Below are 41,526 nucleotides of genomic sequence, written 5' to 3'. Positions count from 1 at the left end.
TCAGCGTGAAGTGAATGTCCAGGACAATGTAAAAGAAAATGGAACAGTAAACAGTAATACGAGAGCGAACTCTACAACAGTCCAACGTGAAGTGAATGTCCAAGATAATGTAAAGGGAAATGGAACAATAAATAGTGATGTAAGAGCGAACTCTACAACAGTCCAACGTGATGTAAATGTCCAAGATAATGTAAAAGGTAGTGGGACAGTAAATAGCGATGTAAGAGCAAACTCTACGACAGTCCAACGTGATGTAAATGTTCAAGATAACGTGAAGGAAAGAAGGGGGTCAGGATTAAGGCAGAGAGGAAGCGCTAGAAACCGTACAAGTAGATTGGATCAAAAATAAGATCGGAGGGATTATTAGTGAGAATAATTGATGTTGCAGGTAAAAGAAAACTATATTTGGAAATGAAACAACGAGAATCGAAATGTAGTATCTTAATAATTTTGGCTGGTTTTGTAATTGCTGCTAATATATTGGTCTTTCAAATTAGTTTTGAATTAAGTCAGCTATATCATTACATTGTTGCTTTTTTTCTTCTAATATATTTTTCTTTTAATCTGTATTCAAATAATAAATTGGTACAAGGGTGTTCGGAAATACAAGGAAAGCAGAAGGAATAATAAAATGAGTAATTGGTTATTTGCTATCTGCATGTTAGGAGTTGCGATTGTGTTAAGCATGATTGTGACTTTTTTTAAACAGATTTTTAGATTGCTAAAACGGAAGAAGAAAAAAGAGCCCGAGTGGGTTACAGTGATGAGTGCTGAGTATATTGATAAGGATTTTTTAGGGAGAAATATTAATAAAAAAAATGAGGTTGTTAAAAAGTGAAGCTTTTACAAATTAAAAGGTGAGTATTAATGAAAGAGTTTCTAATAGATATGCTAAGTAATTGAAAAAGAAGGTGATCGATAATGGAAATGATGCGTAATCCTAAGAATACAAAGCAAGAAATTAAAATAGCTTTTTTCTACATCATTGATGCAGGAATAATTGGCATATTGTTGATCTTAGCAAGTTATATGCCGAATCTATTTCCAGTTGGTGGATTTGGAAGAATCATGTTTTATGTGTTATTTGGTACATTTGGGTTGTTCTTGTGTATAAAACCTCATAACAGTCCTACAAACAGAAATGCGATGGTTATTTTAGATATGCTAAAGATGGATAATAGAAATTATCACCCAATTGAAGTGAATACAATCAGTAGTGAAACGGAGAAGAAATAAAATCGACAGAGAGTGCTTATATAGCACTCTCTTTTTTATATCTAATGAAAGGAAAGATGAATATGAAAGTTGCAGTAACTGAACCCAAGAAAATGAATCGAAAGAGACGAATGGATTCAGAACAAAGTAATGAAAACCAAAGTTTTATCTCAACAATTTTTGCATCCTTTAAAAATACAGATGCATCAATAGTTGATGTAGCACCTTATAAACGACTTGAGAGAAAAACTGGGGTTTTAGTAGATCGTAGAGACAATTTGCAAGTCTACTTAAAGGTAAAAACAACGGATTTGCTTTCAATGAATGAGGGAGATTTAAAACGATTTATGAACCAATTAACTAGTTTATGTAGGGTTTATCATGAGCCATTTAAAGTTTTATCTTTGACATATTCTACTGAAACAACCGAACAACAAGTTTATTGGAAACGTATGGCGGTACGGTTTCAAGGGAGGATGAATAGAGAGGGGGTGACAAAAGAAGAAGAGCGAGTATGGTATCAGCGGTATTCGTTGGCAGTTGAAAATCTAAATCGAGTGCTTTGGGTAGAAAAGAATTTAAAAGAATTAGCCTTCTTCATTGTCGTGTATGGAAAAAATGAAAAAGAGTTAGTAAAGAACGTAAAAGATATGAAGCGCTATGGCGGTCGTCAATTTGATTTGCAAAACATGAAGTCAAAGGAAGTTGAAAAGTTAATATTTAAGCTGCAAAACATGAATTCGGAATTGTAGAAGGAGTGATACCAATGGTGAAAATAGGGAAAAAAGAACAACAAAAATATCGTAGTGAGGGTTACGATTTAGAATTTATTCAGAGGGTGCAGCCACAAGGGGGCATTAAATTTAATGAAAGATATATAGCTCAAGGAGATTGCTATGTAGCCTGTTTAAATGTGTATTCCCTGGCGGAAGATATTCCTCCATTATGGCTGACAACACTTATGAATAATAAAGATACGCTATCAAGTTTTGACGTAGCGACTGCCAATAAAGAAGAAGTTGTTAGAGATATTAACCGTTCTATCAGTGAATTAAAAGATCGTATGACATCAGAACGTCGGTCTACCGATCGTGACGATGCGAATTGGGAGTTAGAGAATTTAAAGTTGTTTGCACGTTCTATAACGCAACAAGGTGAAATTGTTAAGCTTGTAAAAATACGAATCTTTATTTATGATCCAGTGTTAGAACAATTAGAGAAAAGAATTGGTGATTTGAAAAAAGAGATTGCAGGTCAAAACTATAAAGCGCAAGTATATGTTTTTAAACAAAAAGAAGAATGGCAAACATTGTTTGCAAGTTATGATCAGCAAGTAGAATACTTAGGAACAAAAAGTGGTAATCCGCTGCCTTCAGAGAATATTGGTTATGGTATACCGTTCCATCATCAAGATTTAAAAGATCCAAGAGGGATATATTTAGGGCAAACAAGTACTGGCGGAGCTTTTATTTTAGATCCATTTTTCTCTACAGGTACTAGAACATCATTTAGTGGTTTTGTGTTTGGGAAGATGGGTGCAGGTAAATCTACATTACTAAAACAATTGTTAGAGGGCTTACTTGGAAAGGATTGTTTTATCCGTGGTTTTGATAAAGCACGAGATTATTACACGATTGTTCAACAACAAGGTGGTAAGATAATTGATTTAAGTGGGGCGCAGGGTGAAGATGGTGTGGAAACAGGGATGATAAATCCCCTAGAAGTATTTGCAACAAAAATTACTAATACAGGTGCAGTTGATGAAAGAGGTTCATTCTTACAGCACTTATCAAAACTTACAAATATGCTTCGTTTCTTAAATGTTGATGTAGCTGAAACGATTATACAAGAGTTTCGTAAGCATCTTTTAGAGTTCTATATTAAGTGCAAATTGATCCCTGAGCCTGGAACTAATAAACCGTTTAAAGTAACAAGTTTACCACCAACTAGTTATCCTATTATGGAAGAATTTCTTGTACATTTGGATAAGGTTGAATTAGAAAAAGGAGCAACTCCACAACGCTATAGAGATTTAGAGACTCTTAAAATGCAAGTATATGATATGGTTCACGTGTATGGAGATATGTTTAATGGACATACAACTCTTCAAAATTTTGAAGATGAGCAAATTGTATTCTTTGATATAGATGGTATATCAAAACTAGACAGACCAATTTTTAACTGTCAGTTATTCACCGCATTAACTTTGATTTGGAGTCATGCATTAAAAAATGGGCGTAGAATGAAATATCTACGTGAAGAAAAGAATTTGCCAATTGAAGACATTATATATTTTATGGTGATTTTAGATGAGTGCCATAACGTTATAAATTCTCGAAATAAATTTGCTAATAATTATGTTTTGGAATTTGAAAGGGAAATGCGTAAGTTCGTTGCAGGAATATTCTTTGCAACACAATCACCACAAGAAATGTTACCACCGCCAGGAAGCAATGTGGATGTTTCAGATATGAAAGCGATCTTTGAATTAACTCAATATAAGATATTTTTAAATATGGATAACTCTGTACTAGAAACTTTAAAAAGTGTTTTAGGAGAGAGTTTAACAGAATCAGAATTTCGAATTTTACCTGAATTAAAACGAGGGGAAGCAATTGTACAGGTTAGTTCAACTGAGACATACAATGTGATGTTTGATCCTGATGAAAAACAATTAGAACGTTTTAAAGGTGGTCAGTAATATGGCAGCTACACAAGAAACGTTAATAGAAAAATATAAAAAAGTTAAGAGATTAAAATGGCTGGTGGGTTTGTTTAGTGGCTCTACAGGAATAGCAATTTTTGCGGCAGTAATGGTGATATTTATTATAGGCATGGCGATTTTAGGAGGAGGGACAAGCTCAACAGGTACTTCTAGTGGCGGTATAAGTGGTACTGCATCAGTGCAGAATTTACCACCAGAAGTAATGCGCTGGAAAGAGATGGTTGAGAAAGAATGTGCAGCTCAAGGAGTACCTGAGTTAGTTCCCTATGTGTTAGCAATCATTATGGTAGAAAGTAATGGTATCTCAGAAAAATTACCGGATATTATGCAATCCTCCGAATCACAAGGTTGGAAAATGAATACAATTTCTAACCCGAAAGATTCTATTTATTATGGTGTTATGCATTTAAAGGGCGCATTTGATGATGCAAAAACATTAGGAATTAATGATTTGTTAGCCATTGTACAAACATATAACTTTGGGCGTAATTATGTACATTGGTTAGCAGCAAATAATAAAACACATTCCATACAAACTGCTGATAATTATTCTTTAACAGTTGTTGCACCTGCTGGTGGTAATAAAAATGGAACAACAATCGGATATAGTCAACCTGTTGCGGTTGCATACAATGGTGGTTATCGCTATATCAATGGCGGTAACTTTTATTATGCCGAAATGGTAAAACAGTATTTGAGTTTTGATAACGTAACTACACCTGTAAATGGTTCTGAAACTTATAAAACGATGATGAATGAAGTTTTAAAGTATAACGGTGGGCCTTATGTTTGGGGTGGTAAGAATGCTTCACAAGGATTTGATTGTAGCGGTTTAACATATTGGGCGTATAAGTCAGCAGGGATTACGATTCCGATATCCGCTGCAACTCAATATGATTTTACAGTAGCAGTTGATCCAAAAGATGCACAACCTGGTGATTTAGTTTTCTTTAGAGGTACATATGGTGGGCCGAATCATGTTAGCCATGTTGGAATCTATATCGATGCAAATACAATGTACGATTCAAATAGTAGTGGTATTGGGCATCATCAATTCACCTCATCATATTGGCAACAACATTTTGCAGGAATTAGAAGAGTACCAAGATAAAAAAAGAAATGGAGTGCAAAATAAATGAATATGGCATCGAAAATTTTAACTGGAATATTAAGTGTATCACTTGTATTTAATGGGGTTCTAACTTATAACGCAATGAAAGAGTTTGATAAGAAAGATAAAAAATATCAAGTTGATATTGCCAAAAAAGATAAAACAATTGGTGAGTTGAAAACGAAAATGGAACAAGTCAATTTGAAAAATGATACGAATGCTACTGATTCTAATAAAGAAAATGCGAATCCTTTAATAGATTTGCAAAATCAATATAAAGAGGTGTCTAAACAATTTATTCAAGCGTATTTGAATTACTCCGTAAAAAATAAGAACGAGAGAAGAGACAACTTATTAAAAATGACAGATAAAAAAGTTGTAGATATGGTAGCTCCTGAAACAGAGGATATAGGTGATCCAAACTTTAAATCTACTATTAACCAAACCGCTCTATTTGTTGATTCAAATGGAGACATTTCAAAAAAATGCAGTGTTTTAATTGATGTAGATTACACGATTGAAGGGCTAGAAAACAAGCAAACTAAGATTAAAAGTTTAATAAGAATTACATTAGAGAAGCAAGGAAATGAAATTAGAGTAGTGGATTATAGTCCGTACCGATTAAGTAGATAAGCTTCAAAATAAAAAATGAAAGAACCCCTGTATGAAAGGAAACATAATGCAGGGGATTTACTTTGTTCTATTAAATCATAATCTAATAGTCTAAAAGAAAGGGGTATATGTCATGCTTTTGAGTGAATTGAAACCGAATCATGATTATTCGAAAGAAGGAAAATATATAGTTATTAAGTTATGGAAGAGGAAAAATGATTATCAAGAAATAGTAATTGATTGGTTTGATTATAATCCTGGTATTAAATTTGATTGGCTAATTGTTCGTGAATATGGCATGGATCATAGAGGGAAAAAGAAGTATACGAACTATAAATTAGAAAATATTCATGAGGAAGTAAGCGTACAAGTGAAATTATTTAAAAAGAAAGGAGCAGCGGTATGCGTTTAAAATTTGGAGAAAAAAAAGAAGAAAGAAAACCCGCAAATGCAAAAAGAAGAGCATATATGTTAACCCTGGGGAGTTTTGTAGCAATGTTTTTTGTACTGTGTATTTCGCCTGCTTTCAGCGGAGCAACATATAAGTTTGAGGAAATGAAATCTGGAGAATATCAAAGCCTATCATCGATGGTGAAGATCTCGGTTGTGAAAAAAGAATACAATCCTACAAATAAAACGTTGCGAATTGATTATGAATTAAAGTCAGATAATGACTCTCAAATTCTTAGTAACATGAAATACAAAGTAGAGAATAAATACATTAAACAAAAAGAAAATGATGTAAAAACAAAAATTTATCGTGCGAGTGATAACTATATTGTTGTAATTAGTGAGAATATACCTGAAGAATTCGGTGTAGTTTCATCTACTGTTAAGCCTGAATACATTCATCCTGAATTACAATCTGATGCAGATGATATAAAAGATAGAAGTTTAAAAACCTATATTTTAGAGAAGGGAAAACTAATTAATAAGGATCTAAAGGAGGAATCACAGGACTTCTACGAAAAAGAATATCTTGCATTCTCACAAAAATCTATAAGAAAAGAAATTAAAGAAATGCAACAAAAAATTGATGATAAAGTGTCTGCTATTAAACAATTAAAAATAAAAAATGATAAATTAACAAAAGAAATGGAGTACCAAACTGAAGCTGAAAAACTTAAAACAAAAAATACAATGAACTCAAATGAGTCAGCAATGAAAAATCATCAAAAGGCAATGGATGAATTTAAAGAAGAAATTAAAATGAAAGAAAAGAAAATTGAGTTGTTGAATGAAAAGAAAAAAACAATATAAAGTGGTGCATTTTAAACGGACACAAAACGTACTACAAAGGTCTCAAAGAGACCTACAAATAGATGTTAAGAGTACTCAAAACGCCCCACAAGGGCGATTTTGACATCCCAGTTAGAGAGCTTTAGAAACCCAATAGGCACAGCCTATTTCACCACTTTGTCCTCAAAGTGGGATAGGGTTTCCTTATGCTCTTTTTTTCTTCTTTGATTTAAATAGAGTTTATATCTGATTTGCAGAAGATATAAACGATCTACAGGATTGGAAATTACGAATTGTTAGGCAGGAAAGGGAAATGAAGTAGGTGAAAATATGGAAATTCATGTTCGGAATGCTGATCCGTATTATGTAAAGGAAATTGATAAAAGATGTAAGCAAATAAGTAAGAGACTTGGAAGACGTTACTATCGTTGGGAGTATATTAATGAAATTTTTAGAGAACATTTCGATGGAGAATATAAAAGAAATAAAGAAGATAAATTTGATGAAGCTGTTAACAATGTCTCTGTTTCTTTGGAAAGGCAAGAAGATAAGCTACAAGAATATATAGATGCTACAAATGAATTAATTAAGGTAATAGGACAGAATGGATAGGAGTTGGTTGAGGAATGTCTAGGATAGCTTTTGAGGAAACGTTTCGTTTTCGTGGGAATACAATCCACAAGAACATAGTTAAAGATTTTATGAAGCAGTATCCTGAGTATTCAACTGAAGCGGATGCCTTACGGCATGGGATTGTGCTGCTGGATGAAAAAATGAGAAAAGGGAAAGGAGTAGATGATCTATCAGTTTTAAAAGAAGATAATAAAAAAATAGTGCAATCAATGAAAGCAATGCAAACACAAAATGATGTATTAATTAAATTAAATATAGAACTGCTTTCACGATTAGGTAGTGATTTAAGTATAGAAGATATGCAGCAGGAAGTGAAAAATGAAATTGCATCATCCGTTACAAGAAAAGCGGAAGCGAAGTTCTCACGAACTTCAAAACGTGATCCGCTGGAATCTAGAAAAGGAGCTACAGTAAAAGAAGATTTTGAAAAAAAATTGCCTATGGTTACGGATAAAGAAGAAATATTGCTGATAAACGATAAGCCTTACAAGAAGATTTATAGATTTGGAAAGTTTATTAATGAAGAAATAGAGTGGGAACAAATACCTGAACATAGACTTAAAGAATTGGAATGATAAAAAGGGGTAACGAATTATGGGGAAGTCACCAGGTATTATTTTAACGTCACAATATACAATTCCTAAACAACAAAGTTTCACAACTTACATTGATTATTGTACGAGAAAGAAGGCGCTATTAAAGGATGGACACACTTTAACAAGTACAGAGCTACAGGAGTTAAATCGCCTTGAAAATGCAATTGATTCTTTTGATATGAAAATTGGAGGTACATATTCAAGCAAGGGTAGAGAAGAAATTTCTAAAAAAGAAGCAGAAGCACAAGTACTTTTAACTTCTCCTGATAGCTTTAATACAACAAGTGATTTTGAAAAGTATGTTAGTTACATGGGAAGAAAGTATGCACTAGAAAGTAAAAAGAAAATCAACAAAACAGAAAAAGAAGAAATGAATCTACTAAATAAACATATTGAGGATTTATCCCCTAATCGAAATGAAAATAATTGGGGATTAGAAAAAGAAGTGAAAGAAATTTTACCTGGTGTTTTTTCAAAAAATAAAAATGTAATTACACAAAATGATTTAACAGAAATAAAAGAGCTAGTTGGAAAGGCACAAAATAAAGGAAGTGTTTACTACCAGGATGTTGTCTCTTTTGATACAGATTTTTTAATTAAGCAAAAATTGTATGATCCGAAAACAGATACTTTAGATGAAAATCGTATTCGAAATGCGAGTCAGAAAATGATGGAGCAGCTATTTAAAGATGAACAAATTGAAGAAAGTAATGGATTTTGGTTTGCATCGATTCATCGGAATACAGATCATATTCATATTCATTTTGGTACTGTGGAAAAAGAGAATCGAAGGAAGTTAGTAACAAAAGATGTGGACGGGAAAACGTATTATGAACCGAAGGGAAAACGAAAACAAAGTACGTTAGATCACATGAAAACTACCTTTGCAAATGCTCTAGTAGATCGCACAAGTGAATTAAGTCGAATCTCAAATTTAAGAAATGAGTTAGTACAAGAAATAAAAGAAGAGTTTCAACAGTCGAAAGAGAAGAAGCAAAATAGAGAGGTTGTTTTATTACAAGAGATATACGATGGATTGCCTAGTAATAAAAAAGATTGGACATATGGCAGTAAAAAGATGCCGAAAGAAACTAGAAATAAAATTGATGAATTAACAGGATTGATAATGAAAGATAATCCACTATTTAAAGAATATAAAGAAGCAGTAGAAAAAGAATCTAGTTTCCAAAAAGGTTTATATGGGGAATCAGAACGAGAAGATAAAGATTATACTAAGAATCAAATGAAAGATATGTATAAACGTATGGGTAATTCCTTACTAAAAGAATTGAAGAAAAAGAAACCATATGAAGAGAATCCATTGTATCAATTTCAGCAAAAAAATGAACAGATAAAAAAGAAATATGAAAGGGGGCGTTCAGAAAAAAGAAGAGAGTATAGTAAATACTCTAAGTACAAACCACCGTTAATACGTAAGAAAGATGTTCGGAATATGGAAGCAGCATTGAATGATGATTTAACGAAATGGCGTGCTGAAAGAGAGTATGAGCTTGTGCAACAACGTATTGCGAGACAACAAGAAATGGATTATTGATTTTGAAAAACAGATGTAATTACTACATCTGTTTTTTTATTTAGAAATAAAATTCGGGGTGATTTTTATGAACTTTGTACAAGTAGTTAGAGATTTAAATATGGACTTGTCGGTAAGTGATAGACCGAGATACCTTTTATATTCTAACGAAATAATAATAGAAGGAGAGAGTGTTTCGGAAGGTATATTAAGTAAAGTTTTATCAGTTGAGAATTTGGAGTTATATCTAAATGGAGAAATGAATTTTAATGAAATGTTTAAAAGGTTAGGTATAAATAGAGAAAAAATAGAAAAAGAAAATTTATTTATATCGGATGTAGAAGATCGTTTGGAATACCTTAAAAACCGAGAAATCCCAATGTTAAATAATGGACAACGGATAGTTATGAAAGCTCTTTTGAAATCGGATTGTATAAGTTTTCCGTTACATAACGGGAATTCCGTTGATAAATATTATTTATTAACTTTGTTATCTGTAATAGAGTGGTCACCATATTTTTTCAGTGAGGGTGGTTGGGGAAATGATGATACAGTCTTAGCTATTGCTATCGATCATGATTTTCTTTCTTCAGATATAGAGATAACACTACCCATTAAGGAGGTAGAAGAACTTATTTATAAACTTGATAAAGCAAATCAACTTTGCGATCCAAACGCTAAAAAGTGGATAGTGCAAAGTAAACAACATTATGAGAAAAAAGATAATGAAATTGAAGAGAAATTAAAATTTTTTGGGGTAGATAAAATAAAGTTGGTGAGTAATGAATGTTAGATAAAAAATCGATTGGTAAACGAATTGAACAAATAAAAAATTCTTCTACTCCTCCTTTAAGCTATACCGAATTAGGAAGAATACTTAAAAATAAAGAAGGTTTACCTATTCCTAAAGGAACAGTGAATTCATGGATAAGAGGTTTGAGCATACCGTCAAGAGAAATCGTTGAGCAGCTTGCGTGTATAGGAGGTGTAACAACGGAGTGGATTTATACAGGAAAAGAAATCCCTAAATTTATAGAATGGCTAGAGTTTGTTGAGGATGAGTGGTTTGAATTTAAAGAAGTAATTCCAGTTTGCTATGATTTATGTAAAGTGCTAGATCTCGAATTAAAAGCAGAGTTTGTGCAAAAAATTGCAGTGTTATATACAAATTTTCATTATTTATTTAACAATCATGGAATTGAAGCACCAGGTGGAAATGATAAAAAAATATTTAAAAAAGATTGGGATAGATGTATTAAGTCCTACTCTAGATTATTGGTATTTGAGGAACTAGTTCATACCTTGAAAAATAAAGAATTTAATATCCCAGAAAAAATGTGGATGCAATTTCGGAGATTCAAAGAATTACATTTAAATAAAGAAAAAGGATATTGGAATAACTTGAAAAGTGATTCGGGTGTAATCTATGAATCAAAAGAGTTAGAAAGGGAGGTTTAAAAGTGGATAAAAAAATATATTACTCAATTGTTTCAAGCGTGAGATTTAGTCGGAATGAAGAAAATAGAAGGTTAATAGAAGAGTACATACAGAAAGGTGAGACTCACTTTCTTACAAGAGAAGATGATTATGGTGATTGTTTCGAAGTTGATTTTGAAAAAATAATACCTGAAGACGAAAATGAAAATTGGATACTGGAAACGGTTATTGATTTTGCTAAGAAATACAAAATTACAGAATTTGAATTGTGGAAAAAACATGAGGGTGAAACTACTTATAACAAAGGTTTTGGAATTGCAATTGAGGGATTTATGGAGAGTCCAATAGTGAAATTTAAAGAAGTTTATTCGGGATCATTAGAGGATTGGAATTTATCCTGGAATAAAGGGAAACAAACTTACGAAAAGATATATTTTAAATTAGCGCTGTAATAATAGAAAGGTAGTGTATAAAATGTCTCAAAAAAATTTATATATGATTGTTCATGTGGATCAAGTAAAGAATGAGATTCATCTAAAAAAATACTTATTTAATAAAAAAATTATTGTAAATGTTTCTGAAGAAGAGGCGGCAGCCTATGTACAATCATTAAATGAAGCAGTAGAACATGGAAGTCTTCCTTATGTTGATTATGATGAAGAACGAGGTGTGATTTGCTAATGACCTACACCAAAAAGAAATATACACCTAAGACAAAAGAGCAAATAAAAGAAGAAACGCAAGAAATTATGGACAAGGTTCTTACTGATATTACTAAGTATTATAAATCCCCGGAGGATATGTTAGAGTTAGCGGATTTTATGGCGAAGTTCAGTAATTATTCTCCAAAAAACATGCAGTTAATTAGATCGCAATTTGAGAGTGCTTATGCATGTGCGAATTTTAAAGCTTTTAAAGATGCTGGATTTCATGTGAATAAGGGTGAAACAGCAATGAAAGTTTTTCACCCTTATGTAAAAGAATACGTGAGAGATCCAAAAACAAAATTAGCGATTCCTTTAGCAAAGTTAACAGCAGAACAAAAGAAACAAGTGAAAAATGGAGAGCTAAAAGTAGAAAAGCAAACAAATTATTACTTGAAAGCTACAGCGTTTGATATTTCTCAAACAAATGCAAAACCTGAAGACTTGCCGAAAATATTCCCGAATCGCCAATTTGATTTTGAAGTGAATGAAGAAAATAAAGAGCTATTAAAGATTGGTATCCAGGCATTAGCTGAGAAAGAGAATATTAAAATTGAAACAATGGGACAAGGTGCATTGGTGAAAGAATTAGGAAATGTACATGGTGCATATGTCCAAGTTGTGGGTTCATCTTTTTCTCAAATTGTGATGAATACAAGGAACACTGAGACGAATGAGTTGTCTGTTGCTATACATGAATTAGCACATGCAAAGTTGCATGGTAATAAGATTGATCCTTTAGAGCATACGCCTACTAAAGAGTTTGAAGCGGAATTAACATCTTATATTGTGTGCAAGCACTATGGTATGGATACGAGCGAAGCAGCCGTTCCTTACATAGCGCTATGGACAGAAAATGGACAGAACATAGAAGAGAAAGATAAATCTATCATGCGTGTCCATGAGACAGCAAGTAGTTTTATTAATACGATTGATAAGAAAATTTCGGAATTACAAAGGGAGCTGGAAAAGAATATGGAGCAAAGTAAAGGTGAGGTGAAAGATGTATATTTAGTGCGCTATGGCGCTTTAACGAGTACTGAAGAGGAAATTGTTACTGTAAGTGATTTGCGTGACAGAGCAGGTAGAGATAAGTCTTATAATAATGTAGAAAATGCTCAAGAATTAAATGATAAAAAATTTATTGAAGGGTTTAATAAATTGAATCAGCAAAACTTGATTGCGTTAGATCATAATGAAATTAAGAAACCTATGGTTGTTATTCAATGGTCTGAAGCTGATTTGGAAACAAATAAAGCGATTCCTTTTGGTGAAGCGAACGCAATGATGAGTAAACGAATTGCGGAAATCGATGTTGAATCTGAACAAGCAAAAGGTGAATATGTTCCTTTTGAAAAAACTCGCTATCATTTAATTCTTCCAAAAGAAATGGATAAAGATTTCAATCGAATGGAAGTCATTACAATGGATCGATTAGATTTAGGTGATGGGGGATACAAGTCTCCTCATGAACAAATATTGAATGAAAAAAGAAATTTATCGGATGAAGTAAAACAAGCATTGCAGCAAGAAATAAATGAATATGAACAAACAAGTGGTCAATCTAATCCTGAAATATCAAGAGCAGTAAATCCTACTGTAATTGGTGAGAATCAACAGGATAAGGTTGACCATTTTTCATCTAAAGAAACAGAAATAAATGAAGAAACAACTAAAATTGATAAGCAGGAAGCTAGAAAAAAAGCACATTTGGCATATATGCAGCAAATGGAGAGATAAAAGGACACCTTCACCGGTGTTCTTTTTAATTTGAAATTCTAATCGCCAAGGAGAAGAGGAAATAATGGAAAACTTTGAAGTAGTAACAGACATTCAGCAAAAAACGAACCAGGAGATTGATGAAAAAATAGGAATCGATTTAGAAAAGCATTGGGAAGAATATGAAATTCAATTATCTGAAGACCATCGTGTTATAGAAGCTATTCATCCTAACATGCGCTTGAGTTTAGGAGAAATGCACAAGATTGTTAATATATTTGGAACGAAAGAAGAAAAACAGGAGTTAGAAGGGATTACAAATACACTAGAACCATATTATGAAGCGGATCTTACTAAAGCAGAATTTTATGACATAGCTATTGCAAAAGTTTCAGTAGATCGACAACAGAATATGAAAGTGGAGTGCGTTTCTGAATATATAAAAGATAGTGGCGCTGATTTTGATTTTAATCATTCAGTATTTGAGGCGGTAAATCAGATAAATCACTCTATTAGTGAAGCGCATAAAGAAACAATGCAGGGTGATGTTGAGTATCAAGGGCTTTATCCTATTGATGAAAATGAAGTGGTCTATTGTGAAATGACAGGTAAACCATTACAGCAAGATGAAGAAGTATTTTATAAAGAAGGTCAGGGTTATATTGTACCTGAAAAAATAGATCCAAAAGATATTGAAAACGGAAATGTGTATTTTACAACGATTGGCTATGAAAATGTTGAAGAAAAACGAATTGCACCGATTCAATATATCGAGGAGAAGACATATCAAGATGGTGACCTTCGTTTTAATCCATTAGAAGGGATTACAGATGAGTGCGAAAGTGAAATTGAAGAAGAGGTGTATCAGATGGAATCTGCTAAGACAGTTGGATCAGTGAAGAAAGGATATGGCGCTATGCAGGTAAAAGAAGCAAAAATCAACCCTAGTGCTGGGAAACGGCATATTGGAAAAGATACAGTCCATCATGAAGAGCATACACATGTATCCCAGGACAGGGAACAGGCAAGAAGACAACATATGATGCGACAAATGAATGGTCGAGATTATTAACTAATGAAAGGGGTGTAAGTACAAATGAAGTATAAAACTCACCTTACAACGAGCCTAGCGGTTGCTCTGCCTGTTTTAGCTTCGACAGGCAACCTTACGGTTGGAAATGTTATAGCGGTTAGTTTTGGGGCTTTATTGCCTGATATAGACGAACAACATTCATGGATCGGCCGAAGAACTCGTGGAGTATCAGATCTTATGAATACGGTATTTGGTCATAGGGGAATCACACATTCGCTATTTGGATTAGTGCTTGTGCTGATTCCTATTTTATTTGCAGTAGGAATGACACCTTTATCATTTACGAACGGTATGTGCATATTTGCTGGTTATTTTCTGCATTTGGTGGAAGATAGTTTCTCTAAAAAAGGAATTAAGTGGCTGCTGCCAGTATCAAATAAAAATTTCCAAAGCGGTTTTAATGTCTTTTATTACAGCTATAACGGTATAGCGGAGAAGTTAATTTTAATGATAAGCACGATTGTAGTTATATATGAGCTTTATTCTTATGGAATAGCAAGCTTTCAACTTGGTACTTCAGAAATATTGGGAGCTTTTAAATCATTATTTGATTGAGTGGTGAAATTTATTCATTAGAACAGAAAAGGAGGTGATGTTTAGTCTAAGACAGCAATTACTGTAGATGAATTAAGAAATGCTTTAGAGCAGGCATAACAGAAAATAAATTCGGAAAAGACCTTGTGAATGATACAAGGTCTTTTTTTATTGGAGGAATCGCTATGGAAAATCAAACGAAAAATACAAAAAAATACACAAAAGAAGATATTGAAAAAGCCGCAGCACTTGATATTGTTGATTATTGTATGCAAAATGATATTCCTGTAAAGAGCGACAGCGAGCGTTATTATCGTCTTGTAGATCATGACAGCCTAATCATTGATAGAAAGAAAAATCAATTCTACTGGAACAGTAGAGGTGTTAATGGTAATGTTATTAATTTCGTTCAGGAAGTAGAAGGAGCATCCTTCCCAGGAGCTATGCAACGTTTACTTGAAGGAGAAAAAGATTATGAGAAGGCTTCAGAAGTGAAATACGTAAGTGAACCTTATGACTATGAACATTTTTCTAATAAAGAGGTATCTCATTTTGACCGAGCAAAAGAATACTTGGTGAATGATAGGAAAATTGATCCTCAAGTAGTAGATGCATTGCATAATAAAGGCTTGATTAAGCAAGATAAGTACAATAATGTATTGTTTTTATGGAAAGATCGTGAAACGGGAGCGGTAATGGGTGGATCAGAGCAAGGCGTGGTTAAATCAGATAAATACAAACGTGGAGCGTGGAAAAATATCCAAAAAAACTCTACAGCAAACTACGGCTTTAATGTACTAAATGGTGAACCTCGAAATTTAAAGTTTTTTGAATCATCAATTGATTTGTTGAGTTATGCATCACTACATAAACAGGATCTTAAAGATACACATTTGGTAAGTATGGAGGGACTTAAACCACAAGTGATATTTAACTACTATATGAAAAGCCAAGAGCGAATTGGTGATGTTCCTGACAGTCTTTCCTTGTGTGTAGATAATGATCAAGCAGGTAAATCGTTTGTAGAGAGATTAATACATTTTCGATACGAGAAAAATGATGGAAGCATTGTTGCATTTAAACCTGAATTTCCTAAAACACCGGAGAAAGGGCAGAAATGGGATTGGAATGATGAATGTAAACGTGTAGCCAAACTAGAAGAACAAGGAAGACGAACTGCTTACTTACAACAAATGGGTATAGAAAGATGATAAGTATAAAAAGAAAAATATACCAAAAGTATTATTGATATTTAAATAAGAATAGTCTATAATAAATATAGAAATTGAGCGGAGTTCTTTTCTGATTCACCTCCGCAATGACATAAATGAAAAGAACAGGCACATATTCAGCGGAGTTCTTACTCGTTCACCTCCGCAATGATACAAATGAAAAGAACGATGATTAAATTTAATGCTTTAAAGTTTAAAGGCAACCAATATGGTTGCCTTTTTTTGTTGAAGGGGAAAATCACAATGACTAATAAAATAGATGTTGTACATTTAAATAGAAAATACTTTGAAGAAAATAGTCATTTTCAAAATATGCTGGACGAAAATAACGTTCCAAAACAAGTGAAAAGACCTTATGTATATGTGAAAGTTAGGGTAGAAGATAAAGATTTTTTATTACCATTAAGATCAAATCTGAATCATCCTAATGGATTTCATGCACCTTCTAGTAAATCAGCCAATGCAGGGATTGATTACTCTCATGCGCTGATACTTCCTGATAGTTCTTACATAAAGAATCGGACACATTTAGATAGAGAGCAGTATAACTACATCAGAGATAATTATGAAACGATTAAGAATGGATTTGGTTCATATTTAAAGGATTATATTCGTAAAGAAAAGCAAGGGGTAGCTCATAAAATAGGTAAATTTAAAAATTCTACTCTGTTGAACTTTAATGAAGAACTTGGATTAGTGAAAGAGCAGAAAAATTCAAAAGGAAAAGCTAAAGAAAAAATAGAGCTGCAAGGTAATGAAGAGAGCAAAGAGAAATCTAAATTACAAGATCAAGAAGAGATTCAAGATAAACAAAGAGAACAAGCAAGAAGGCTAGCATATATGCGCCAAAAAATGGGGCGTGAGAGATAAAAAGACAACATAGCGATATGTCGCTTTTAAGTTAAATGTGTAAATGTACACAAATACACAAATACACAAATACACAAATACACAAATACACAAATACACATGTTCACGATATTTTCAGGAGTAGCATAGTCCATGCTGCTCCTTTTTGTATATAAAATTTTAAAGTGAGAGGAAGTTAAAAACATGTCCGTATTAATCCTAGCAGAGAAACCGAATCAAGCGAAAGCGTATTCTGAAGCATTCCCAAAAGTTGAAAAGAGAGAGGGTCACTTTTATGTTCCACCTTGTTCTTTATTACCAAGTGGAGGAAATATCACTTGGGCTTATGGGCATCTAGTAGAATTGAAATCCCCTCAAGATTATAAAAAGGAATGGGAAAAATGGGATTTGTCACAATTGCCAATTTTACCTTCACGCTATGAATATAAAGTGTCGGCGGATAAGAAAAAACAATTTAATATTATAAAGAAATTAATGAAGGAAGCTGAAATAATACAAATTTCGACAGATATCGACAGAGAAGGGGAAGCAATTGCAAGGTTGATAATCCAAGAAGCAGGATGTACACGTAAAAAGATTAAGCGCTTATGGATCAATAGCTTGGAAGTAGATGAAATTAAAAAAGGATTTCAAAACTTAAAACCTGGAGAAGATTTTGAAAGTATGTTTGAGGAAGCGCAAGCACGTCAACTTAGTGACTGGGTTGTTGGGATGAATGCTAGTAGACTATATACGCTCCTTTTACGTAAGAAAGGCATTCAAGGGGTCTACAGTGTGGGGAGATGCCAAACGCCCGTATTATGCTTAATAAATAAGCGACAACAGGAAATTAAAAACTTTAAGCCAACGCCTTTCTTTGAATTAGAAGCACAATTTACTTCTCCAAACGGTTTATATATGGGGCGTTATAAAGAGAGATTTGCTACTAAAGTAGAATTAATGAACTTGCTGCAGCAACATAGTCTTTCTGAAAATAACAGTCAACAAGGCATGATTAAGTCTGTAGAAGTAAAACCAAAACAACAAGAAGCACCAAAATTATTCTCACTTTCTTCTATACAGGCTTTGGCCAACAAAAAATATAAGTATTCACCAGCTGACGTTTTAAAAGGGATTCAGGAATTATATGAAGCGAAATTAGTAACATATCCCCGTACAGACTGCAATTACATTACAGAAGGGGAATTTGAGTATTTAAAGAATAATTTGAGTGGTTATCAATACATTGCAGGTGTGAGTTTCCAACCGCATTCATTAACTGCAAATAAGCGCTATGTTGATAATAAGAAAGTACAGGAACACTATGCAATTGTATTAACTAAAAATGTACCATCAAGAGAAACAATCGAAAGATTACCTGATAAACAAAGAAAGTTATATATGGAAGTGTTAAAGAGTGTATTAAGCATGTTCCATGCGCCTTATATGTATGAAGAAACAGTAATAACAAGTGATTTGAACGGTCTGTTGTTCACAACAAAAGGAAAAGCAGAAAAATCCTTAGGATGGAAAGAGTTGTATGTGACGGATAAAATTGAGGAAGAGGACGATCAAGAGAAAGTATCTCTTTTACCCGTAGTTAAACAAGGCGAATTTGTCCAGGGGTTAGTAAAATCAAAAGAAGGTGTGACTACGCCACCTAAACCATATACAGAAGGTCAATTGATTACCATGATGAAAACGTGTGGTTCTTCAGTAGAAGATGAGGAAAGTAAAATTATTCTTAAAGAAGTAGAGGGACTGGGTACAGAAGCAACTCGTGCTGGTATTATAGAAACGCTGAAAAAACAAGAGTATATAGAAGTGAAGCGGAATAAAGTGAGTGTTACACCAAAAGGAGAAATCCTTTGTGAATCAGTTCAGGGAACGATGTTAGCGAAACCTGAACTGACAGCGAAATGGGAAGGTTATTTGCGGAAAATCGGTAAAAAACAAGGTTCTAAGGATATATTTGTTAGTCAAACTAGCGAATTTATTAAGGATCTAATTGAAGGGGCTACAGAATCTATTGGTGAGATGAAAATAGATAATAAAATTCAAGAGATGAAAGCGAAAGATACAGTTGGTAAATGTCCGAAATGTGGGAAAGATGTCGTGAATCGCAAAACATTCTATGGGTGCAGTGGTTATAAGGAAGGATGTAAATTCTCAATGTCAGGGGAATATTTAACTAAGAAAATTTCGGAAGCAAATGCAAAGAAACTATTAGAAGGCAAGAAAACAGGTTTAATTAAGAAGATGAAAGGTAAATCAGGGAAAGAGTTTGACGGGTATTTGAAATTATCGCAATCAGGTAGGTTAGAACTTGAATTTGCAGCAAAATGTAAATAGATAAAATAGTTCTTTACTTATTCAAAAATACAATGATGGAAATGAGGGTTAGCATGTTTGTAAAAATTAATTTAAAAAGCATTGAAAATGGTGATATAAGTGTAAATATAGGGAGCGCAAACCATGATTTAAAACATGTCATAGAATGTTTTAAAGGAGAGGGCTTTGACCTTTCAAACTGGTATTTAATTGAAATAGCTACTATTGAAAGCACAAGGGTTTATTGCTTCAAAGACTGGGATGGCTATTATGTAGATATGCTAATTGATGGAAATAATCAGGTGACTCCAAATTATTTTAAAAATCATGACGTGGATCAATATAGTTTGTTTCAAGCGAAATCAATACGAGAAGCAATTCGATTATATGAAGTTATATACAATCCAATTTTATATAAAGAATAAGTAGTACTTTGTGTGGCTTTGAAATAAAGTTTAACCGTTTGCAAAAAACATGAGCCGTAATTTCCTATCTCTTTAAAGATTGCGAGACCACTTACTATATTATAGGTGGTCTTTGTAGAATATAATTTGCTTGCAAGTATACTTGTACTTGTAAATTTTAAAGCCCATAATAAGGGATTCCATGTATTAATTAAAATATATTTATGTCTGTTTGAAACAAAGATGTACTGTTTATAAGAAAGTCGTACTGTTTTGAAAAAAGTTTAACCGTTTATACAAAAGATGAATTGTAATTATTTACACTGCGTTTTTTCTTGTTACGCAAACGGGCAAGTGTAACGACCGATATTTTTTATAAAATTACAACAATAACAAATATGATAAACTTATCATCACTTACGCTTCGAGAGAGATACAAGAGAAAGCACTTTCTATGTATGTTGAAGGTTTTTTTTTATTTGTTGAAAGATAATAGAAGGTGTTAAAATCTTTGAATGCTAACATATCGCTAATCCATTATGCAAATACTATAGGTAAATAATATATAAGGGAAGGATATGATTATGAGACCTTTATGCGTTAAAATAGTAGCGTTTGTAGCTCCAGGGGCTGATGTGAGTGGTAATAGAATTGAGAATGATATCGAGGCTGCCAATGAAATTTGGTCAACCTGTAATATTTATTTTCATTTAGATAATATCATTACTATTACAGATAATTCTCTTGAATTTAAGGATAGAGAGATTGTTTGTCAAACGAATCAGCCTGATAAGTTTAAAGCGTTAATGGAAAATTACCAGATGAATTTAGGGTGGCAAGATTATTGGTCAATTCCTGTATTTTATGTTGGTGGAAGTAGGTTTCAAGAAGGAGAAAATGGGTGTGGGGGTTCATTTGATATCACCGGTATTAGACACAAAGCAATATGCGTCATACTTACGAATGACGCAAGACCATTCAAATTTATATCCGGAAACAGCGGTTTTATTAATTCAAGATTTGTTTTAGCACACGAATTTGGGCATGTTTTGTTTTATGACCCTAACACTCAGCTAGCTATAAATCCTAGTCCATCTTTTGATACTTCTGACATAGTACATGATACATTGGTAGACAATTTGATGTACAGAGATGTAAATGCAATCCCACCGGAAATAAACCGTCAACAATGCGAAAAAGCCAGGAAGAGTCCTTTTGCGAAGGACTGTATTAGTACAATACCTCGGTCGAACCCACCTTTTTTATGCAGAAAACGTCTATTAGAAATAGAACACGAATTGAAAGTGATTGAACTTGATATTAACGCTCTAGGAGAAGATTTAAAGGAAGCTTCTCCACAACGAAAGGGAACTATTGGTAGTCAAATTCATTTGCTACTAGAGAAAGAAGCTGGATTAAAGGCTGCAAAGGCTAGTCTATTGAAGAAATGTCAATTAGATTAATTAAGTAGGGAGTTCCCTCCTTTAAGGAATTCTAGGTGAGTTTTAATCAAACTTTTTTATAAAACGGAAAGTTCATCCAAAAAGAAAAGAAACCATTTTGATTAATCTTTTTTCAAAATGGTTTCTTTTTGGTTCTCACTAAATAAGGATTTGCAAAACATTTTTGATCAAACTTTATTCCAAACCAACAATTTAATTTAGTATTCATGTGATTAAGTACAAATTCCATGACTAAAATTCAACATTTTGTTACGCTTTAAGTAGCTTGATTTTCTAAAGAACTACAAAATTAATTGCGACAACAAAACCCATTCTTATTCGCCGAAAGGAGTTCTCAGATGAAGTATAGATTTATAGCACCACTTTTCAACTTAAAATTAGAAACTGTGCTTAATAGAGGAATAGAACTATTCCCAGGAGCAAGAATTACAAATGGTTCAGAAGAGAGAACGAAAATACTAAATACACAATTAATGAAGAGTACAGCTGGAGTTCATTCACTACGGGAATTTAATGATGCAACATATTTATACATAGATGTAGTATCTGATTCTATCAAGACGGAAGCTGAAATGGATGAAATAGGAGTAAAGTACACTTTTTATTATCTAAGACTAGCCCAAAGTTTTATTTATGACTTATGGAAAGTCAAAGATAACAATATTTATGTAAGAGATGGATTTTTACTTGCATATCATAATAAATTTGAAGACGGTTTATCTTACAAAGCATCACTGTCAGAAATATATTATCACTCCACGTGTGAAGATAAGGAATCAAATTTTACAAAGAGTGAAATTCAATCAGCAGCACGTGATTTTACTCCTTTTTCAATCGATGGATATGATGAAAAACACTTTGGGGGTAAGAATCCTGATTCGGATCATCTATTTAAGAATAAAGGCTCAAACCGATTAGAAAGGGCTTTTTATTTCACCCTTATGGCAAGAACAAGCTGTATTTTGCCAATGAAAATAGTTGGTTATTGTAATGCATTAGAATGCTTATTTACCATTGGAACATCTGAAGTTAACCATAAAATTGCAGAACGAGTTGCATTGATGTTGGGTACAACTGGTGAATCTAAAAAAGAATTATTTAAACTTATTAAAAAAGCTTATGACTATCGTTCTTTGGTGGTACATGGACAACAGCTTAAAGGTGAAGAGCTACAACTAGTTGATATTTCGCAAAAGTTAGATGATATTTTAAGACAACTGTTGACTGAGAAACATGATGTGTTTTCAAAAAACGATACAGAAATGGGAGAAACTTTTACAAATTTACTTTTTAATATACATTAACAGTTCTGTGATTTTGGAATAAAGACATACTGTTTATAGTGATGCTGTTTCTTTTTATTTAAAGAATTCTAAATATGTTTTGATCAAATTTTTTATAAAAACATAATCTGTATGAAAAAATGAAGAAGCCTTTTGATTAATCTTTTTTCAAAATGGCTTCTATTTATTTGTTACAAAATGTGGGCTTGAGTACTATATTTAATCAAACTTTATTCAAAAGTAACACTTTGCTGAATAAAAATATTCTTTACTCATTTAAAAATGTAGTAATTATCAGTCTTGTTAGTAAAGAACTTTTTATGTAAAGACACAAAAAAATAATCAGGAATCATAGTAGGTGAGGGGAGAAGAAAAAGTGAATATGAAAGCTGTTTTGCAAAAAGGTAAATGGGTGTTAATAGCAACTGGACTAGCGATTTTGTCCAGTTTGCTATTTTCATACATAAAGGCGAGTCTATCAATTGGAACTGGAAATGTAGCGAATGTAAATCAAAAGATAGAAATTAATCTCTTATATGTATTGATACCTGTATTAGTTGCTCCTGTGATAGAAGAATTTTTATTTAGAAAGATTTTGCCACTTGGATTAGAGAAATTGTTGGAGCAGATCAATCGAACAACAGCGATTATCATTGCTAACGGTATCTTTGCAGCGGTTCATTTTGACTGGTTTTTCTTCCCTTACTTTGTAAATGGTTGTTTATATGCTTGGAGTTACGAAAAGACCAAAGATTTGACAGTACCAATGTTAGCTCATATTTCGTATAATTTATTTGTCTTTCTCGCTACAAGTTTTATAGTAGGTTAGTATGATGTAAATTATTTGTATACAAAAAACATGAAAGAGGGGATGGAAATATGAAACAAATCATAATAAAACAAGAAGAGTTGTTGAAACTATTTAAAGAATTTATACCGTGGTCAGGTAAACATTTAGTAAAGCTATTTGAAATGAAAGCTGGCTTGCACCCGTTAGGATCAGGAGGACTACTGAAATATAAAGACAGATATTTTGTACTAACTAATGCCCACGTTATTAAGGATGTAGAAGATAAAAATGATTTAAGAATTCCGTATACGATAAACGACAGCCAAACTCATAGTATGAAAGTTATAGATATAAAGTTTAATGTACCAGATGATATTGCTATATTAGAAGTTAGCCTTGATGATAATTTAAATAGAAGTAACTACAGATTTTTGGATTCGAGTTTTATCGATACAAATTTAAAAGAGTACACTGATAACACAAATATTTTATACTTACATGGTTATCCATCAGGTAGAACGAATATTGATGAGAAAAATAAAGAAGTGGATATGGAAACATTACCGTATTGTACGTTTGTAGCTAAATACGATGATAGTATCGGCTCTTTATTAGCTATTATAGATGATGAAGTTATTACTGAACATGAAAAGACTATACTAACACCGGTAGTTAGTGGCATGAGCGGTTCGTTTGTATATGGTTACTATTTAGAAGAACCAAAATTTAAATTAATTGGCGTGTTAACTAATTGGTATATCACAGATAAAAAATTAGATATTTATCCTATTCAAGAGTTTATAGATTATATCGATCAGAATTGTTTCAGTAACAATTAAGCTAAAAAGTAGATTATAACTCAAATGATTTATTTGTATTTTTGACAACAGGCGTTTTAGTTAATTAGAGCATAGCATTATGGAAAGTATTACTCTTAAAGACTTCACATCGATATGAAGTCTTTTTTATTTAATCTCTCTTTAGTGGACATGTGCAAATGTGTAAATGTCCACATGTGTAAATTAATAATTGATATGACAGTTTAAGCGTTGTATAATAGCATTAAGGGATAAGAAAACGTGTACTTGTGCACTTGTGTAAATGTCCACATTTACACAAGTGCACATTAAGGAGGAAGTAACGTGGAAGAATATGAAGTTGGATATGAGGAACTATACTCGTGTGAATATTGTGGAGTTGGGTTCATGGAAGGTGCATATAACAATGAAATTTGTGATAACTGTGCGATAGAACAAGGGCTTTTAGACTAAACAATATATATAAATGTTGAGTCAACACTATAGCTCAATCCAGGTGAAAATGGTCTATAGTATTTAAATTAAAGGAGTGGGGAAATGAGTACGCAATATCATTTTGATAATATGATTTTCACATCTAGAGAAGCACTTAAAAATGTAGTGGAGAATGATTGGTATAAAAAGTATAACCAATATATGATTCAAGAATTTTTTTACATAGGAAGACAATTTGAGTTTGATGGGATCACGTATGAGGTCTTGAATAACAATGCTCAAGAATCACAGGTAGAGGGGTGGTTATATCTTAAAACGATAGGGGAAAACTCCTATAAAGCATGGATAAGTCCTAGAAAGATATTATTAAATGAACCTAGATTTAAAAAAGAGCTGGATGAAAGTTTAGAAAGAGTTAATATATCAATAGAGTTAAACGAGGATTATGTACAAATGCAATTGTTTTAATCAAATTTGAATTTTATTAAAAATGGAGGAATTGATCATGAATAAATTTCAAACTGTGAAAGATTTGAAAGAAGAATTTAGGGACAATGTATTATCTTCGTTTCTTATTTTAATTGGTACAATTATCAGTATTATATTTGGGAATTTAACTAAGAATTTGTTTGATACTAATGTATCTGTGTGGCTATATATTATAGCATGTTATGTAGTTCCATTTGTTTTCATGATATTAGAATTTTGGTTAGTTGCAAGAATAAAACGAATTGTTAAGGAAATAAACAAATGCTGAAGTAACTGTCGAAGTCATTTAATAAATATATTATTTTTTTCTATTATATTGATATAAGTAGTAAGTAGGGTAGATTTAGTTATTGTTCAATTATGATTTAGAGTGATATTGTATTGCGGTTTAAAATTATTAAGTAGGAGAGATTTAATTTGTATACATCGATGTGTTTAAGAGATTTCAAGGACTTTAAAACCGGAAAAATTTTTGATACATATGAACAGAGTAATTATGTTTTTGTAAGAGAAGAGGAAGGTAATGATGAGAAATTTGTTCAGTTGTATTCTACTGATCATCGAAAATACTTTCGTAGTGTTGGAAGAAGTATCGATATCCCGAAATTGATAAAAAAAGAAAGGTTTAGATTCTTTAGGAAAATTCAGTATGCAGAAGAAGAAAGAGAATGGTATGGATTTGATTTAGAAACAAAATATTTAAGGCGTATTCAACGAGAAATCTACTTACCGATTTATTTAATACGTGAGGAAGAATTTATACTCCAACATGCTGATAATTTATTTAGTAAAGAGTTTATATTACAACATTCTGATACTATTGATTACGTACTTAGTAGTTTAGAAGAAATAGCAAAAATGCATACTTTTACAAATGTTGATCTAGATTCTGAGATTACACGTGCAGCGGAATATTTCAATGAGTTGTGGCTTTTATTTAATAGCGTTGATAAATCAGCACAGATAGAAGTAACAAACCTACTTGGAGCGCATCGCGATCATATGAATAGAATTATAAGGGTAATGAAAGAATTTAATAGAAATTAAAGTTTTTACATTTAGTAATTTGAAAGATGATGTCAGTGATTAAAAGAATTATATTTATATTTCTCTCTATATTAATTAATAAGTAGTATTTTATGCCGAATTTGATTCGATAAATTTAGTTTAGTAGTTCGTGGTGAATGCAATTCAATTAAAATAGAAAGAAGTGATTTTCAAGTGAATTGGAAAGTGAATGCAGGAGCTGTTTTGTTGGGTATCTGCTTGTTATTTGGTTTAGCTTGGTACAGTGAGTATCAAGGTAATAAATTGATGAATTATATGTCGCAGGCGGAAAAGGAAAAGTTAAGTGGTGAGGATAAGCAAGGAGTGATATTAGGGAAAGAGGAAAAGGACGTAGGTTTTGAAATGGATACAACCTTTACTACGTCTTCTATGTTTGTACCAGGTATTAATATGAGCGTACCGATAGCAACTACAAGTACAAACCTATCTGATGGTGGGAAAAGGTATTATCTAAAGGTAAATGTAGAGGAGGAAGAATATAAAGTGTCAGTGGAGAAAAGCTTGTATGAACATATAAAAATTGGAGATAACATCGATGTTGTGGTCGGTGATAATATGATTAGAACGAAATAAAGGTGTTTCAATTCAATCAAAAAAGCACGATCATAGCGCTATGTTCGTGCTTTTTATATGTTATAGAAGTTAATTTTTAGAATGATTCAATTGTTCGAGTTCATATTCCAATGTCTTTATATCTTCAGCTTTTTTCATTTCTTCCCTGGCGTTTAACTCTTGCTCTAATCGAGCTTTGGATTCACTATTTATATATCTTTCGTTTTTATCTTCTAAAATTGTTAATTCCTCACAGGTAGCAGTAAAGTCTACAACAGTTCCACCACATTTTTCGGCTATCCTCATAGCGCCATGTTCTTCTAAGAACGGGAATGCATATGTTTTATCGTTAACGAATTCATAACTGAAAGTGGACTCATCTTCTTTCTTCCTTAATAAGCCACCAGTGTAATACATATTCCCTAAATTCACTAGCCAATATGTTAATTGTTTATCTTTTAATGGGTTCATTATTGATGATCTCCTTTAAAATGTTTAGTTTGGTATAGCGCCATGTTACTTTTTACCTGGATCTTTTTTTATCATCTGAATTTGAAAAATGTCACGGGCTGTTATGCCCAGGACTAGCATTTCATCTTTTAATGAGCGCCAGGATTCAATTTTGATAGATTTAGTCGTTCCATCTAGTAAAGTGTATTGATGGATATAATATGATTCCTCATTTTTCTTCATTATTAAACCTCTGTTTTCATTAAATTTATTGATTTTCTGTAGATATGTAAAATTTATATATTAAGGGGAGAGTGTGAGTCTGTAATTGACTCGGTTCGTTTATAGTAATTGTAATATCTTTTTAAGGATAAATTAGATTTGAATCCTATTAGCTGCATAATTTGTTCAGGTGTGCTGTTCCCTTGAATTCTTCTTAAAATATAGGTGTTTCGAAAATGTTGAGAAGAAATTCCCTTTCGGAGATTAGCACGTTTCACTTCTAAACGAATCATTTTTTGTATTGATATTTCAGTTAGGAACTTTGGTGCATCATTATCATAACTCCAATGATAAGTCCCACGTGTAAAATCAAAAGCAATAAATAGTGGGTCATTGCTGTGATATTTAGGACGTACAGGTTCAGGGATAGTTTTATAGTAATTGTATAAGTGTAATTTATCTTCTTCTTTCAAATGAATGGTTCTATTTACTTTTGAGTCTTCAGGAATCGATAAAGTGTTATTTTCAAAATGAACATGTACCATTTGCAAAGAAACAAGTTCTTTTAAGGATAGTCCATAGTCCAGGAGTAATGTAACGATAGAAACGTTTCTTTCTAATATCATTGGGCGTGTTGATAATTGTTTTTCTGTAAGGCCTTCTAGAGAAGATATGACTTCTTTTAAGCGCCCTTCCTCCTGGAATGAAACGAAATCTTCTTTACGTAATGCCCGATCAGGTGGATTTATTTGAATAACTCCTTCAATGGGGCTTGGTAAATCTAAGTATTCGTACAATCTATTTAACACAATATATATACGGTGTATAGTTTTGTCAGAGTACTTACGTTCATCTTTTAAATAAGTAAAAAAGGCTTCGAAATCTTTTTTGTGTAAAGATTCCCAAATGTTATCCTCATTAAACCTTTTTGATTGGTGCAGCCATTGAACAAAACTTTCTACATCATAAATATATCGTTTAATGGTTGAAGGTTTTCTTCCCTTACTTAATAAATAAGAGGAGAAGCCTTGTATTGTGTTTTGGATTTCTAGCATGAATACAGTCTCCTCTACTTTTAATGTTATTTAAAATGCTTATTTTGAGTGAATTTCAACCTAGTTTTTCTAGTTTCTTCTATTATAATCGTTATCCACCTTATTTTTCGCTCTCATACCTCTTAACGATTCGATAAAATGTGGTCGATGGGATACCAGATTTTTTCATGGCATTTCTAGCTGTAATTTCCCCCTCCTTCCATTCTTTATAAGCATCCATAAATTCTTGTGTAATTTCCGTCTGTGGTCTACCTAAGTGTTTCCCCTGAGCTTTTGCTAAAGCGATCCCTTCAGCTTGTCGCTGTTTAATATCTAGACGCTCTTTTTCAGCAAAAGCCGATAGGATGGTTGCAGTTGCTTTTCGTACAGCACTTTGAATAATATCATTTGTGGCGTTTCCGTTATAAGTTACGTTGATAAATGGTTCTTTTAGAAATTCTAAATTTATCTTATTTTCCTCGTAATATCTAAACTCTTCTAAAATGTCATTCATGCTTCTCCCAAGCCTTGTTAATGAATCGAAGACAATTGTGTCACCGGTGCGAACCATGTGTTTCATTATTTGATATTTTTCTCTATCCATATTACTTCCTGTTTTTTTATCGATAAAAATATCCCGTTCGTCAATTCCAATGTTTCTCATGTTAACTATTTGGCGTTCCTCATTTTGATCTTTACTTGAAACACGAACATACCCAAACTTCTTACTAGTCATAATAATTACAACCTTCCTAAAATGCAATCTTTTTCCAATCTATTTGTCTACGATTATACCAAAGATGAACCAAAAGGTATATGTTAATTATGGAATGTTCCAAAAGTGAAAATTTGATGTTTTGGAATGCTGTTTTTATTTGGTTTTATACGTTTCCAAAAGGTGTACCTTTTGGTACATATCAAGGACTTCTATTGTTTTTAGTTATATGAAAGTAAAAAGTATTCGCAAAGATGTGTTGCTGTACCCCATTACAAGAAACACTTTTACGAACAAAAAAGAATCCTTTTAAATTAAGGATTCTTTCTTACATTTTTAAATTTAAGTTGTATGGCAGTTGTAAAAATTTATCGTATTGAATCCGCAAGATGCTTTGGGACTCCTTGGCCTTGGATATCTACGGAGTATTCCATACCACTTTTCACTTTCTTTAATAAATCAAGGGCTTCTTTTGAATACTTATTAAGTCGGGTCTTCTTACCAACCTGAATAGTAACATGATATTTATTGTCTGAAGCTTTAATATTAATCCCTTTCTCTCTCCGTACTCTCATTATCAGGTCATCTGCTCCGTGCCACCCCTTATAGCCTAAAATTTCACCAACTTGCGTTAAAGTATATGGAAATTGGAAATTTATATCCCCAGCATTGTCTAGAATAGACACACCATATAATTTGGGAAGATCTTCATCATTTTCTAGAATATTAGATATCATTTCAAAATTCACGTCAACACTCCTACGTGGGATATCACTTCGTACCAATTTATATGTTCTGGCTAACAATGCTCTTAGAAGCTTAGGGTGTACATTTTCTACAGCTTTATTGGCTGCGAACGCTTCCAATATCCACTCAAATGAATTAGCTTCAATATGTTTAACTCTAATTTCTTTTCCCTGTATAACAAATATCTTTTCTTTTTTAGGTTGAGCACTTTCTGTTAAATTAGGATTATATGATAAAAAATATATATTTGAGATTAACTCTCCATTTATTGAAATGATTTCGTCAATATCTGAAAGAATTGCTTGAATATCCTGATCTTGACCACTATACCCAATAAACAAAAGAGGATGTTCCGCAAAAAATGTTAATAACTTTGCACTAAGATATTTTTTCTTTTTTAAAAATAATTCATAATCTTCATTATTAAAAACTAATTCTTGTATATTTGTAACCGATCCATGAATTTTAAAAATTTCGCCAATAGACATAGTATCTGGCCGTAGAATTTCTTGTCCCACTATAGGCTGATAATCAGGAAGTATAGTTTCTAAAAAAGTATCATAATTAGTAGTAATAACAGCATGTGGTTGTATATCCTTAATATATTCTATTTCTTGGATGTGCTCTGCATTTTCAATCCGGTCTAAAGTAAGTGGTGTAATTTCTTCAAATATATTTTTGATTTCGTGTTTTATATATACATCAATTGGAGTTCCTGTTTTAAATAAGTCTTCTGGATATTTTTCTTTATTTTTCCATGCCCATTTTTTATAATATTTAGTGAAAATCGATCCGATTTCTTCAGGAGTTAACCCGTCTTGAATATAAGAGCCTACTTCTTCTGGGATTTCTGGGCACCGTTGTTTTAATATCTCTAATAGCTCAATCCAATTTGGAGCTTGAAAATATCTTTTGGATAATCCCGAACCTATAAATAAAATAGGTTGAGTTCCCATTTCGTCTAAAGTATTTTTAATATCTTCTATGTATTCTTCTTGGTATCTTTTATAACTCATTTGTATCCTCACACCCCATTATAATGAACTTTCATTTGACAAATTCCTAATGTATCCTATATCAAATCTTTTCTAAAAATCTAATATAAATTATACAACATTTGTAAAGGAACGGAAATTATTTAGGGAAGTACAAACCAATAAGGATATTTCGTATTTTCAATTTTATTGATTGAGGTTTATTTGGCATGCTCATTTTTAAGAACCAAAAGTATTTTAAGAGTTTTTTAGTTCATTTTGTTTCCGTTCTTAAGTTGATAGGTATGGTCACCATATGATTTCGAGAAAATTGTACGTTTAGACACAATTTGGATACAGATTTGAAAGATACATGTAAAAGGTTATAAGTTTGTCCATGTATACCTTCTTTACTATAAATCAATACTAATTTAAAAAGGAGGAGTTATATGTCTACAATGCAAAGTTCTGTTAGTGTGCAAAATGATGGGAATTTTTCGCATCTAGATTTTTTTGATCCATCGACTAATATGTTGAGAAGGATTGAAGTATTTAGAGGTAGTCAACCTGAAGGAGCTTATGGGGTTACAGCACCAGGTAGTAATGTTAAGGCGATTTGTGGAAGTGATCACCTTACTCCAAAAAGTAATCGTATTTATAGGAGTTTATATTCAGAGGGACAAAAAACTGCAAAACTTCCTATGGTACTTGAACTTCGGGAAGAGAAGAACTTAGAAGGGTTACCTGATGGAAGTTGGGACGTACGTATTCGAGATTTAGATTTTAAAAGTGAAACTTTTGGAAGTATTCTACATGTTGTAGTAATTCCAATTGAAAATCAAGGTGAAAGAGCATATCAGGTTAAGTATGAACTTAGAAGTGAAAAAATTAAACCAATTCCTATTACTTCGCCATTAGGTAAACCAATAAATGAAATAGTAACTTCGTTACCTGATATAAGTATTTCTAATGAATACTTTAATGAAAAAAATATAAAGACTTCTATAGAGTTTATTTTAGATTCTAAAACAACAAAAGAAGATATAGATAATTCTTTTGCACCTTTGCATAATGTCATGAAATCTAAAGAATACAGCACATGGCGTGATAATATATATGGAATTTTAAGACTTGGAAACTTAGGGCCTAAATCCGTTCATCCGGCTGTAAATTTGATTGGTAATAACCCTGGTGTTGTTGCTGAAAGTGTTACGGTTCGGGGGTATAGGTCGGCATTAATTCTCTCCGGGAGAGCTTTTGGAATAGATGAAATGACTACAGCCACTAAGTTAATGACAAAAGAACTATCCCCTGGTATAAATAATTCTTTACCAGGAGTTTATAACTATTTTATTTTAGCTTATAAATTAAATATCTCTCTTTACCAACTTATTTTAGATAAAGTAGAAAGTGACTATGGTGGCGTACCTATGGCTTTAAAACCAGGAAGTAGATTAGAAACTAATCGACAACCAATTATAGATGCCACACAATCAATTAAAACAATGGCAGATATTGCCGAAAAATTTTACTTAATGAATTAAGCTAGTAACTGCTACCGTAAAAGTGGTGAATTATTAAAAGGTGATTTTTTCTTATAAGGAGTAGAAGAGTTCTCCCATAAAACAACTATGAAGAGATAAAATTTTCGTTTTGGGGATACTTCAAATTCTGAGCTTTATGAGTATGTGGCGATACCCCATTATATAAGTGTATAATGAAAAATTTAGTTGAAAACAAAAAGAACTTGTAGAAATCACTACAAGTTCTTTTTTAAATAATGTAAAAAAGGTGAAACCAACTATCTCATTATTCGTAACAGGGAAACTATCTTACTTACGGCTTGGTTTCATTATATAACAGATATTAACATGTAGAGTTTTAATATTCGAAAATTATGTTAATTATGTACAGAGATAATAAAGTTGTTTAATTTACAATAAAGTCATTTAAAAAATAATATAGTTGTTTAAAAATCCTTCTTCTACTAACGAGGCAGGTTAGTGGAAGAAATAGCAAGTGGGTTTAACTAGGAGAAGTGTCTTCTGTTTTTTAAATTAAGGATATCGATAAATTAAGATTTACTTACTTAACATTATACTTATTTTCGGACCGAGGCATCTAATCGGTGAGTATATACAAACCAAGTAATGCTTGCTGTTAATAATGTTGACGAAATTAAAGCTGTAAGAACACTATATGTTTGCCAAATAAGTATCGTTGACCAATCGAAGGCAAAAAACATTATACACTGGGCAATCGTAGCGATTAGGAAAATAATTGTTACGATTGTTCTCTTTTTTGTCATTGGCTGCTGCTCATTCGTTTTCCTTTTTCTTAATCCTAAGAAAAATAACAGAACGGCTAATAGGCAAAGAATAATTGTGGTAGACGACAAAATGATGTCCAAAAGCTGTGTGCCACTTATCTCATATGACTGAGTTAGATTGCCGTTTAATATATTTTTAACTTGTAGTACCAGGTTTATATTGGTATTTGCGCCGTTGCTCAGTAAGCAGATGGCTGTTCTTTCATTTGGCAGTATGGCTACTTTGGTACTAAAATTTGGATTACCCCCAGTGTGTTCTATAAACGTTTGTTCGGCGTTTACCGACCAACCTGCCGCATAATACATATCATTGACAGCCGAAACAGACATATCACCTCTATGTGATTTTTCGATGGCCCTGTGAAATATTTCGGGTATGTCCTGCACGATACCCATCTGTATGCCCATCCAACGCGCCATATCTTTTGTATTAGAAATGATATAGCCGGCAGGTTTATTCCCAGCATAATCCGGAGCGTTAAATGGAGTTGTTATAAAAAAGGAAGAACGGTAGCCCTGTGCTAACTGTCCAGTGGCTTGAGCATCTTCTTTATAAACATACGTCTGGTGAAGACCTAAGGGTAGAAATACCTGTTCCTTCATAAAGTCTTCATAGCTTTGTCGTGATACAATCTCAATAACCAAACCCAATACGTCATAATTAACGGTTCCATAGTTATATTGTTCACCGGGAGAGAACGCCAATTCTGCATCTACCAGCGTTTCCACAGTCTTTTGCAACATATCAGGCGTATTACCTTGTGGAATATTTTGAAGATGTCTAATATTTGTTAGGCCGCTGGTATGGTGAAGAAAGTTATTTAGTGTAAGGTTTTGCATATCAACAGGTTTACCTTGATACTTTAACGTAAACCAAGGTAAATATTTTTGGATAGGGTCAGTCATTGATAGCAGCCCTTGCTCTTCCAATAGCAAAATCCCCATACCAGTAAAAGCTTTACTCACCGAGGCCAACTCATAGAGTGTATTTTCACTTGCAGACAGGCCCTTTTCAAGATCTGCATACCCAGAAGAAAAGTAGAACACTTCACCATCAGCAAGTATTGAGATTGACATTCCAGGCACACCTGACGTACGACAGGCATCATCTAGCAATGCTTGTATTGCCACAGATTTCGAATCTGACAACGCATAACCTTGTATTGCGAATCCTGAGAATAATATAAATATCGTTAATACAAAAACAATAGTCTTTTTCATACACTCTCCTTTTTGAAGAATTATAAGGGTATAAATAACTTATTTTTATAACTATAAACTAAATTCTAATTTATCTTTCTATTCACCTATATAATATCAAATAATTGTGAAGAGTTACACTTAAACTAACGGGGGCGTTAGTTCAATAAGAAGTAAACAACTTTATTATTCATTTTTTAAGCATTACATAAGCAGATGGATATAATTTGAAACAACTTTAAAGAGCCTTGCTGCATATAGAATGTAGTAAGGCTCTTATCTTTTTTAATCAAAATTCAATAACTTTATTATCACTATACAATTACTCGTAACGGGGAAACCATCTTACATATGGCTTGATTTCATTATATAACAAATCTCACTATACGCACTTTTAGTATTTGAAAATTATGTGAATTTAGAAAAGGGGAATAAATAAGTATTTTAAATCCCTAAAAATCTTAATTTTATATTTCGGGAAAAACATTTTAAATCAATATATATTACATAATAAATTAGTAAAAATATATACCTAGGTAAATAGTGAAGAATGGTGCATTATTATTACAGATTTAATCCTATTTAACTACTAATTCCATTTATTATACTTCTATGAATTTATAGTTATAACAAACTATAAAATAAGAAACTCTCTTAAATTATAAAATTCTCATTCAAGAATGAAGATTTTCGAACTGTAATGTGCTTTATTTCCTTAAACACCTTTTAATTACATGTTTTACATATTCATAGTGAAATGCTAGGAGCATGAGGAATTAAAAGTCATATGAAATTTTAGGGCATGGGGAATTAAAATGGATATGAAATTCTTGTGCATGGGGAAGTGCCCAATATCTAAAGAACATAATTTGTTTTCAAACTCTTCTAGAATCTATTTCTATCATTTTTAACTTGCTGTTCGATAGTGCAAGGTATAGGAACATTCTAGTGCAGGCTAAACATGATAAGTGTGAATTTTACGGGTATGAACTGCTTATTATATTTAGACATTCAAATAATGTTCAAAAAATATGTGGGGTGATTACAATGAGAAAGAAAAAAACTAGCAAACCAAGTAAGAATTTTAGCAGAATGAGAGAAAGGAAGGTAAGGAACAAGAGGGATGATGTAAATAAATCTAGGGTTTTAATCAAGCTTGGAAACACTACTTCACTTGAGTGGGAAAAATGGACAAGATTTAGTCTAAAGACTTGTTTATTTAACGCTGGGGTACATATTACTATGCAAGTGCTACTTACGTTAATGGAATATTTTCTATTAAGTTAAATAAAAGAGCCTATCAAGGGCTCTTTTTATGTCTTATATTCTTGTTTGTAACTTATAAGCAACGTACAATTAAGAAAGTTATTATTTGTTGTTAGTAGAAATTATTTTTTTATGAAATTTTAGAGAGGGGAATAGCTATGAATCAGAAAAATGACTCTAATGAAATGTATGATTTTTTTATTAGTTACAATAGTAAAGATAAAGATGTTGCTGAATGGATTTCTTATATTCTTGAGGAGGAAGATTATGATGTTTACATTCAGGCTTGGGACTTTTTGGCAGGGAATAATTTCACATTAGAAATGCAAAAAGGCGCATCAAAATCAAAACATACATTAGCTTTATTATCAAATAACTATTTAGAATCAAGTTATACGCAACCAGAGTGGGCGGCAGCGTTTGCTGAAGATCCAACAGGAGAAAAGCGTAGGTTAATTCCTGTAAGAATTGAAGATGTGAAATTGGAGGGACTGCTTCCTAGCATCGTTTATATTGATTTAGTAGGAAAGAATGATGAAAAGCAAGCTATTAAGGAGATTTTATCAGGTGTACAAATGGGAAGAAAAAAACCATTATCCCGTCCTGCTTTTCCAGGATTCCCATCACGGAGTGATTCGAGTAATAATGTTCCACACGGTGAATGGTATAATGAATGGATTACGTTACGTCTTAATGAAATAGAGAGAGGAAGTAGTTTACCAAAAGTTTCAGAAGGTTCAAAGTTAATTGTGCATCTTATTCCTATGGAAGCAGTTACAACATCTAAAACACATAGTATAAAAGAATTGCAACAAATGAAATCGTTGCGATTAAAATTAGAGCCGTTTTGTTGTCTTGGATGGGATTCAGGAATAAATAAACATGGATATTATACATATGCTACAAGAAATTACAACGATAAAGAAAATTCATTTGGTTATGTTCAATTATTTACAAGTGGCATTATTGAATCTGTAGATACAATAATGCTAAATAATAGAGACGGATACATCCCAGCTGTAAAGTTTGAAAAAGATATAATAGATCGAATTGATAGCCAATACAAAGTGGCTTTGAAAGAGTTAGGGATTAAACTTCCTTTTGCAATTAGTATTACTCTAACTGACGTTGAAGGTCATTATATTTCTATGAATCCAAAATATTCGATGGATAAAATAGGAGACAGAATCTTAAAGTTGCCTTCAGTTGTAATAACTTCATGGGAAGAAAATATTGGAAAAGCCCTTCGTCCAAGTTTCGATGTTTTATGGAATAACTGTGGAGTTGCTGAATCTCCAAATTATGATGCTGAAGGAAATTGGAGTCCGACAGCGGGACGTTATGGTTTGTATTAAGAAGAATAAATAGTTTAGGGAAATTTAATTTTAAGCTCCACAAAAGAAGTAATAATGCAAATTTGTATAAATAAAAAGAATGCAGGTAAAATATCTGCATTCTTTTTATTTAAATTCTACATAAAATTTATTGTCAATGATCCCGAAAGTAACTTTACATGGAAAGGGGTTTTTTCCTACTGAAGCAGAACGCATACAAAAAAGCACCCAATCTTCCAGCTCTAAAGGTAAGCGATACACTTGAAAACTACCATCATTGTTTTTTACTGTTACAATCGGTATATTCAACCTAGTTTCATCAAAACCGTCCGTTGTTATTATTGCTACTGCATCATTAGTGTAAAAACCAGCGTTTAACACTTCATAAACCATTCCGTCTTCCTCAGTAATGATCATAGGTATATTTAGAAAGGGGTATTTTTTAATATCATTATGAATAACTAATCCTGCTGTGTTCTTTCTTAACTGATTCCCTTGCATTTTTACACTCCCTTAAATGAACCTAACTTGATAACGTTAATTTGTTCTATTTTATACCTATTATATTAGAAAATTGCAGTTTTATCTTGTTGTAAAAAGCATCAGTACATATAACAGCACTATTTGATGGATCAATATCAACAACAGTCATATAGCTAGAGAGTAAATAACCATCTTCGTAGTATGTAATTAGTATTTCTTCTTCAGATAATAAGGAACATAACAACATGTTCTCAATTAATTCTTTTTCTTCATCTGTTAAGATCGGCCGAGTTACTTTGTTTTTCTCCTTGATGATTTCACGGATGCCAGCAAACTGTTCAGGCATTGCTGCGAACGGAGACCATTTGACCATTCCTCTTCCTTTGGGCATATTGGCGTTACTCATGATTTATGTCCTCCTATTAGTGTGTTTCTGTGTCTAGCTGTAGCGCTATGCGTGTAGGAAATCCCACGTAAAATACTGTTCTTCCCAAACTTTGTGCGTATTTCATCCATTACTTTTGTCAACTTCATTTCTTGATCTCGTTGCGTGACATCATCAAAAAGAGAAATTTGTTCTTCTCCCTCTTTAATTAGGTTTGTTAAGGATATGTTTATGCTGCGAATGGGTTCGCCAGTATATTGTTGATGTAAAAAGTATGTACAGATATTATATATATCCATTGTTAAATTTGTTGGGCGGCTTAAAGTATGTGTTTTTCTAATACCACCGTTATAACTCTTGCTATAACCGACAGAAAACTGAACAGTTTGAGCAAGTTTGTTTTGTCTTCTAAGGCGATAACACACCTCTTCAATATGTTCCAGCAGGATGATCGGAAATTCTTCAATTGTATAATCACGCATTAGAATTTGGCTTTTTCCAATAGAAGTTGTGGCAGGAACATATTTTTCTGAAATACGACTAAAGTCAATTCCGTGACTATGTAAGTGTAATTCTTCTCCAATCTTGCCGAAGCTCTGCTTTAAGTATTTAAGGGGATAGTGGGCTAAATCCCCAATAGAGTGTATTCCCTTTCGATTTAACTTTTCTTCAGTTTTATGTGATATGCCCCAAAACTTATTAAGGGGGCGTATGCTCCATAGCTTTGTAGGTACATCCTCGTACTTCCAACAAGCAATTCCATTTTTGTTCTTCTTCGCATCAATATCTAAAGCAACCTTACTCAATAACGGGTTCGGAGCAATTCCGATGGTACATTCGATTCGTGTATGATCATATATTTCACGTTTGAATTTCATGGCGAATTCGTATGGATCTTGGGCGAATAAATGGATACTATCGGTAATATCCATAAAAAATTCATCTATGCTGTATTGGTGAAAATCCTCAATAGGGACGTATTGCAAAGCTAATTTTGTTATGTAATTGGAACATTTTATGTAAGTACTCATAATTGGATTTACAACAAGAATGTCTTTTCTGCGAGGAATCTCGTATAATCTTGCCATTTTCTTCACACCTAATGCTTTTAATGGTGGAGTTGCAGCTAGAACGATTGAACCATTTCTATTCACATCACCTACTACAGCCAATTTTGTATGCATAGGGTCTAATCCCATTTTGATGCAACTAACTGAAGCGTAAAAACTCCGTAGATCTACACATAAGATGATTCTATTCGGTAGGATTGAATAGTCATACACTGTGATTCCTCCTTAAACAAAGAACGTCTGTTCTTATTATACACGAACTAACGTTCTTTTATGAAGGGGATTTTAAATATAATAAAAAAGTTTATAATTAAGTGAGAAGCTGTACGATCAATTAATAGTTGTAACTAAAAATAGATTTAAGGGGTTGAATTCTATGGGGAAAGTTTGTGCTTATTGTAATTCTAGTTCTAGGAAATTAACAGGTGAACATATTTATCCGTATGGTCTCATCTCTAAATTCCCCGAATTTGATCACGTTTTTTTTGAAGAAGGAAAGGCAATACCATTATCACCAAAAAAACAGGTAGTTAAAGATGTATGTGAGAGTTGTAACAACGTGGCACTTTCGAAATTAGATGATTATGGAAATAAATTTATTCTTAAATATTTTTCTAAAGATATTTTGCCTAAAGAAGAAACAAGTATTGAGTATAATCAACTTGTGTTAAGTAAGTGGGTAATGAAAATCTTATACAATGGTATGAGAAAGGAAAAAAGCTCTAATTGGTTGAAGCAGAATGCGAAGTATATTATAGGAGAAGATTCTGAAGCAACAAGTAAATATAGCTTGTTCTTGGGGTCGTATGTAAAATTAGGCGCTATGATGGGTATGCCTTTTTCAGGAATAGCGAATCCGAAAATTTTTTTAGCAGGTAAACCTTTTGGGAAAGAACCTGATTTATATGAGAATGAAAATGTAGAAGTAATATATCTTTTAAGATTAATGAATGCAATTTTTGTGCTAGTTTGTTGGAAAGAAAATAAATGGAATTCCTCTGAAGAAGAGGATTTAGCTAGACTATTACCTCATACGATATTAAAGGAGGATCAAGATTCCGCAGTGATTGTCCGAGCTACTGATGTTATTAATAGTTCGCATCATTATTTAGTATCTTCAAAACGGGCGCAGTATGATCATGATATGATGATGAAAATGATGCAATTTGGTTTGTTTTAGAATATATTACATCACAATAAAGTAATGTATTGTTTGTATATAAATATGATCGATTAATATAAAAACTCCATTTTTAGTTATTCTGAAATGGAGTTTTTATATTTTATAAAGTTACACGCCATCTTATTTTACACGCCTGGAAAAACACTTGAAAAAATTCCTCATTATATAAAGGTAAGTCTGAGAGATCTACTTTATATCCGTTAAATAAGGATTGTCCAGCCTTAACGAGTGGCAGTGTAGTTCCGGTAAGTGCACCAGGATTTACTCCTTTAATACCCTCTTCAGGAGAGAGTAATTCACCTAATGGAGAGTATTCTATCCTACATAAAGTCCAATCAAAACACTTGTGTATTTCAGGGTGTGCAGTTATATAGAAAGCTGCTTCATATTCAGGATCATCACCAGGCTCAATTCCTTTTGCATCTAATAATCTAATGTAATTACGTTCATGTTCTTCATTTGCAAAATACATTATTCTATCCCCTTTGTTATAAGAATCTTCTTCAATATTTTCAATGAAACTTTGATATGTTCATATTTATATTTTCGGTATCTTTAATAATTATCCTTTTTAAAAGATTTTAAATGGGGTATAGCGCTATGAATATCTTTATAACCGACAAATCATAACAAAGACCGTGCGAGCTTCGTCGATGGATTCTAAAAGGGATTATTACTTTAATATGGAATTTTCCTTATAGGAGGTGGCGTAGCGCTATGTCAGAAGCAGAGATAGTATATACCAGCAATGAGGTCTATGGTCGTTTAGGGGTAAGTAGCAGCACACTTAGAAAGTATTCGGATGTTCTTGAACGTGAAGGATATGATGTAAGGAAGAATAGTCGAGGGAGAAGGGAATATACAGAGTTTGATGTTGTACTTATTGAACAGTTAGTAGAGTTAAGTAAGCAAGATGGTATGACTTTAGAAAAAGCTGCGAAAATGATTGCAAAGCAGTTTGGAATTGCTAATAAGAAAGAGGAATCCCAGGATTCAGATCCAGTTCCTTATCAAATGCAGTATCAATTCCAGCAACAATATAGCGCTATGATAGAAGAGATTAATAAGGTGCAGCAAGCAAACCTATTAGAAATGGAAAAGAGAATAGGTGATCGTGTAGATAGAAATAACAAATTAATCGAAGAGGATATTAAAGAAAGAAATAAATTAATAATGGAAGATATGAAAGATCGGAAGGAACATGAAGAAAGGATAGAAAAGAGGTTAGAGCTAAGGGATGATAATCTTATGAAGATGGTCAGAGAGAT

General features: G+C 32.5%; 46 protein-coding genes and 1 pseudogene. 37 read left to right on the top strand and 10 right to left on the bottom strand.

Annotation, left to right across the window (positions count from 1 at the left end; all coding sequences use genetic code 11):
* The 33 genes and pseudogenes from CER22_RS25075 to CER22_RS24920 form a co-directional block, all read left to right on the top strand.
* Positions 1 to 349: pseudogene (locus CER22_RS25075) on the top strand (pLS20_p028 family conjugation system transmembrane protein); the annotation flags it as partial.
* Positions 350 to 366: 17 nt separating this feature from the next.
* Positions 367 to 627 (top strand): hypothetical protein, encoded by a 261-nt coding sequence (locus CER22_RS33800; protein WP_088609877.1) that lies wholly within the window; start codon positions 367 to 369, stop codon positions 625 to 627.
* A 4-nt stretch (positions 628 to 631) separates the two neighbouring features.
* Positions 632 to 838 carry a hypothetical protein gene (locus CER22_RS25065; protein WP_088609876.1) on the top strand — a complete coding sequence of 69 codons (207 nt, stop codon included), beginning with the start codon at positions 632 to 634 and terminating at the stop codon, positions 836 to 838.
* Between the two features lie 83 nt (positions 839 to 921).
* Positions 922 to 1,236, top strand: coding sequence for a hypothetical protein (locus tag CER22_RS25060; RefSeq protein ID WP_000425699.1), 315 nt, complete (start codon positions 922 to 924; stop codon positions 1,234 to 1,236).
* A 62-nt stretch (positions 1,237 to 1,298) separates the two neighbouring features.
* Entirely contained in the window at positions 1,299 to 1,967 is a 669-nt protein-coding gene (locus tag CER22_RS25055; RefSeq protein WP_142293557.1) for a hypothetical protein, read from the top strand.
* A gap of 14 nt (positions 1,968 to 1,981) precedes the next feature.
* Positions 1,982 to 3,916 carry a VirB4 family type IV secretion system protein gene (locus CER22_RS25050; RefSeq protein WP_000238715.1) on the top strand — a complete coding sequence of 645 codons (1,935 nt, stop codon included), beginning with the start codon at positions 1,982 to 1,984 and terminating at the stop codon, positions 3,914 to 3,916.
* A gap of 1 nt (position 3,917) precedes the next feature.
* Positions 3,918 to 5,051 (top strand): bifunctional lytic transglycosylase/C40 family peptidase, encoded by a 1,134-nt coding sequence (locus CER22_RS25045; RefSeq protein ID WP_088609875.1) that lies wholly within the window; start codon positions 3,918 to 3,920, stop codon positions 5,049 to 5,051.
* Between the two features lie 24 nt (positions 5,052 to 5,075).
* Positions 5,076 to 5,684, top strand: a complete 609-nt coding sequence (locus CER22_RS25040; RefSeq protein ID WP_088609874.1) for a hypothetical protein — start codon at positions 5,076 to 5,078, stop codon at positions 5,682 to 5,684.
* A gap of 112 nt (positions 5,685 to 5,796) precedes the next feature.
* Entirely contained in the window at positions 5,797 to 6,075 is a 279-nt protein-coding gene (locus CER22_RS25035; protein ID WP_000926959.1) for a DUF5513 family protein, read from the top strand.
* Positions 6,066 to 6,923, top strand: coding sequence for a hypothetical protein (locus CER22_RS25030; protein WP_088609873.1), 858 nt, complete (start codon positions 6,066 to 6,068; stop codon positions 6,921 to 6,923). The genes CER22_RS25035 and CER22_RS25030 overlap by 10 nt, the downstream gene beginning before the upstream one ends.
* 309 nt (positions 6,924 to 7,232) lie before the next feature.
* Complete coding sequence (locus tag CER22_RS25025; RefSeq protein ID WP_000402460.1) at positions 7,233 to 7,514, top strand: hypothetical protein; 282 nt, start codon at positions 7,233 to 7,235, stop codon at positions 7,512 to 7,514.
* A gap of 14 nt (positions 7,515 to 7,528) precedes the next feature.
* Entirely contained in the window at positions 7,529 to 8,110 is a 582-nt protein-coding gene (locus CER22_RS25020; RefSeq protein ID WP_088609872.1) for a hypothetical protein, read from the top strand.
* Positions 8,111 to 8,129: 19 nt separating this feature from the next.
* Entirely contained in the window at positions 8,130 to 9,686 is a 1,557-nt protein-coding gene (gene mobP2, locus CER22_RS25015) for a MobP2 family relaxase (protein ID WP_088609871.1), read from the top strand.
* A 67-nt stretch (positions 9,687 to 9,753) separates the two neighbouring features.
* Positions 9,754 to 10,458 carry a hypothetical protein gene (locus CER22_RS25010; RefSeq protein ID WP_256943735.1) on the top strand — a complete coding sequence of 235 codons (705 nt, stop codon included), beginning with the start codon at positions 9,754 to 9,756 and terminating at the stop codon, positions 10,456 to 10,458.
* Complete coding sequence (locus CER22_RS25005; RefSeq protein ID WP_088609870.1) at positions 10,452 to 11,123, top strand: helix-turn-helix transcriptional regulator; 672 nt, start codon at positions 10,452 to 10,454, stop codon at positions 11,121 to 11,123. Before CER22_RS25010 ends, CER22_RS25005 begins: the two co-directional genes overlap by 7 nt.
* A gap of 2 nt (positions 11,124 to 11,125) precedes the next feature.
* Positions 11,126 to 11,554 carry a DUF5514 family protein gene (locus CER22_RS25000; RefSeq protein ID WP_088609869.1) on the top strand — a complete coding sequence of 143 codons (429 nt, stop codon included), beginning with the start codon at positions 11,126 to 11,128 and terminating at the stop codon, positions 11,552 to 11,554.
* Positions 11,555 to 11,576: 22 nt separating this feature from the next.
* Entirely contained in the window at positions 11,577 to 11,783 is a 207-nt protein-coding gene (locus CER22_RS24995; protein ID WP_088609868.1) for a DUF5511 family protein, read from the top strand.
* Positions 11,783 to 13,546: an LPD25 domain-containing protein gene (locus CER22_RS24990; RefSeq protein ID WP_142293556.1), complete on the top strand. Its 1,764-nt coding sequence runs from the start codon at positions 11,783 to 11,785 to the stop codon at positions 13,544 to 13,546. Before CER22_RS24995 ends, CER22_RS24990 begins: the two co-directional genes overlap by 1 nt.
* 64 nt (positions 13,547 to 13,610) lie before the next feature.
* Entirely contained in the window at positions 13,611 to 14,597 is a 987-nt protein-coding gene (locus CER22_RS24985; protein WP_088609866.1) for a hypothetical protein, read from the top strand.
* 24 nt (positions 14,598 to 14,621) lie between these two features.
* Positions 14,622 to 15,173, top strand: coding sequence for a metal-dependent hydrolase (locus CER22_RS24980; protein WP_088609865.1), 552 nt, complete (start codon positions 14,622 to 14,624; stop codon positions 15,171 to 15,173).
* A gap of 164 nt (positions 15,174 to 15,337) precedes the next feature.
* The gene (locus CER22_RS24975) at positions 15,338 to 16,363 is read left to right on the top strand and encodes a DUF3991 and TOPRIM domain-containing protein (protein WP_088609864.1); all 1,026 of its coding nucleotides are present in this window, start codon (positions 15,338 to 15,340) and stop codon (positions 16,361 to 16,363) included.
* A 264-nt stretch (positions 16,364 to 16,627) separates the two neighbouring features.
* Positions 16,628 to 17,254, top strand: coding sequence for a type III toxin-antitoxin system TenpIN family toxin (gene tenpIN, locus CER22_RS24970; protein WP_088609863.1), 627 nt, complete (start codon positions 16,628 to 16,630; stop codon positions 17,252 to 17,254).
* A gap of 183 nt (positions 17,255 to 17,437) precedes the next feature.
* Positions 17,438 to 19,585 (top strand): type IA DNA topoisomerase, encoded by a 2,148-nt coding sequence (locus tag CER22_RS24965; protein WP_088609862.1) that lies wholly within the window; start codon positions 17,438 to 17,440, stop codon positions 19,583 to 19,585.
* A 53-nt stretch (positions 19,586 to 19,638) separates the two neighbouring features.
* Positions 19,639 to 19,989 (top strand): hypothetical protein, encoded by a 351-nt coding sequence (locus CER22_RS24960; protein ID WP_088609861.1) that lies wholly within the window; start codon positions 19,639 to 19,641, stop codon positions 19,987 to 19,989.
* 563 nt (positions 19,990 to 20,552) lie between these two features.
* On the top strand, positions 20,553 to 21,431 hold the full coding sequence (locus CER22_RS24955) for a hypothetical protein (protein ID WP_142293555.1): 879 nt from the start codon (positions 20,553 to 20,555) through the stop codon (positions 21,429 to 21,431).
* A gap of 338 nt (positions 21,432 to 21,769) precedes the next feature.
* Positions 21,770 to 22,735: a HEPN domain-containing protein gene (locus tag CER22_RS24950; RefSeq protein WP_088609859.1), complete on the top strand. Its 966-nt coding sequence runs from the start codon at positions 21,770 to 21,772 to the stop codon at positions 22,733 to 22,735.
* A gap of 355 nt (positions 22,736 to 23,090) precedes the next feature.
* A complete protein-coding gene (locus CER22_RS24945; protein WP_142293554.1) occupies positions 23,091 to 23,543 on the top strand; it encodes a CPBP family intramembrane glutamic endopeptidase in 453 nt (150 codons plus the stop codon).
* Positions 23,544 to 23,593: 50 nt separating this feature from the next.
* On the top strand, positions 23,594 to 24,343 hold the full coding sequence (locus CER22_RS24940) for a trypsin-like peptidase domain-containing protein (RefSeq protein ID WP_088609857.1): 750 nt from the start codon (positions 23,594 to 23,596) through the stop codon (positions 24,341 to 24,343).
* 303 nt (positions 24,344 to 24,646) lie between these two features.
* Complete coding sequence (locus tag CER22_RS33795; RefSeq protein ID WP_000393368.1) at positions 24,647 to 24,775, top strand: hypothetical protein; 129 nt, start codon at positions 24,647 to 24,649, stop codon at positions 24,773 to 24,775.
* Positions 24,776 to 24,859: 84 nt separating this feature from the next.
* Entirely contained in the window at positions 24,860 to 25,225 is a 366-nt protein-coding gene (locus CER22_RS24935; protein ID WP_088609856.1) for a hypothetical protein, read from the top strand.
* A 37-nt stretch (positions 25,226 to 25,262) separates the two neighbouring features.
* On the top strand, positions 25,263 to 25,514 hold the full coding sequence (locus tag CER22_RS24930; RefSeq protein ID WP_088609855.1) for a hypothetical protein: 252 nt from the start codon (positions 25,263 to 25,265) through the stop codon (positions 25,512 to 25,514).
* Positions 25,515 to 25,663: 149 nt separating this feature from the next.
* Positions 25,664 to 26,293: a hypothetical protein gene (locus CER22_RS24925; RefSeq protein ID WP_088609854.1), complete on the top strand. Its 630-nt coding sequence runs from the start codon at positions 25,664 to 25,666 to the stop codon at positions 26,291 to 26,293.
* A 174-nt stretch (positions 26,294 to 26,467) separates the two neighbouring features.
* Positions 26,468 to 26,887, top strand: a complete 420-nt coding sequence (locus CER22_RS24920) for a hypothetical protein (protein WP_088609853.1) — start codon at positions 26,468 to 26,470, stop codon at positions 26,885 to 26,887.
* A gap of 69 nt (positions 26,888 to 26,956) precedes the next feature.
* On the opposite strand, the gene CER22_RS24915 is transcribed toward CER22_RS24920, so the two are convergent.
* The 5 genes from CER22_RS24915 to CER22_RS24900 form a co-directional block, all read right to left on the bottom strand.
* Positions 26,957 to 27,337, bottom strand: a complete 381-nt coding sequence (locus tag CER22_RS24915) for a hypothetical protein (RefSeq protein ID WP_088609852.1) — start codon at positions 27,335 to 27,337, stop codon at positions 26,957 to 26,959.
* 45 nt (positions 27,338 to 27,382) lie between these two features.
* On the bottom strand, positions 27,383 to 27,559 hold the full coding sequence (locus CER22_RS33220; RefSeq protein ID WP_002198644.1) for a hypothetical protein: 177 nt from the start codon (positions 27,557 to 27,559) through the stop codon (positions 27,383 to 27,385).
* Between the two features lie 53 nt (positions 27,560 to 27,612).
* A complete protein-coding gene (locus tag CER22_RS24910) occupies positions 27,613 to 28,593 on the bottom strand; it encodes a tyrosine-type recombinase/integrase (RefSeq protein ID WP_088609851.1) in 981 nt (326 codons plus the stop codon).
* Between the two features lie 100 nt (positions 28,594 to 28,693).
* Complete coding sequence (locus CER22_RS24905; protein ID WP_088609850.1) at positions 28,694 to 29,308, bottom strand: recombinase family protein; 615 nt, start codon at positions 29,306 to 29,308, stop codon at positions 28,694 to 28,696.
* A gap of 347 nt (positions 29,309 to 29,655) precedes the next feature.
* Positions 29,656 to 31,050 (bottom strand): SIR2 family NAD-dependent protein deacylase, encoded by a 1,395-nt coding sequence (locus tag CER22_RS24900; RefSeq protein ID WP_088609849.1) that lies wholly within the window; start codon positions 31,048 to 31,050, stop codon positions 29,656 to 29,658.
* Between the two features lie 407 nt (positions 31,051 to 31,457).
* Here CER22_RS24900 and CER22_RS24895 point away from each other — a divergent pair, with 407 nt between their 5' ends.
* A complete protein-coding gene (locus tag CER22_RS24895; RefSeq protein ID WP_088609848.1) occupies positions 31,458 to 32,552 on the top strand; it encodes a hypothetical protein in 1,095 nt (364 codons plus the stop codon).
* A 557-nt stretch (positions 32,553 to 33,109) separates the two neighbouring features.
* Here CER22_RS24895 and CER22_RS24890 read toward each other — a convergent pair.
* Entirely contained in the window at positions 33,110 to 34,558 is a 1,449-nt protein-coding gene (locus CER22_RS24890; protein WP_088609847.1) for a serine hydrolase domain-containing protein, read from the bottom strand.
* 1,403 nt (positions 34,559 to 35,961) lie between these two features.
* Here CER22_RS24890 and CER22_RS24880 point away from each other — a divergent pair.
* Entirely contained in the window at positions 35,962 to 37,158 is a 1,197-nt protein-coding gene (locus tag CER22_RS24880; RefSeq protein ID WP_088609846.1) for a toll/interleukin-1 receptor domain-containing protein, read from the top strand.
* Positions 37,159 to 37,263: 105 nt separating this feature from the next.
* Here CER22_RS24880 and CER22_RS24875 read toward each other — a convergent pair whose 3' ends face one another.
* Genes CER22_RS24875 through CER22_RS24865 form a run of 3 tightly spaced genes read right to left on the bottom strand, consistent with a single transcriptional unit; the run spans position 37,264 to position 39,288 of the window.
* Positions 37,264 to 37,638 carry a hypothetical protein gene (locus tag CER22_RS24875; RefSeq protein ID WP_088609845.1) on the bottom strand — a complete coding sequence of 125 codons (375 nt, stop codon included), beginning with the start codon at positions 37,636 to 37,638 and terminating at the stop codon, positions 37,264 to 37,266.
* Positions 37,639 to 37,684: 46 nt separating this feature from the next.
* Entirely contained in the window at positions 37,685 to 38,026 is a 342-nt protein-coding gene (locus CER22_RS24870) for a YolD-like family protein (protein ID WP_088609844.1), read from the bottom strand.
* Complete coding sequence (locus tag CER22_RS24865) at positions 38,023 to 39,288, bottom strand: Y-family DNA polymerase (RefSeq protein ID WP_088609843.1); 1,266 nt, start codon at positions 39,286 to 39,288, stop codon at positions 38,023 to 38,025. Before CER22_RS24865 ends, CER22_RS24870 begins: the two co-directional genes overlap by 4 nt.
* A gap of 163 nt (positions 39,289 to 39,451) precedes the next feature.
* Between CER22_RS24865 and CER22_RS33790 the strand changes: the two genes are divergently transcribed.
* Positions 39,452 to 40,255, top strand: a complete 804-nt coding sequence (locus tag CER22_RS33790) for a hypothetical protein (protein WP_256943734.1) — start codon at positions 39,452 to 39,454, stop codon at positions 40,253 to 40,255.
* A 103-nt stretch (positions 40,256 to 40,358) separates the two neighbouring features.
* Here the strand turns inward: CER22_RS33790 and CER22_RS24855 are convergent, their stop codons facing one another.
* Positions 40,359 to 40,730: a hypothetical protein gene (locus CER22_RS24855; RefSeq protein ID WP_088609842.1), complete on the bottom strand. Its 372-nt coding sequence runs from the start codon at positions 40,728 to 40,730 to the stop codon at positions 40,359 to 40,361.
* A 245-nt stretch (positions 40,731 to 40,975) separates the two neighbouring features.
* Between CER22_RS24855 and CER22_RS24850 the strand changes: the two genes are divergently transcribed.
* The coding region (locus tag CER22_RS24850; protein ID WP_142293553.1) for a MerR family transcriptional regulator at positions 40,976 to 41,526 on the top strand (551 nt) is incomplete at its 3' end.

It is taken from the genome of Bacillus sp. K2I17, from assembly GCF_002209985.1.
In the GTDB taxonomy this organism is placed as follows: Bacteria; Bacillota; Bacilli; order Bacillales; family Bacillaceae_G; genus Bacillus_A; species Bacillus_A wiedmannii.
This window is presented reverse-complemented; position numbering and strand designations above follow the sequence as displayed.

Coding starts and splice junctions, on each gene's coding strand:
- CER22_RS24855 (WP_088609842.1), bottom strand. CDS start 40,730: ATGTATTTTGCAAATGAAGAACATGAACGTAATTACATTAGATTATTA.
- CER22_RS24975 (WP_088609864.1), top strand. CDS start 15,338: ATGGAAAATCAAACGAAAAATACAAAAAAATACACAAAAGAAGATATT.
- CER22_RS24965 (WP_088609862.1), top strand. CDS start 17,438: ATGTCCGTATTAATCCTAGCAGAGAAACCGAATCAAGCGAAAGCGTAT.
- CER22_RS24990 (WP_142293556.1), top strand. CDS start 11,783: ATGACCTACACCAAAAAGAAATATACACCTAAGACAAAAGAGCAAATA.
- CER22_RS25040 (WP_088609874.1), top strand. CDS start 5,076: ATGAATATGGCATCGAAAATTTTAACTGGAATATTAAGTGTATCACTT.
- CER22_RS24875 (WP_088609845.1), bottom strand. CDS start 37,638: ATGCAAGGGAATCAGTTAAGAAAGAACACAGCAGGATTAGTTATTCAT.
- CER22_RS25050 (WP_000238715.1), top strand. CDS start 1,982: ATGGTGAAAATAGGGAAAAAAGAACAACAAAAATATCGTAGTGAGGGT.
- CER22_RS25020 (WP_088609872.1), top strand. CDS start 7,529: ATGTCTAGGATAGCTTTTGAGGAAACGTTTCGTTTTCGTGGGAATACA.
- CER22_RS24955 (WP_142293555.1), top strand. CDS start 20,553: ATGAGACCTTTATGCGTTAAAATAGTAGCGTTTGTAGCTCCAGGGGCT.
- CER22_RS33220 (WP_002198644.1), bottom strand. CDS start 27,559: ATGAAGAAAAATGAGGAATCATATTATATCCATCAATACACTTTACTA.
- CER22_RS24910 (WP_088609851.1), bottom strand. CDS start 28,593: ATGCTAGAAATCCAAAACACAATACAAGGCTTCTCCTCTTATTTATTA.
- CER22_RS24985 (WP_088609866.1), top strand. CDS start 13,611: ATGGAAAACTTTGAAGTAGTAACAGACATTCAGCAAAAAACGAACCAG.
- CER22_RS24905 (WP_088609850.1), bottom strand. CDS start 29,308: ATGACTAGTAAGAAGTTTGGGTATGTTCGTGTTTCAAGTAAAGATCAA.
- CER22_RS24890 (WP_088609847.1), bottom strand. CDS start 34,558: ATGAAAAAGACTATTGTTTTTGTATTAACGATATTTATATTATTCTCA.
- CER22_RS25055 (WP_142293557.1), top strand. CDS start 1,299: ATGAAAGTTGCAGTAACTGAACCCAAGAAAATGAATCGAAAGAGACGA.
- CER22_RS25010 (WP_256943735.1), top strand. CDS start 9,754: ATGAACTTTGTACAAGTAGTTAGAGATTTAAATATGGACTTGTCGGTA.
- CER22_RS24870 (WP_088609844.1), bottom strand. CDS start 38,026: ATGAGTAACGCCAATATGCCCAAAGGAAGAGGAATGGTCAAATGGTCT.
- CER22_RS25025 (WP_000402460.1), top strand. CDS start 7,233: ATGGAAATTCATGTTCGGAATGCTGATCCGTATTATGTAAAGGAAATT.
- tenpIN (WP_088609863.1), top strand. CDS start 16,628: ATGACTAATAAAATAGATGTTGTACATTTAAATAGAAAATACTTTGAA.
- CER22_RS24960 (WP_088609861.1), top strand. CDS start 19,639: ATGTTTGTAAAAATTAATTTAAAAAGCATTGAAAATGGTGATATAAGT.
- CER22_RS24915 (WP_088609852.1), bottom strand. CDS start 27,337: ATGAACCCATTAAAAGATAAACAATTAACATATTGGCTAGTGAATTTA.
- CER22_RS25005 (WP_088609870.1), top strand. CDS start 10,452: ATGTTAGATAAAAAATCGATTGGTAAACGAATTGAACAAATAAAAAAT.
- CER22_RS24980 (WP_088609865.1), top strand. CDS start 14,622: ATGAAGTATAAAACTCACCTTACAACGAGCCTAGCGGTTGCTCTGCCT.
- CER22_RS25030 (WP_088609873.1), top strand. CDS start 6,066: ATGCGTTTAAAATTTGGAGAAAAAAAAGAAGAAAGAAAACCCGCAAAT.
- CER22_RS25065 (WP_088609876.1), top strand. CDS start 632: ATGAGTAATTGGTTATTTGCTATCTGCATGTTAGGAGTTGCGATTGTG.
- CER22_RS24895 (WP_088609848.1), top strand. CDS start 31,458: ATGTCTACAATGCAAAGTTCTGTTAGTGTGCAAAATGATGGGAATTTT.
- mobP2 (WP_088609871.1), top strand. CDS start 8,130: ATGGGGAAGTCACCAGGTATTATTTTAACGTCACAATATACAATTCCT.
- CER22_RS24930 (WP_088609855.1), top strand. CDS start 25,263: ATGAATAAATTTCAAACTGTGAAAGATTTGAAAGAAGAATTTAGGGAC.
- CER22_RS25045 (WP_088609875.1), top strand. CDS start 3,918: ATGGCAGCTACACAAGAAACGTTAATAGAAAAATATAAAAAAGTTAAG.
- CER22_RS24940 (WP_088609857.1), top strand. CDS start 23,594: ATGAAACAAATCATAATAAAACAAGAAGAGTTGTTGAAACTATTTAAA.
- CER22_RS25035 (WP_000926959.1), top strand. CDS start 5,797: ATGCTTTTGAGTGAATTGAAACCGAATCATGATTATTCGAAAGAAGGA.
- CER22_RS33790 (WP_256943734.1), top strand. CDS start 39,452: ATGGGGAAAGTTTGTGCTTATTGTAATTCTAGTTCTAGGAAATTAACA.
- CER22_RS24880 (WP_088609846.1), top strand. CDS start 35,962: ATGAATCAGAAAAATGACTCTAATGAAATGTATGATTTTTTTATTAGT.
- CER22_RS24935 (WP_088609856.1), top strand. CDS start 24,860: ATGAGTACGCAATATCATTTTGATAATATGATTTTCACATCTAGAGAA.
- CER22_RS24995 (WP_088609868.1), top strand. CDS start 11,577: ATGTCTCAAAAAAATTTATATATGATTGTTCATGTGGATCAAGTAAAG.
- CER22_RS24900 (WP_088609849.1), bottom strand. CDS start 31,050: ATGAGTTATAAAAGATACCAAGAAGAATACATAGAAGATATTAAAAAT.
- CER22_RS24950 (WP_088609859.1), top strand. CDS start 21,770: ATGAAGTATAGATTTATAGCACCACTTTTCAACTTAAAATTAGAAACT.
- CER22_RS25060 (WP_000425699.1), top strand. CDS start 922: ATGGAAATGATGCGTAATCCTAAGAATACAAAGCAAGAAATTAAAATA.